This is a genomic window from Rheinheimera pacifica (assembly GCF_024809855.1).
In the GTDB taxonomy this organism is placed as follows: Bacteria; Pseudomonadota; Gammaproteobacteria; order Enterobacterales; family Alteromonadaceae; genus Alishewanella; species Alishewanella pacifica_A.
Genome location: NZ_JANUEM010000002.1, coordinates 230,686 through 288,356 on the forward strand (window position 1 = coordinate 230,686; position 57,671 = coordinate 288,356).

General features: G+C 49.3%; 42 protein-coding genes and 1 tRNA gene (2 of these 43 only partly in view). 25 read left to right on the forward strand and 18 right to left on the reverse strand.

What is annotated here, in order from left to right:
* The 3 genes in view from M2404_RS03970 to M2404_RS03980 are tightly spaced (at most 37 nt apart) and all read left to right on the forward strand, a layout consistent with a single transcriptional unit that may run on beyond the window.
* A protein-coding gene (locus tag M2404_RS03970; protein ID WP_259238431.1) for a lantibiotic dehydratase crosses the window boundary here: on the forward strand, positions 1-932 show its 3' portion. Its footprint begins 2,089 nt before the window's first position; only the last 932 of its 3,021 coding nucleotides appear in the window; the start codon falls outside the window, past its left edge; the stop codon is at positions 930-932.
* Positions 933-969: 37 nt separating this feature from the next.
* Positions 970-2,211 (forward strand): HlyD family secretion protein, encoded by a 1,242-nt coding sequence (locus M2404_RS03975; protein WP_259238432.1) that lies wholly within the window; start codon positions 970-972, stop codon positions 2,209-2,211.
* On the forward strand, positions 2,211-4,307 hold the full coding sequence (locus M2404_RS03980) for a peptidase domain-containing ABC transporter (RefSeq protein ID WP_259238433.1): 2,097 nt from the start codon (positions 2,211-2,213) through the stop codon (positions 4,305-4,307). Before M2404_RS03975 ends, M2404_RS03980 begins: the two co-directional genes overlap by 1 nt.
* A gap of 53 nt (positions 4,308-4,360) precedes the next feature.
* On the opposite strand, the gene M2404_RS03985 is transcribed toward M2404_RS03980, so the two are convergent.
* From M2404_RS03985 to M2404_RS03995, 3 genes are all read right to left on the reverse strand, one after another.
* Positions 4,361-4,942: a porin family protein gene (locus tag M2404_RS03985; protein ID WP_259238434.1), complete on the reverse strand. Its 582-nt coding sequence runs from the start codon at positions 4,940-4,942 to the stop codon at positions 4,361-4,363.
* Between the two features lie 129 nt (positions 4,943-5,071).
* The gene (gene malQ, locus M2404_RS03990) at positions 5,072-7,210 is read right to left on the reverse strand and encodes a 4-alpha-glucanotransferase (protein ID WP_259238435.1); all 2,139 of its coding nucleotides are present in this window, start codon (positions 7,208-7,210) and stop codon (positions 5,072-5,074) included.
* Positions 7,197-7,649 carry a helix-turn-helix domain-containing protein gene (locus M2404_RS03995; RefSeq protein ID WP_259238436.1) on the reverse strand — a complete coding sequence of 151 codons (453 nt, stop codon included), beginning with the start codon at positions 7,647-7,649 and terminating at the stop codon, positions 7,197-7,199. Before M2404_RS03995 ends, malQ begins: the two co-directional genes overlap by 14 nt.
* A 419-nt stretch (positions 7,650-8,068) precedes the next feature.
* Between M2404_RS03995 and M2404_RS04000 the strand changes: the two genes are divergently transcribed.
* Both M2404_RS04000 and M2404_RS04005 read left to right on the forward strand, forming a co-directional pair.
* Entirely contained in the window at positions 8,069-10,774 is a 2,706-nt protein-coding gene (locus M2404_RS04000) for a TonB-dependent receptor (protein ID WP_259238437.1), read from the forward strand.
* A gap of 81 nt (positions 10,775-10,855) precedes the next feature.
* Positions 10,856-12,346 carry a tryptophan halogenase family protein gene (locus M2404_RS04005; protein WP_259238438.1) on the forward strand — a complete coding sequence of 497 codons (1,491 nt, stop codon included), beginning with the start codon at positions 10,856-10,858 and terminating at the stop codon, positions 12,344-12,346.
* Between the two features lie 50 nt (positions 12,347-12,396).
* Here the strand turns inward: M2404_RS04005 and M2404_RS04010 are convergent, their stop codons facing one another.
* Positions 12,397-14,295, reverse strand: a complete 1,899-nt coding sequence (locus M2404_RS04010) for a glycoside hydrolase family 13 protein (RefSeq protein ID WP_259238439.1) — start codon at positions 14,293-14,295, stop codon at positions 12,397-12,399.
* Positions 14,296-14,663: 368 nt separating this feature from the next.
* Between M2404_RS04010 and M2404_RS04015 the strand changes: the two genes are divergently transcribed.
* Both M2404_RS04015 and pulA read left to right on the forward strand, forming a co-directional pair.
* Complete coding sequence (locus tag M2404_RS04015) at positions 14,664-17,522, forward strand: TonB-dependent receptor (protein ID WP_259238440.1); 2,859 nt, start codon at positions 14,664-14,666, stop codon at positions 17,520-17,522.
* A gap of 21 nt (positions 17,523-17,543) precedes the next feature.
* Positions 17,544-21,521, forward strand: a complete 3,978-nt coding sequence (gene pulA / locus M2404_RS04020; protein ID WP_259238441.1) for a pullulanase-type alpha-1,6-glucosidase — start codon at positions 17,544-17,546, stop codon at positions 21,519-21,521.
* 86 nt (positions 21,522-21,607) lie between these two features.
* Here pulA and M2404_RS04025 read toward each other — a convergent pair whose 3' ends face one another.
* Positions 21,608-22,333, reverse strand: coding sequence for a substrate-binding periplasmic protein (locus M2404_RS04025; RefSeq protein WP_259238442.1), 726 nt, complete (start codon positions 22,331-22,333; stop codon positions 21,608-21,610).
* 256 nt (positions 22,334-22,589) lie between these two features.
* On the opposite strand from M2404_RS04025, the gene M2404_RS04030 reads away from it, so the two are divergent.
* The 4 genes from M2404_RS04030 to M2404_RS04045 all read left to right on the forward strand — a co-directional run bounded on the left by M2404_RS04030 (position 22,590) and on the right by M2404_RS04045 (position 28,036).
* Positions 22,590-23,855: a DEAD/DEAH box helicase gene (locus M2404_RS04030; RefSeq protein WP_259238443.1), complete on the forward strand. Its 1,266-nt coding sequence runs from the start codon at positions 22,590-22,592 to the stop codon at positions 23,853-23,855.
* Positions 23,856-24,018: 163 nt separating this feature from the next.
* Positions 24,019-24,432 carry a type 2 periplasmic-binding domain-containing protein gene (locus M2404_RS04035; protein WP_259238444.1) on the forward strand — a complete coding sequence of 138 codons (414 nt, stop codon included), beginning with the start codon at positions 24,019-24,021 and terminating at the stop codon, positions 24,430-24,432.
* Entirely contained in the window at positions 24,425-25,606 is a 1,182-nt protein-coding gene (locus tag M2404_RS04040; RefSeq protein WP_259238445.1) for a hypothetical protein, read from the forward strand. The genes M2404_RS04035 and M2404_RS04040 overlap by 8 nt, the downstream gene beginning before the upstream one ends.
* A gap of 3 nt (positions 25,607-25,609) precedes the next feature.
* Positions 25,610-28,036 (forward strand): putative bifunctional diguanylate cyclase/phosphodiesterase, encoded by a 2,427-nt coding sequence (locus tag M2404_RS04045; protein ID WP_259238446.1) that lies wholly within the window; start codon positions 25,610-25,612, stop codon positions 28,034-28,036.
* Between the two features lie 31 nt (positions 28,037-28,067).
* Here M2404_RS04045 and M2404_RS04050 read toward each other — a convergent pair whose 3' ends face one another.
* The gene (locus M2404_RS04050) at positions 28,068-30,071 is read right to left on the reverse strand and encodes a PhoX family protein (protein ID WP_259238447.1); all 2,004 of its coding nucleotides are present in this window, start codon (positions 30,069-30,071) and stop codon (positions 28,068-28,070) included.
* Positions 30,072-30,259: 188 nt separating this feature from the next.
* On the opposite strand from M2404_RS04050, the gene M2404_RS04055 reads away from it, so the two are divergent.
* A complete protein-coding gene (locus M2404_RS04055) occupies positions 30,260-30,718 on the forward strand; it encodes a GNAT family N-acetyltransferase (RefSeq protein WP_259238448.1) in 459 nt (152 codons plus the stop codon).
* A 69-nt stretch (positions 30,719-30,787) separates the two neighbouring features.
* Here the strand turns inward: M2404_RS04055 and M2404_RS04060 are convergent, their stop codons facing one another.
* Complete coding sequence (locus M2404_RS04060; protein WP_259238449.1) at positions 30,788-33,220, reverse strand: TonB-dependent receptor domain-containing protein; 2,433 nt, start codon at positions 33,218-33,220, stop codon at positions 30,788-30,790.
* Positions 33,221-33,521: 301 nt separating this feature from the next.
* Here M2404_RS04060 and M2404_RS04065 point away from each other — a divergent pair, with 301 nt between their 5' ends.
* Positions 33,522-35,645 (forward strand): TonB-dependent receptor family protein, encoded by a 2,124-nt coding sequence (locus tag M2404_RS04065; RefSeq protein ID WP_259238450.1) that lies wholly within the window; start codon positions 33,522-33,524, stop codon positions 35,643-35,645.
* A 38-nt stretch (positions 35,646-35,683) separates the two neighbouring features.
* Here M2404_RS04065 and M2404_RS04070 read toward each other — a convergent pair whose 3' ends face one another.
* Positions 35,684-36,388 (reverse strand): 2OG-Fe(II) oxygenase, encoded by a 705-nt coding sequence (locus M2404_RS04070; protein WP_259238451.1) that lies wholly within the window; start codon positions 36,386-36,388, stop codon positions 35,684-35,686.
* Positions 36,389-36,400: 12 nt separating this feature from the next.
* Between M2404_RS04070 and M2404_RS04075 the strand changes: the two genes are divergently transcribed.
* Together M2404_RS04075 and ggt are read left to right on the forward strand one after the other, a co-directional pair.
* A complete protein-coding gene (locus tag M2404_RS04075) occupies positions 36,401-36,796 on the forward strand; it encodes an acyl-CoA thioesterase (RefSeq protein WP_259238452.1) in 396 nt (131 codons plus the stop codon).
* Positions 36,797-36,889: 93 nt separating this feature from the next.
* A complete protein-coding gene (ggt, locus tag M2404_RS04080; protein ID WP_259238453.1) occupies positions 36,890-38,614 on the forward strand; it encodes a gamma-glutamyltransferase in 1,725 nt (574 codons plus the stop codon).
* A gap of 139 nt (positions 38,615-38,753) precedes the next feature.
* Here the strand turns inward: ggt and M2404_RS04085 are convergent, their stop codons facing one another.
* From M2404_RS04085 to M2404_RS04115, 7 genes are all read right to left on the reverse strand, one after another.
* Complete coding sequence (locus tag M2404_RS04085) at positions 38,754-39,305, reverse strand: acyl-CoA thioesterase (RefSeq protein ID WP_259238454.1); 552 nt, start codon at positions 39,303-39,305, stop codon at positions 38,754-38,756.
* A 43-nt stretch (positions 39,306-39,348) separates the two neighbouring features.
* Entirely contained in the window at positions 39,349-39,705 is a 357-nt protein-coding gene (locus M2404_RS04090) for a DUF2288 domain-containing protein (RefSeq protein ID WP_259238455.1), read from the reverse strand.
* Positions 39,706-39,714: 9 nt separating this feature from the next.
* The gene (locus M2404_RS04095) at positions 39,715-41,064 is read right to left on the reverse strand and encodes a sigma 54-interacting transcriptional regulator (protein ID WP_259238456.1); all 1,350 of its coding nucleotides are present in this window, start codon (positions 41,062-41,064) and stop codon (positions 39,715-39,717) included.
* Positions 41,051-41,656, reverse strand: a complete 606-nt coding sequence (locus tag M2404_RS04100) for a hypothetical protein (RefSeq protein ID WP_259238457.1) — start codon at positions 41,654-41,656, stop codon at positions 41,051-41,053. The genes M2404_RS04095 and M2404_RS04100 overlap by 14 nt, the downstream gene beginning before the upstream one ends.
* Positions 41,653-43,071, reverse strand: coding sequence for a sensor histidine kinase (locus M2404_RS04105; protein WP_259238458.1), 1,419 nt, complete (start codon positions 43,069-43,071; stop codon positions 41,653-41,655). The genes M2404_RS04100 and M2404_RS04105 overlap by 4 nt, the downstream gene beginning before the upstream one ends.
* A gap of 131 nt (positions 43,072-43,202) precedes the next feature.
* Entirely contained in the window at positions 43,203-43,403 is a 201-nt protein-coding gene (locus M2404_RS04110) for a hypothetical protein (protein ID WP_259238459.1), read from the reverse strand.
* A gap of 352 nt (positions 43,404-43,755) precedes the next feature.
* Positions 43,756-44,982: an adenosine deaminase family protein gene (locus M2404_RS04115; RefSeq protein WP_259238460.1), complete on the reverse strand. Its 1,227-nt coding sequence runs from the start codon at positions 44,980-44,982 to the stop codon at positions 43,756-43,758.
* A 166-nt stretch (positions 44,983-45,148) separates the two neighbouring features.
* Here M2404_RS04115 and M2404_RS04120 point away from each other — a divergent pair, with 166 nt between their 5' ends.
* Positions 45,149-46,522: a M24 family metallopeptidase gene (locus tag M2404_RS04120; RefSeq protein ID WP_259238461.1), complete on the forward strand. Its 1,374-nt coding sequence runs from the start codon at positions 45,149-45,151 to the stop codon at positions 46,520-46,522.
* On the opposite strand, the gene M2404_RS04125 is transcribed toward M2404_RS04120, so the two are convergent.
* Positions 46,519-47,421 carry a LysR family transcriptional regulator gene (locus tag M2404_RS04125; protein ID WP_259238462.1) on the reverse strand — a complete coding sequence of 301 codons (903 nt, stop codon included), beginning with the start codon at positions 47,419-47,421 and terminating at the stop codon, positions 46,519-46,521. The genes M2404_RS04120 and M2404_RS04125 overlap by 4 nt on opposite strands.
* A 146-nt stretch (positions 47,422-47,567) precedes the next feature.
* On the opposite strand from M2404_RS04125, the gene M2404_RS04130 reads away from it, so the two are divergent.
* Both M2404_RS04130 and M2404_RS04135 read left to right on the forward strand, forming a co-directional pair.
* Positions 47,568-48,407, forward strand: a complete 840-nt coding sequence (locus M2404_RS04130; RefSeq protein ID WP_259238463.1) for a type 1 glutamine amidotransferase domain-containing protein — start codon at positions 47,568-47,570, stop codon at positions 48,405-48,407.
* A 27-nt stretch (positions 48,408-48,434) separates the two neighbouring features.
* A complete protein-coding gene (locus M2404_RS04135) occupies positions 48,435-49,589 on the forward strand; it encodes an iron-containing alcohol dehydrogenase (protein WP_259238464.1) in 1,155 nt (384 codons plus the stop codon).
* 52 nt (positions 49,590-49,641) lie between these two features.
* Here the strand turns inward: M2404_RS04135 and M2404_RS04140 are convergent, their stop codons facing one another.
* Positions 49,642-50,373 carry an SDR family oxidoreductase gene (locus tag M2404_RS04140; RefSeq protein WP_259238465.1) on the reverse strand — a complete coding sequence of 244 codons (732 nt, stop codon included), beginning with the start codon at positions 50,371-50,373 and terminating at the stop codon, positions 49,642-49,644.
* 149 nt (positions 50,374-50,522) lie between these two features.
* Here M2404_RS04140 and M2404_RS04145 point away from each other — a divergent pair, with 149 nt between their 5' ends.
* From M2404_RS04145 to M2404_RS04160, 4 genes are all read left to right on the forward strand, one after another.
* Positions 50,523-51,410, forward strand: coding sequence for an AraC family transcriptional regulator (locus M2404_RS04145; RefSeq protein WP_259238466.1), 888 nt, complete (start codon positions 50,523-50,525; stop codon positions 51,408-51,410).
* 118 nt (positions 51,411-51,528) lie between these two features.
* Entirely contained in the window at positions 51,529-51,747 is a 219-nt protein-coding gene (locus M2404_RS04150) for a type II toxin-antitoxin system Phd/YefM family antitoxin (protein WP_259238467.1), read from the forward strand.
* The gene (locus M2404_RS04155; protein ID WP_259238468.1) at positions 51,740-52,084 is read left to right on the forward strand and encodes a hypothetical protein; all 345 of its coding nucleotides are present in this window, start codon (positions 51,740-51,742) and stop codon (positions 52,082-52,084) included. Before M2404_RS04150 ends, M2404_RS04155 begins: the two co-directional genes overlap by 8 nt.
* A 73-nt stretch (positions 52,085-52,157) precedes the next feature.
* Positions 52,158-53,069: a hypothetical protein gene (locus M2404_RS04160; RefSeq protein ID WP_259238469.1), complete on the forward strand. Its 912-nt coding sequence runs from the start codon at positions 52,158-52,160 to the stop codon at positions 53,067-53,069.
* A gap of 115 nt (positions 53,070-53,184) precedes the next feature.
* Here M2404_RS04160 and M2404_RS04165 read toward each other — a convergent pair.
* A tRNA-Leu gene (locus tag M2404_RS04165) sits at positions 53,185-53,271 on the reverse strand.
* Between the two features lie 395 nt (positions 53,272-53,666).
* Here M2404_RS04165 and M2404_RS04170 point away from each other — a divergent pair.
* The 3 genes in view from M2404_RS04170 to M2404_RS04180 are tightly spaced (at most 1 nt apart) and all read left to right on the forward strand, a layout consistent with a single transcriptional unit that may run on beyond the window.
* The gene (locus M2404_RS04170) at positions 53,667-54,737 is read left to right on the forward strand and encodes an HlyD family secretion protein (RefSeq protein WP_259238470.1); all 1,071 of its coding nucleotides are present in this window, start codon (positions 53,667-53,669) and stop codon (positions 54,735-54,737) included.
* Positions 54,734-57,448, forward strand: coding sequence for a ribosome-associated ATPase/putative transporter RbbA (rbbA, locus tag M2404_RS04175; protein WP_259238471.1), 2,715 nt, complete (start codon positions 54,734-54,736; stop codon positions 57,446-57,448). The genes M2404_RS04170 and rbbA overlap by 4 nt, the downstream gene beginning before the upstream one ends.
* 1 nt (position 57,449) lies before the next feature.
* Positions 57,450-57,671: the 5' end (the start) of an ABC transporter permease gene (locus M2404_RS04180; RefSeq protein WP_259238472.1), read on the forward strand. The gene runs 903 nt beyond the window's last position; the window shows 222 of its 1,125 coding nt (coding positions 1-222); the start codon lies at positions 57,450-57,452; the stop codon falls past the right edge of the window.

Here is a 57,671-nt window from a genome sequence, read left to right on the forward strand (position 1 = left end):
TTGCAGAACAGGTACTACACCAGAACCCACAAGTACAACTTAACTCCACAATTGTGCGTCGTTTTCAGCCTGGTTCAAAGTGGCTGAGTATTAAACTATATGCTGCTAACAGCACTGCTGAACAAATGCTGCTGGAAGATATCAAACCATTAATTGAAAAGATGCGCTTACAACAAAGCTTTGAGCAGTGGTTTTTTATACGTTATGCGGATCCTGACTGGCATATTCGCCTGCGGTTTTATGGTAATCCTGAACAACTCTACAGCCAGCTACTGCCTCAGCTGCAACAATGTCTGTCCGGATGGTTAAGCTGTAATAAATTGCATCGGCTGGAGCTGTTTACTTATGAGCGGGAGGTTGAGCGCTATGGTGGTGAGCAAGGTATTGTATTTGCAGAACATATTTTTATGGCAGACAGCGATATTATATTACAGGGGCTTGAATTAATCTCTGAGTATGGTGAATCTGTAAGATGGCGTCTGGCATTGCAGTTGTCTGATGCACTACAAGAGGGGTTTGGTTACAGTCTTCCTGAAAAACTAACGCTTATCAGCGAACTAAGGCATAAGTTTGGACAGGAGTTTCAGGAACATACTTATTTACGCAATCAATTAGGGAAAAAATACCGTGAGCAAGCACACTATATCAGGCAAGATTTCGCTGCTAATCAGCCTGGCAGCAATCACACCCAACTGACAAAACAGTTATCAGAACTGCGTCAACGTTACATACAGACGCTCAAGCCTGTTGCAGAGCAAATAAAACAACTGCAACACACTGGTAGCCTTACCTGTAGCCTCAACACACTACTGGCGTCTTTGCTGCATATGTTAAACAACCGTGTTTTCAAAGCTTATGGCCGAGAGCAGGAGTTTGTTGTTTACGATTTCCTAAGAAAGCATTATCTTTCAGAGAGCTCTAAAGACAAATAAATCACATTTGAGCTCATATTCCGGGTCCATGCCATAGATGAAATCACTTTTCCGTCAGCAGGTTTTAGATGCCAGACAGTCCCGCCTTCAGGGGGAGGTCAATTTAACCCAACCTCCAACGTTTACGTTACTTGCGGCGTTAATCAGCTTTATTTTGATTATTAGCCTGCTGTTTTTGATAACCGGTAGTTATAAACGAAAAGAAGTGGTTTTTGGCATATTACAGCCTGAACAGGGAATTATACGGGTACAAACCAACCAGCCTGGTACTGTGCAACAATTTCTTATTACAGAAGGTGAGCGGGTTGAAGCCGGGCAAGCCTTGCTGCAACTGACGATGAGCCATTATTCAGCAGCGCAGACTGAGCTAAATGCAGCATTAGGCAAAGAATTGGGTATTATACTAACCAACCTGCAGCGGCAGAAATTACAGGAGGAACAGAAGTATCAGCTGCGCTTAAAAGAAACCGCAGCACGGGTAGACAACCTGAAGAAACAGCAGGAACAATTACAAACGCAATATGCGACCTTTCAGAAGCGGCTGGAGTTAAATGATTATCTGGTCAGCCAGATCTCCCAGCTTTCCGGCACAGGGTATATCTCCAATATTGAGTTGAGCCGGCAGCAAGATACTCTGTTGTCGTTGCAGCAGCAGGAACAGGCGTTAGTTAATCAGCAATTGGTGTTAGAAGAGCAACTGCAACAGCAGCTTAGCGAACAGCAACAGCAGCCGTTAGATTTTAACGCATCCCAGAGCCAACTGGACAATCAGATTGCTGATCTGCGTAATCAACTTACGCGCCTGCAACATGAGCAGTCGACATTAATTACAGCACCTGTAGCCGGAACGGTAACCGGTATTCTGATAAAGCCGGGCCAACATCTTGCTGCGGGCAGCGTGGCATTGAGCATTTTACCCGATGATACGCAACTGGAAGCCGTTGTTTATGTGCCGACCCGTGCAATTGCATTTATTGAAAGCGGGCAACAAGCCCGTATTCGTTTTCATGCCTTTCCTTATGAGCGCTTTGGAGTGCACGAAGGCACAGTACTGGAAATTAGCCGCACTGTGATTATGCCGGATGAGGTACCGGCATTGGTTCTGGAAGAGCCTGCGTACCGGGTGCGCATAGGTTTGCAGCAACAGTTTATTTATGCTTACAACCGTGAACTATCCCTGCGGGCTGGCATGGCTTTAGATGCTGATATCGTTACGGAACAACGCAGCCTTATACGTTGGTTATTTGATCCTATTTTCAGCCTGAAAGGACGTTTGTAATGCAGGCAGCTATACAGAAGTTAACATTTTGGCATAAAAACTCATTACCCGTAATGTATCAGACAGAAGCGGCTGAATGTGGTCTTGTTTGTATGGCCATGGTGGCCGGATATCATGGGTATCACACCAGTTTAAATGAGCTCAGACACAAGTTTTCGTTGTCTATCGAGGGTTGCACCCTGCTGGACCTGATGAATTTTGCTGAAAGGCTGGAGCTTTCAGCAAGGCCGTTACGCATAGAAATGGAGGGGGTGGCGGCATTAAAAACACCATGCATCCTACATTGGGATCTAAACCATTTCGTTGTGTTAAAGAAAGTCAGCGGTGATATGTGCTATATACATGATCCGGCAAGCGGTTCCTGTAAGATGCCTATGTCGGAAGTGGCAAAGCATTTTACCGGTATTGCGCTTGAGTTGATCCCTACTAATAACTTTTCTTTGAAAGAAGGCCAGTCCAGGCTTGGTTTATCTAACTTTTGGTCAAAAATTACCGGTCTTAAACGCTCATTAACGCTGTTATTTGTGTTTTCTATTTTATTACAGGTATTCACCTTAATCGCCCCCTACTATATGCAACTGGTTATTGATGATGTCATCCTTACCCGTGATACAAGCTTATTGCTGGTGCTGGCGATTGGTTTTAGTATGGTGTTGCTATTTGAAATAGCCACAACTATTGCCCGCAGTTTTGTACTGTTGCATTTTGGCAGCCAGCTTAGCATACAGATGGCTGGCAACCTGTTTCATCATCTTATTCGTTTGCCACTAAATTATTTTGAAAAGCGGCATATGGGGGACGTTGTTTCCCGCTTTGGCTCACTGCAACAAGTGCGGGAGCTATTAACGACAGGCGTTATTGAAACACTAATCGACGGCTTGATGGCCTCTGCAATTCTGGTAGTGATCCTGATTTACAGTCCTTCGCTTACCGCTGTGGTGGTGGTGGCGGTGCTCTTGTATGCGTTGTTCCGGCTGGCTATGTACCGCTCATTGCGTATGGTATCCGAGCAGGAGATATTGGCCCGGGCTAACGAGCAGTCGAACTTTATGGAAACCGTCAGGGCAATGCAGACTATTAAGCTATTTGGCTCTGAAGCCAAACGTGAAGGGCTCTGGCAAAACCACTATATTAACTTCACCAATAAATCTATTAATCTTGGCATTTTTAATATTTCTTATCAGGCTGTAAATCGCCTGTTGTTTGGGCTGGAAAATATTCTGGTAGTTTATCTGGCTGCCCGTTTAGTCATTGCTGGCGGGTTTAGTACCGGTATGTTATTTGCTTTTATGGCATATAAAACCCAGTTTATGGATCGCATGGCCCGGCTGATAGATAAGTTGATTCAGTTCCGTATGCTAAGCCTGCACTTTGAGCGTATTGGTGATATAGCGATGTCTGCCAAAGAGCAGCTTCATCCGCCACAGGAAAGACAGCATCAGATCGGGGGGCAGATAGAGTTAAAAAACATCTCATTTTCCTACAGCGACGTTACCCGCCCTGTATTGCAAAATACTGATATCAGTATAAAGTCAGGCGAGTCGGTAGCTCTGGTTGGCCCGTCCGGCTGTGGCAAAACAACCCTGATGAAGGTCATGCTGGGTTTACTGCAACCCGCCAGCGGTAGTATTCAGATTGATGGCGTTGCGCTGGAGCACATGGGGATAAGCAATTATCGGCGGCAGATAGCTGCTGTCATGCAGGATGATCAGCTGCTGTCTGGCAGTATTCGTGACAACATAGGTTTTTTTGAAGACAACATCGACATGGCTTGGGTAGAAACATGTGCGAAAATGGCAGCTGTGCATAATGACATCATGCAAATGCCAATGGGTTATAACAGCTTGATTGGAGATATGGGCTCTGCGTTATCCGGAGGGCAGAAGCAGCGCATACTACTTGCCAGAGCGTTATACCGGAAACCCCGTATTCTATTTCTGGATGAGGCAACCAGCCATCTTGATACCAAAACTGAATCTTATGTCAGCAAAGCCATTCAACAACTGAATATTACACGGGTTGTTATTGCACACCGGCCAGAAACCATTGCTTCAGTTGACAGAGTCATTCAGTTGGCTGTTAAAGACAATACCTAAGAAGAGTGAGCCTGGCTTTTACAGCCAGGCTCATATAGCTGATCAACATTTAGTTAAAAACGATAGTTCAAGCCTACTGTCATCAGCGATACGTCAGACTCATAAAAGCCTTCGTCGTCATCTTCCAGTTTTGGCAATACATTGTACTCGGCTACTAAGCTTAAGCGTTCTGTCAGGTTAAATGCAGCACCTGCACCATAAACCAGGCCTTTTTCGGTGCTCTTTTCAGAGCCACTGGCACCTAATACATCGTAAGCGAAGGCATAACGGGTTTCACCATAACCGGCAATGCCGAAGATAGAGAAACGCTCACCCAACGGGATACTGCCGCGGGCTACTAATGCCATATGGCGATCTATTTCAAAGCGGGCAGAATCGTCGCCGTCGAATATATCTTCATCTTCAACACCTACGGCATAGCGTGCTTCCAATGCCAGAAAGCTGGTTAGCTGGTAACCGGCATTAACACCGGCCACACCAAATTTTAAATCGGTATCCGCTATGTCAGATTCCAGTTCAACCTTGTGCTGGCCATAATGACCACCAACATAAAAACCGCTGTCCTGAGCTTGTGCATAACCTGCCACGGCAAGAAAAGAACCGGCAACAACGGTGGTAGGGATTAGCTTCAACATAATGATTCCTCATATTGGATTGCTTAAATCAAGAACAGGTATAGCAAAACCCGGATGAATCAATAATTAATGAAGTGTAAAGCTATGCGCCGGAAAACCGCGTTCAGGTTTTCCGGCTTTGTAAAGGTACTATTGTCTGGCGCTTCTTATATCAGCGATCAGTTCCAGCACATCCGGGCGCTGCAAAATGACGTCGATATTCTCTGTCAGGCGGCGGCGCCAGTTTGGGTATTCGTTGCTGGTGCCCGGAATATTCACCGGTGTTGCCATTAACAACAGGTCTTCCAACTGAAAAGCGAATAAGCGGGCAGGCTGCTGCGCGGTAAATAAATGGCTGGCGCGGATTAACTGCTTGTAGTCGCCATCCTGCAGTTGCAGGCGCTGGCTCATCAGTTGCTTTTCATCTGTACGCAGTTGATACAGGCTGTCTGCTACCTGGGCATTGGGGAATAAATCAAGTTCGTGCCGCAGCTCCAGATCATGCTGTTGCCAGTAACCGACCAGTGTTGGCATATCATGGGTGGTTACGGTTGCCAGTGCCAGTTCCGGATAGGTTTGGGCGGCGTGATCGTAGCTGCCGGGCTTTTGCTCAAGCATAAATACCCGGTACGACAATACCTGATACTGCGCCAGTAAGTGGCTGATTTCAACCGGTACAGTGCCTAAATCTTCGCCTATTACCACGCAGCTGTTGCGCTGGCTTTCCAGTGCCAGAATGGCAAATAAGTCGGCCGCAGGAAAGCGGATATAAGCTCCGGCTGTGGCGTCTGCACCTAGCGGACAACACCATAAGCGTAACAACGCCATGACGTGATCCAGCCGCAGCGCACCGGCGAAGCGCATATTGGCTTGCAGCAATGCAATAAAAGGCTGATAGGCTTTCTGCCGTAAGGTTTGTGGGTTGTAGGCTAATAAACCCCAGTTCTGGCCTTTGGGCGCCATAATATCCGCCGGTGCACCTACGCTTAAATCCAGCAGGTAATCTTCCGGTGCGCCCCAGCTTTCTGCACTGCTGCGGCTGGTGCCAACGGCAACATCGCAATACAGGCCAATCGCCATACCATGCTGCTGACACAGTTGTTTAACGTCAGCGAGTTGCAACTGAGCCTGCCATTGCAAATACAGTTGCTGGTTTATGGCATCGCTGTTTGCGCTGGCAAATTCTGCTACCGCGCTGTTATGCGGGTTGCGTAATGGCTGCGGAAAGTTTTGCCAGGCTGCCATATCCCAGCTTTGCCGGAATAGTTGCCCTTGCAGTACCTGATGAATAGCCAACTGCTGCAGGCTGTCGCCGGCATCCTGCACAAATTGCCGGAATTGTGCGGCGCGAGGGGTATTTTTTGCCAGATGTTGTTGTTTAAAGTGCTGAAATAGCAAGCTGGCTACCTGCTTCTTGGCTGCTGCCACACCGGTATAGTCTACGTAAGTTTGTGCACGTAAATGTTGTAGCTGCTGCTGAAAGCTTTCAGAACTAACCAGTTGCTGAGCGGCCAGACAATCGCTGAAATCTGCTGTTTTCTCCAGTGCAACATAATCCGTATTTAACCATAAGCGGCTGTTCGGGCTGTAGGGGCTGCAATCCTGCGGCAGTTCCGGGTACAGGGCGTGTAGCGGGTTTAAACCAATAAAGTCAACACCTTGTGCGGCAAGTGGTGCAATCATCTGCTGTAAATCAGCAAAATCACCTATGCCCCAGTTCCGCGCAGATTTAACCGCATATAACTGAATAGCCGGGCCAAAGGTTTTATGCAGCACAGCTTTGTCATGTAACTGAAAACAGCGCTGCGGTGTAATAATCAGCTGCTGGTTATAGTGCTGCCGGTTATTGCTTAGCGTTAACTGGTGATAACCCAGCGGTAAGCTGATATCTAAAACCAGTTCGGCGGCCAGCACTTCGCCCTGGCGGGTTTGTCTGCGTTTGCTGATATCTTTTGCCGCAATAGTCAGGTTACCGCTAAGCTGCTGTTGTTCTTCGGTATGAATGTGCCATTGCCAGTCGCTGACGGCATTTTGTTGTAACTGCTGTACACGGATACGCAGCGGCTCACCTTGCTGGCACACGGTAACGGGGGCGATAACTTCAAGCCAGGGTTGCTCGCTTAGCTCAACGATCTTGTCCTGTATAACATCAGCAGATGTTAAGTCATAGCCCATGGCCTCTAATATCGCCTGTTGCTTATCCAGGCTGATAACTTCTGTATGGCCCTGTGCGTGTACGTAGCTGTCCTGCAAACCTACCAGTGCGGCAAGTTGCTTAATTAATTCCATAATTCACCTGTAACCCCGGCTGATTCAGTCCGGATAAATAACTACGTCTGCTTGCAGCGGGGTGCCGGCGCTGGCGGAATGCACCCGGTGAACAACCCTGCCAGCATTTAAACGCCTTCTGAAAGCTGCTTTGTTCTTCAAACCCAAGCTGATAAGCAATTTGCTGCAGGCTCAGGCTGGCATCCTGTAAATACTGTTGCGCCAGTTGATGCCTGCACTGGCTTACCAGTTCGCGAAAGCTGGTATCTGCCTGTTGCAGGGCGCGTTGTAATGTACGGCAGCTCATATTTAATTTACTGGCTGCTCCCGTTAACCGGGGCGCCTGAGGCAATTGCTGCAGTATAAACTGGCGCAGTTGCGTTAATACCGGTTGTGGCTGTGTACTCTGGCTGCTATCAAATGCTGCCAGGCTGGATCCCGTCAGAATATTACTTGTCATATTTTGCTCCGCTCTGGCAGCAAAGCAAGATCCACAAGTTTGCTACGCTCTGCCATATGGTGGTGCAAGCATAAATCAGGGTTGTGTATTTATTAAACCTGCTGCATACGTATGCATTGAAAATATCATGTAACTAAGCTGCTCCCGGGGCGCTACCGGTAGCTATATCTCTGCTATACCTGATAAAACAGGCTGCGACCGCTGCTGTAACCAGTAAAGCGGTAAATTGCACCATGCTGGTGCGGCCTGTATTGTTGGCGCTCTGCATTTGTGCAATTTAGTAATTATGAATACGTATTCATGTTGAGGTGTTGCGCTAATAAGTTTAATAAATAGCCTTAGACAGAAGTCTGGTTGTACTGATACGGCTGCGCTTACAGCTGACAGACAGCACACACAACACACCGGGGATGAAGGACATGACTAAATTTAAACTCAGTATGCTTACGCTGGCACTGGCTGCGGCCGGTACTTGCTCAATGGCATATGCGCAAACTGCTGAGCAGGTTACAGCAGAGCAGGCCAAAGCTGATGAGCAAATCGAAGTAATTTCGGTAACAGGTTTTCGCCGCAGCTTGCAGGATTCGCAAAACATTAAGATGTTTAACACCTCTATTGTTGAAGCGGTATCGGCAGAAGATATCGGTAAATTACCGGACGTGAGTATTGCTGAATCGCTGGCCCGTTTGCCTGGTCTTACGGCTCAGCGTCTTAACGGCCGTGGCCAGGTGATCAGTATCCGTGGTTTATCGCCGGATTTCAGTACAGCGTTGTTAAATGGCCGTGAGCAGGTAAGCTCCGGTGATAACCGTGGCGTAGAGTTTGATCAGTATCCGTCAGAACTGTTAAGCGGCGTGGTGGTATATAAAACACCAGACGCGGGTTTGGTGGGGCAGGGTTTATCCGGTACAGCTGACATGCGCTTGATCAGCCCGCTAAAGCACGGTGAAACCACTGTGGCAGTGAATGCCCGCTACGAGTGGAACCAGATTGATGCGTTAAATGCGGGTGCAGATGACAACGGCCGCCGTTTAAGCATTTCTTATATCGATCAGTTTGCAGATAACACTATTGGTATTGCGCTGGGTTACGCCAATATGTCCAACCCTACTCAGATTGAGCGCTTTGAAGCCTGGGGTTACGCTGATACCGACGATGGCGACAAAGTTATTGGCGGTGCCAAAGTGTATGCTAACTCTAACTTGTTAGAGCGTGATGGTTTTATCGGCGTATTTGAGTACAAGCCAAATGCTGATTTCAGCACAACAGTTGATCTGTATTACTCCAAGTTTGATGAAACCCAGCGTACCAGCTTTATCGAAATGCCGCTGTTGTGGGGTGGCGCAGCGCTTAGCGATGCGGTGGTAGAAAACGGCATGGTAACATCGGGTACCTACAGCGATGTAAAAGCCATAGTACGTAATCATGGTAATTTCCGCGAAAGTGACTTGTTTTCAGCCGGCTGGAAAACCGAATTTAAACTGGCAGACAACTGGTTCGGTACTGTTGATGTGAGCCATTCAAAACTGGACCGTACCGACCTTATTCTGGAATCAGATGCCGGTACCGGTACTTTAGGTTCAGGTGCAACTGACACTATTCAGTTCCAGATGAATGGCAAAGGCGCCAGCTTTAATGCTGGCCTGAACTACGCCGACCCTGCGCTGATTTTACTTACCAGCCCGCAAGGTTGGGGTGGCGATATTATCCCTGGCGGCCAACTGGGTTACTACAATTCGCCAACCATTACTGACGAGCTGAACCAAATCCGCCTGAGCGCCAAAACACTGATTGAACATGACGTTTTTGATGAAGTAGAGTTTGGCCTGAATGTCAGCAGCCGCGAAAAAGATAAACAAGCCAATGAATATTTCCTTGGCTTACCTAATGGTGCTACCAGCGCAGCTATCCCAAATGTCAGGGGTACAACCAGCCTGTCTGCTTTTGGCATACCGGGTATGGTCAGTTACGATCCGCGTGAGTTAATTTCATCCGGTACGTTAGAACTGGTACGTAACCCCAATGCCGACGTTCTTATTAAAGACTGGAACGTGCAGGAAGATGTGATAACGGCTTTTGTTAAAGTGGGTGTAAGTACCAGCATTGGCGAAATTCCGGTAACCGGTAACTTTGGTACCCAGGTAGTACACACAGATCAGTCTTCTTATGCGCTGGCTGCGTCTGGTAGTGGTATTGATGTATCCTCTTTCCGCCTTGAAGGCGGTGATAAATACTGGGAAGTACTACCCAGTATGAACCTGAGCTTTGATCTGGGTGCAGGCCACTTTGTGCGTCTGGGTTTAGCCCGCACTATGGCGCGTGCCCGTATGGACCAACTGCGTGCCAGTCAGGATTTCAGTTTTAACCCGGCTAACAACAATGCCCAGGCTACACCGGAAAGTAACTCTCCGTGGAGCGCCAACGGCGGTAATCCGGCATTAAAACCCTGGATAGCTAATGCACTGGATGTATCTTACGAATATTACTTTGATGACAGCCTGGGCTATATGTCACTGGCAGCGTTCTATAAAGACCTTGAAAGCTATATTTATGAGCAAGCGGTTATTCAGGACTTTACCGGTTATCCATCGGGCGGTATTACCCCGGTAATTAACGAAGGTGTTGCCACTACGCCGCAGAATGGCGACGGCGGCCGTATTAACGGTTTGGAATTCAGCCTGTCGTTAAGCGGGGCTATGCTGACACCGGCACTGGAAAACTTTGGTACTATCCTGACCGGTTCCTGGACTGACAGCAGTATTGAATCTGATCCTAATAACCCGTCTACGCCTTTACCCGGTTTATCAAAACGTGTTGCCAACTTAACGGTATATTATGAAAACGCCGGTTTTGCTGCCCGCGTCAGTGGCCGTTACCGTTCTGACTTCCTGGGTGAAATTGCCGGTTTTGGCAGTGGCCGTGACCTGAAGATGATTGAAGCCGAAACTGTGGTTGATGCACAGGTAAGCTACAGCTTTGATACCGGTCAGTTTGAAGGTTTGACCTTACTGCTGCAGGCCAACAACATTACTGATGAGCCGTTTGTCCGTACAGAAAATGGCAATATTATCGAGTATCAGCGTTATGGCCGTACTTTTATGGCAGGTTTATCTTATAAATTTTAAGTAGTAGATAGCTGTCTATCAGGCCCTGCTTTAATGTTATGTTAAAGCAGGGCTTTTTTATTGCAGCACGGGAGCTTCAATATGGGAAATGGCACGGTAAAACAAGTGCTTATTGTAGGTGGCGGCACTGCCGGTTGGATGGCGGCCGCCATGTTAGCAAAGCTGATGGGCCCGCAACTTAGTATCCGGCTGATCGAGTCAGACGCTATCGGCACTGTGGGTGTCGGCGAAGCCACCATACCAGCTATTCAGCATTTTAATGCGGCATTGGGTATTAACGAAGCCGAGTTTTTACAGGCGACACAAGGCACCATTAAGCTGGGCATTCAGTTTGAAAACTGGGGCAAACAAGGCGACAGCTATATGCACGCCTTTGGCCCGGTTGGCAGGCAACTTGGTGTCACCCCGTTTCATCATTATTGGCTGGCGGCACAGGCGCGGGGCGATAACAGCAGTTTTTGGGATTATTCACTTAATTATCAGGCCGCTCATACCGGCAGGTATGCGCCTTTAGCGCACATTCCCAATACGCCGCTGCAGGGGTTGCTGCATGCGTATCACTTTGATGCCAGCCTGTACGCGGCTTTTTTACGCCGTTACAGCGAACAGCTTGGCGTGGTAAGAACCGAAGGCACCATTGGTGCAGTAGTTAAAACTCCGGCCGGTGATATTGCCAGCGTAACATTGCAGGATGGCCAGAGCTTTAGCGCCGATTTATTTATCGACTGCTCAGGTTTGCGTGCATTGTTAATTGGCCAGGAGCTGGGCGGTGGTTATGAAGACTGGCGCCACTGGCTGCCCTGCGACAGCGCGCTGGCAGTGCCAACAGCCGCGACCTTGCCGGTTATGCCCTATACCCGCGCTATTGCCCACAATGGTGGCTGGCAGTGGCGTATTCCACTGCAACACCGTACCGGTAATGGTTTGGTGTACAGCAGCCGGTTTTTAGACGACAGTGCAGCGCGCCATACCTTAATGAGTAATCTGGATGCAGAAGCTCTGGTCGAGCCGCGTAAAATCAGTTTTGTCACCGGGCGACGTAAGCAACAGTGGCTGCAAAACTGTGTGGCTATTGGTTTATCCAGTGGTTTTCTCGAGCCGTTGGAATCAACCAGTATTCACCTGATCCAAAGTGCTGTGATACGGTTGGTGCAATGTTTTCCGCAACAGGCCGATATGGCCGCGCTGCGCCGCGAGTACAACCGCCAGTCACAGCAGGAATTTGAAGCCATCCGTGATTTTATTATCCTGCATTACCATTTAAACCAGCGTAATGACAATGGCTTGTGGCAGTATTGCCGCACTATGGCGTTGCCGGAGTCACTGGCACAACGCATAGAGCTGTTTCGCCAGTCAGGCGCAGTGTTTCGCCAGCAGGATGAGTTATTTACCGAAGTCGCCTGGCAGCAGGTTATGCTGGGGCAGCATTTACGGCCGCAGCATTATCACCCGCTGGCAGACAATTTAACTGAGGCTCAGTTAAGCGGTTTTCTGGCCGATCTAAAAGCCATTATAAGCCGCACTGTCGCGCAGTTTCCGCCGCATCAGCAGTTTTTACAGCAAGGCCGTTAAGATAAAAAGGCCACTTTATCCCGGTGGCCTTTGTGGTTTGGAAGATGCCGCTATTGTGCCAACAGCACGGCACCCCATTTAGCGGGTATGGTCAGGCGGATTTTATCGCCGCTTACCGTTACCGGCAGTTGGTCAATCTGCTCTTGCCAGTTCAGTTGATCGCGGTTTAGTGTTACTTGTTGCGGCTTATCGCTGTTATTCAGAATAACCCGTACCCGCTGCTGCTGATAATGGCGCTCAAAGCCATACAGCGCTTTATCGTTGTCAGTCAGCAGGGTAGTAAAATCTCCCAGTTGTAATGCCGGCAGACGGTTACGTAACTGGATCAGCTTACGGTAGTGCTGCTGCAGCGTTTTATTTACTGCCACCTTGTCGGCCGGGCGTTTACTGCCATCGGGGTTGGTTACTTCATCTTCGTATTTAATATCTTCCCAGATCATCGGTTTACGGTCATCGGGGTCATTGGCACCCCACATGCCTACTTCATCACCGTAATACACCATAGGTGCACCAACGTAAGTCATCTGAAAAATAACAAACAGCTTTTGCAGACGCAGTTCTTCGTCATTCGGTTTACGTACGTTGTAATCCGGGTTGCTGCCAACCTGCGATAACTGAAAATAGTCGCCCCAGTCACGGAAGTTACCAATACCACGGTTAACAATGTGCGAGCCAATCCGGTTGGAGTCGTGGCTGCCAAACAGGTTTTGTGTTACATAAGCTACGCCTTTCGGATACAAACCGCGCATCTCGCGCAGTTTGGCATCAAACTCTGTGGCGTTAATGTTATGTGGTGGCGGGTTAAACATAAACTCTGCTGCAGTAAAGGCGAAGTTGTAGTTCATTTCGCCATCAAACTCGTCACCTTGCAGGTAAGGTTTTACCAACTCAGGTGGCATTACAATTTCTGCAGTAATATAGGCCTGCGGGTTTAATGTTTTTACATGGCCGCGCCAGTCTTTCCAGAAACCGTGTGCCACACAAAAGGCCACATCCAGCCGCCAGCCATCAATACCATACTCTGTCCCTTTGCCTTTGGGGTTCATCCAGCGTTCGGTAGCGGCAAATACATAATCGCGCGGGCCCTGTACCAGGCCATTTCCATCTTCTTTAAATTCAGGCAGTGATGGCACGCCAAACCAGCCTTCATAGCTAAATTCAGTGCCGGCTTTTTCGTCTTTAAAACTGTGTACGGTAAACCAGTCTTTGTAAGGCGAGTTTTGCTGATGCTGTTTAAGATGCTGAAAAGCAAAGCTATTAGCACCCATATGGTTAAATACGCCGTCAAAAATCACTCTGATGCCGCGCTGTTTTGCTTGTTTAATCAGCTCCAGCGCCAGTTCGTCGGCTTTGGTCCACACCCAGGTGGATGGGTCCAGCGGGTTTTCTTTCGCCATCAGGGCGCGATCGCCGTCTGGATCAGGGCCGAAGTTAGGATCGATATGGTGGAAGCTGGCGCCATCGTATTTATGCAGCGATGGGGCATCAAACACCGGGTTAAGATAAATGGCGTTGAAGCCCATATCTTTAATGTAATCCAGCTTGTCTATCACGCCTTGTAAGTCGCCGCCATAGCGGCGGCGCAGCAGGTGTTTCCACAGTTCCGGTTCGCCATTGCTAACTTCGTAAGGTTGTAACTTGTACCAGTCGCTGCCCCAGGGATGCACCTGCCACACTTTGGGTTCTTCTACCGGATCGGCACCGGCAATATCGGCTACTGTCGGGTTGTTAGAGGCGTCGCCATCACGAAAGCGCTCAGGAAATACCTGGTACCACACTGCACTTTTAGCCCAACCGGGTACAAATTCACCCTGCTCATTCAGCGCAATCGGGCCTTTTGGTGTGGCGTCTGACGTTTGCGGGCAAAAAGCCGCTGCCGCTGTGGCATAAAACAGCGTACCTGCTGCCAGTAAGCCGGCCATAACCGGTGTCAGTTTAATGTTAAGCATATCATTTCTCTTTTTTGCGGCAGGTGGCCTGCCGGGTGCTTGTTAATTTGCCTTGGCGTTCTAACCACGCTGTTTAAATTGTATTGATGCACCAAAGCTGTGCTTTGCGTTGGTTTTGCCTGCACACCGGCAGTGCTTTGTACGGTGCTCTAAGCGTTTTATATACCAGTTTGGTGCAACTGCGGGAACAGCTCTGGCGTTTTTGCACTGTAATGGGCGACTGAATACGTATTCATATTGCGGGTTAGTGGTTAACGGTTAATAAATAAACACTGAGACAACAGGCTGCAGGTTTTCATGCCGGTCGCATGGAGCGCGCAACCCTTTATAAAAATAAACGCTATAAAAATAAAACGGGGAAACAGGGCATGAATAAGTTCAAGCTTAGTCTGCTTACGCTTGCTATGGCAGGGGTGAGTAGCCTGGCATGTTCTGCTGTGGCACAAACAGCAGATCAGGCACAACAATCAGCAAATCAACAGACATTAGACGATGTGGAAGTTATTCAGGTACGTGGCTTTGCCGGTAGCCTGTTCCGCTCACTGGACGCCAAACGTTTTGGCGACACGGTATCTGAAACCATCTCTGCCGACGATTTAGGCGCCTTACCGGATGTGTCGATGGCCGATGCACTGACCCGCCTGCCGGGTATTTCAGCGGTGCGTACCGGCGGCCAGGCCGCAGAAATTAATATTCGCGGTATGTCGGGTGGTTTTGTGTTTTCTACCTTAAACGGCCGCGAGCAGGTGTCTACCAGTGGTAAGCGTAATATTGAGTTTGACCAGTATCCGTCAGAATTAATTAACTCGGCGGCGGTGTATAAGTCGCCAAAAGCTTCATTAATTGAAGGCGGTGTGGCCGGCACGGTAGAGCTGCAAACTGCCAGCCCGCTGCGTAACGAAAAACAACATACCTTTACCGTAAATGCCCGTGGTATGTATAACGACCGCGCCAGCGAAGTGCCGGACGGTGTCGATTTTGGCCACCGTTTCAGTATGTCGTATCAGGGGAAATTTTTTGGCGACACGCTGGGCTTCGCCGCCGGTTACGCCCGCTTGTATCAGCCCAGCGTAGCTACCCAGTTTGTTGGCCTGGCGTACAACGGCCAGAAAGATACCAACGACGATGGCGTTAATGAATATATCAGCGAAGGCTTTGAACTGCAGCACCGTGGTGGTGAAGAAACCCGCGATGGTTATATGGCCGCGCTGGAATGGACACCACACGATGCCTTTACGCTAAAAGCGGATGCGTTTTTATCCAAATTTGATAAAGAAGCTTTTGCCCGCGGTTTTCGGGTTAAGTTTGGCGGCCCCACCGCGGCGTTGGGTAACCCGGTGCTAAATGGCAGCTCTGTCATTGGTGGCACCTTTAACCGTACCTCCAGCAGTTTTACCCGGGTAGAGCTGGTTAACGATGATAACCGCGACTACGACGAAGTACGCAGTTTTGGTATTAATGCCGACTGGGATGTCAGCAATAGCGTAAACCTGTCATTTGACGTGTCGCACTCCAGCGCTAAAAGCGATTTTCGCAATGGCTTGTTATGGAGCCTGGTTGCTGAAGATGCCACTGCCGCAACGCCGGTGCTGGATACCAACGTTTCCATTTCTTACCTGTTAAATGGCCTTAACCTGCCAAGCGTAGGGTTTAGCCAGGCTGCTGCGTTTACCGATCTTGATAAAGTCATGGTAAGCAAATACGGCATTTACCCTTATGTGAACGAAGATGAGGTTACTGCTTACCGTTTTGATGCCAGCTGGGCGCTGGATATGCCGGTTATTGCATCGCTGGAAGCCGGTGTGCGTTACTCAGAGCGTACCTATAAAAATAATCGTTCAGTGTTTGAATACGGTAGCGATGGCGCTTTTTTAACCTCGCAGCCGCCACTGCGCTTAACCGCCGATATGGTAGAGGTAGTGAATTTTAAAGGTGACTTTGCCACTTACCCCGGCTACCTGGCGATAGATCTGGATAAAGCATTACATGCCTGGTTCCCGCAGGGCATTCCGCAACCGGTACAAACCTGGGGTACCGGCAATGCCGGCATTTTGCCGTCGCAGCAAGTAACCAATGGCCCGGACACGGGTTGGACAATGCTGGAAAGCGGTGAAGTATACGAAGATGTGCTGGCCGGTTATGTGATGGCAAACCTGGATACGGAAGTTTTTGGCATTCCGTTAACCGGCAATATTGGCGTACGTGTGGTGCAAACCGATCAAAGCGCTACAGATTTGGCTGATGTAAATGGCGATCCGCTGCGTGGTGCGCAAAATATTACCGATGATGCCGGCCTGGTAAATACCCGTTATGCGCCCGGCGTTTTGGGTGAAAAATACACCGATGTATTGCCACAACTTAACCTGAACTTTGCCATTACCGACAACTCGCAAATTCGTTTTGCTGCTGCCAAAGTGATGTCGCGTCCGCCCATTAACCGGCTGGCGTCTAACACTTCTATTACCATCAGCGATGACGGTGAAATCAACGGTAACAGCTCTAACAGCCCGTTTTTACGGCCGTTTGAGGCAACCCAGTACGATTTGTCGTATGAATACTACATACCATCCGGTGCCATCGCTTTTGCTTTGTTTTACAAAGATATTAAGTCGTTTGTAAATGATTTTACCATTCAGGAATTTGATTTCGCTGGCGCAGGTTTTGATGTGCCGGAGGTTATTATTGATGAAGATGGCATTCCGCGCCCCACCTTTAACGGGGCTTTCTCTACCGCAGTAAATAACGGCGAAGGCGGCTATATCCGTGGCGCCGAACTGGCGTTTACCAAAGTGTTCGATTTCCTGCCTGAGCTGTGGTCGGGCCTGGGTGTGCAGGGCAGCTATTCCTATACCGAAAGTGAAGTCAGCCTGATTAACAGCCTGGGTGGTGCTGCGATAGAAACTACCTTTGAAGGCCTGTCGCAAGATGTATTCAGTGGCACGGTATTCTGGAACTATAAAGGCTTTGATGCCCGCATCAGCGCCCGCTACCGCTCGCCTTTTGTGTCGTCCCAGGTGGGCATAGATGAGCAAATCACCAACTTTGACAGTGAAACGGTGATTGATATGCAAACGTCATACGACATTAACGACAACTTTAAGGTGCTGTTTCAGGTTAACAACCTGACAGACGAGCCAACAAAAAGCTACTTCGGTGACAAAGCGCAAACCGGCACTATCCAGTTTTTTGGCCGCCAGTTCTACCTTGGCGCGGTGTACACCTTTTAACCGGATTTTGGAGCAACAATAATGACGATAACAATAAAACTGCTAAAGCTCAGTGCACTGGTACTGGCTGCACACTTGCTGGCTGCCTGCGGCGGCGGTGATTCAACTAAACCCGGTGAAGTACTGCTAACCTGTAATGTACCGCAAATTCCTAATGCGGCAGGCACAGAATGTGTTGACCCACCACCGATAAAATGTAAAAAGCCGTCGTTTCCCAGTGCCAATAATGAGTCCTGTATTATTGGTTATGACCCCGACGCCCCTGCACCTGTGGTAATGGCCGGTGCTAATCAGGCGGTATTATTTTATAAACGCCCCGACGGTAATTATACCGACTGGATATTACATACCTGGAATAACGAAAGCTGTGACGCCTATGCCGCATCTTCTGTTGCGCCATCCTGGCAAAATGGCCTGGTGCATAACGGCGTGGATGTTAACTACGGTGCTTACTGGATACTGAGTTTAAAGCCGGGCTATGCCGGCACTGAAGGGGCCTGCGGCAACTTTATTGTGCACAAAAACGATGAGAAAGATTTAAGCGACGCCGACATGAAAATGCCGCTGACGCAACAGCAACCGGAAGGTGAACCGGATTTCTCCCGCATGAACTGGACTTTCTCCGGTAAGCCAGATGTGTACCAGTACCCGGTGGTGTCGTTAGGTGTCAGTATTACCGGTGCGGCAGCACACTGGCTGGATCAGCATACTTTTGTCTGGAGCTCGGCAATAGCCCGAACAGCAACAGAGGTAAAGCTGCACTACGCTACAGATGCCGGGCTTGACGTAAACTTCAACGAGCAGATCCCCGGCAGCGCCATGTCACTGACGCCGGTAAATCTTAGCGATGAGCAAAAGGCCTTAGTACCGCATCTGGCAGAGCAAAGCGCATTTAGCGTTGATTTTAGCGCTGATGAAGCCAAAGCCATGCTGAAAAATCAGTTAGTGCTGGCAGCTTATGGCAGCGACAATACGCTGCTGGAAGCTACCTGGGTGCAGGCAGCAAAAGTGCTGGACGACTTGTATACCAAAGGCGATAACGACGCCGACGAAGCAAGCCTGGGGCTGATTTACGAAGGCGGCAATATTACTGCCAGAGTATGGGCCCCCACAGCGCGCAGTGTGAATTTGAAGGTATACAATGCCAGCAAAACCCTTACTGCCACTCATGCCATGACAGCCGATAGCGAAACCGGTATCTGGAGTTATGCTGGTAGCAACGCGCTGGATCGCCAGTTTTACCGCTATGAAGTCACCGTTTATCATCCGCAAACCCGTAAGGTAGAAACGACGGAAGCGACCGACCCTTATTCGCTGAGTGTCTCTACCAATGGCCGCTACAGTCAGTTTGTTAACCTGGATGACGACGATTTAAAACCGGCAGGTTGGGATGACCGCACTATTCCTACCGTAGCCAAACCGGAAGATATCGTGATTTACGAAGGCCATGTGCGGGATTTTTCAATCCGTGATCAAAGTGTCACTGCGGCTAACCGTGGTAAGTATCTGGCTTTTACCGAAACAGACTCAGAACCGGTAAAACACTTAAAATCGTTAGCGGATAACGGCTTAACCCATTTTCACCTGCTGCCGTTAAACGACCAGGCCAATATTAACGAAGATGCTAACCGCCGAATTGAGCTGACTGATACGGTTGGCCGTTTATGCCAGTTAAACGCTGCAGCGCCGGTATGCGGCAATACCAGCGCCGGTGAGAGTTTGCTATCAGTACTGCAAGGCTACTCACCTTTTGGCGAGAAAGCACAGGAACTGGTGCAGGCTATTCGTGGTATTGATGGCTTTAACTGGGGTTATGATCCACAGCACTTTATTGCTCCGGAAGGCAGCTATGCCTCTAACCCGGAAGGTGTGGTGCGCATTAAAGAAGTGCGGGCAATGAATAAGGCCCTGAATGATCTTGGCCTGCGTACTGTGCTGGATGTGGTATACAACCATACCAGTACGTCCGGCGTAAGCACCAACTCAGTTTTCGACAAAATCGTGCCCGGTTACTATCACCGTTATAACCCGGTTAGCGGCGCCATGGAGCGTTCAACCTGCTGTGAGAACACCGCTACTGAGCACCGTATGTTCGAAAAATTTATGCAGGATTCAATGGTGATTCTGGCACGGGATTTTGGCTTTAACGACTTCCGTTATGACGTAATGGGCCACCACCCGAAAGACAGTATTCTGGCAACCCGCGACATAGTGCGTAGCGTAGCACCCGATGTGTACTTCTACGGTGAAGGCTGGAACTTTGGCGAAGTTGCCAACAACCGCTTATTTGTGCAGGCCAAGCAGCAGGATATGGCAGGCTCAGGCGTAGGTACCTTTAACGACAGGCTGCGCGATGAAGTGCGTGATGCTGTATTGTTCAGCAATCAGGCAACAGAGGAGAATCTGCACAAACAGGATCTGATCCGCATTGGCCTGGCCGGTACCTTAAAAGACTATGTGCTGCAAAGTTATCAGGGCATTGCAGGTCCGGCATCCAGTTATAGCTGGGATGGCCAGGCAGCAGGCTATGCCGAAAGACCGGCTGATATTATTAACTATGTCTCCAAGCACGATAACGAAACGCTGTGGGATCAGCTGCAGTATGGTCTTGCTCCGGGTGTGAGTATCGACGAGCGGGTACGGGTGCATAATATCGCTATTGCCATACCACTAATGAGCCAGGGTATTCCGTTTTTACAAATGGGTGATGATTTCCTGCGGTCAAAATCAATGGACCGTGACAGTTATGACTCTGGCGACTGGTTTAACTTTGTTGATTTCAGCATGCAAACCAACAACTTTGCTATTGGGTTACCGCTGGCAGAAAAAAACGAAGCTAACTGGCAGCGCATCAGCAATATCCTGACTAACCCCAATGCCAAACCGGCAGCAGACGATATCCGCTTTGCCAGCGACGTATTTAAAGAGTTTTTAAGTATCCGTGCCGGTAGCAACTTGTTCCGGCTGGTTAGCGCTGATGATGTGATGGCCCGCGTAGGTTTTCATAATATTGGTAAAAACCAGACTCAGGGCTTAATTGTGATGAGCATTGACGACGGAGCAGGATTAACCGATTTGGATCCAATGCTGGATGCCTTAGTGGTAGTAATTAACGGCACGCCTGAAGAGCAATCGCATACTGTGCGCACGGCAGCAGGCTTTGACTTACACCCTATTCAGCAAGCTTCTGCCGATACCAGAGTGCGGGCAGCAAGCTTTAGCCAGGGTGCAGACGAAGGCATCTTTACCGTACCGGCGCAAACGATGGCGGTATTTGTAAAACAGCAGTTGGGTGCACAGGGCACAGGCCTGGCAGCCGATGCCACCTCAGGTGCACCGGATATTCCACCCTACGAAGCCACCACCATTTACGTTCGCGGTGGTATGAATGGTTGGGGTGAAGTGGATGCCTTTGAATATGATGGCAGCGGTATTTATACTGCCATTATTGATATTGTTGCCGGTAATTACGAATTTAAAGTTGCCTCGGGTGACTGGTCCACGGTAGATTTCGGTGCCGGCGGCGATGGTCAGGCAGTGACATTACTACAGGCGAAAACACTGGCAGAAGGTGGTGGGAATTTGCAGGTTAGTTTTGCTAACAGTGCAACCTATGCCTTTGTACTGGATGCCACAAACAAAGATGCACCGCTACTAACCGTGCAGGAATTACCACCTTATGGTGTGGGAACGTCGGTATATTTGCGTGGTGCACGCAACTGGGATCCGGTAGATGAAATGACTTATGTTGGCGGTGATGTTTACCAGATAGATTTACTGCTGGATACCGTGAAACAGTATACCTTCAAGTTCGCCGATGCTACCTGGGGGGCGATTAACTATGGTGCTGGTAACGGTGCCATGACGTTGGGTACTGGCAAAGTTCTGGAGCATAATGTCGGAGATCTGTCGTTAGATGTAACAGAAGTAGGCACTTACCGCTTTAGGGTAGATGCCACAAATCCGTTGGCACCGGTAATGACCATTACTAAACTGTAACGATGTTTTACCCCGGTTCAACCGGGTTCCCCTGGTGTTTAGCCGCAGCTCGCTGCGGCTTTTTTATGTACCCGCAAGTAACTACTTTATTGATCTGCCTGCTGAAAGTATTTGAGTTGCAATTGTTGGTATTGCGGGCTTTGCTGAAATGCCAGTAAGGCCTGATTAAAGCGCTGCACCAGCCAGCTATCCTGCCCCAGCAGGTGATAGCTGTTAGTACCAAATAGCGGCAGTTGTTGCAGGGCGGTATCACCGGGGGCGGTTTGCTGGTAATAGTACTCAAAAATATTTTTATCCATTACCAGCACATCAACCCGGTTTTTTAGCAGCATAGCCGGTAGCTGCTGTTGATCCACCACTTCCTGATAGCTGGCAAACCCCGGGATTAGCTGCGTGTAATCTTGCGGCAAAAACAGATGCGCATTTTGAAATGCCAGTACCCGCTTGCCGGTTAAATCGGCCAGCGTCTTTACCGGAGGCTGCTGATCTTTGCGGGTAATCAGCACATTTTCGTAATGAATATAAGGCAGGGTTGCACTAAAGCCTTCCGGCACAGTGCGTTGCAGCGAAACAAAATCAGCCTGGCCTTGCTTAAACAGTTCCAGTAGCCGGCCATTAGGGGTATGTAAAAACACGGCGCAGCGGTGCATTTTCAGGCTAACCTGCTGCAACAACTCCAGCTCATAACCGGTTTTTGTTGCTACTTCGATATAGGGTGGTTTGTTTACGCCCACTAAAAATGTCAGTTCGGGCCATTGGCATGACAGTGCCGGGCAGCAGTAGAGTATAAGCGCTGTTATCCATAACCTCATGCCTGCTCCGGTAGTGAAAAGGCTGCGCCCGCAGGCGTAACACTTTGCATTAGTTAACTATTATACAGTCAGCTTAACCAAGCTATATCGGTTACGCCAGTGTCAGAACAGGAACAGGCAGTTTCTTCGCAAGGTAAACCGATAGCGGATACTCCTCGCGCTAACGGGGCTTTTGCTGTAAGCTGCGCGCCCCTCCGTATCGGAGGCCACTGCAGCTGCGGCAGACTTTTTCGCAGCATTAACTGCGGGATATCGCATGCAATTTACTGATTTAAACCTGTCGGCAGCGCTGCTTAAAGCCATTGCTGATAAAGGCTATACCACTCCTTCTCCTATTCAGCTGCAGGCAATTCCTGCAGTGCTTGGCGGCCGTGATTTAATGGCAGCAGCGCAAACCGGTACCGGCAAAACCGCTGGTTTTACCCTGCCATTGCTGCAGTTACTCACCGACGGCGCGGCTAATGGCAGGAAGGTACAACCTAACCAGGTGCGGGCGCTTATTTTAACGCCTACGCGTGAGCTGGCCGCCCAGGTTGCTGAAAGTGTGGCGGTGTATGGCAAATACCTGCCACTGCGCAGCACAGTGGTATTTGGTGGCGTTAAAATTAATCCACAAATGATGGCCCTGCGCCGCGGCGTAGATATTTTAGTGGCAACACCGGGCCGCCTGCTGGATTTATACCAGCAAAACGCTGTGCGCTTTAGCCAACTGGAAGTGCTGGTACTGGACGAAGCCGATCGCATGCTGGACATGGGCTTTATTAACGACATTAAAAAAGTGCTGGCGCTATTGCCGAAAAAACGCCAGAACCTGCTGTTTTCTGCCACCTTTTCTGATGATATCCGTAAACTGGCTAAAGGCCTGGTAAACAACCCGCTGGAAGTGTCGGTAAGCCCGGCTAATACTACAGCCGAACGGGTAGAGCAGCTTATTTACCCGGTAGATAAAAACCGTAAAGCGGCACTGGTAACAAAGCTAATTTTGGATAATAACTGGCAGCAGGTATTAATTTTCACCAAAACCAAGCATATGGCGAATAAACTCAGCCTGCATCTAGAAAATGCCGGTATTAAAGCAGCGCCTATTCATGGTAATAAAAGCCAGAATGTCCGCACCAAAGCCTTGGCTGATTTTAAAGCCGGTGCAGTACGCGCTTTGGTGGCTACTGATATTGCAGCCCGCGGCCTGGATATTGACCAGTTACCCCAGGTGGTTAACTTTGAATTACCTAATGTTGCTGAAGATTATGTACACCGTATTGGCCGCACCGGCCGTGCAGGTGCGGCAGGCCATGCGGTATCGCTGGTGTGTGCAGATGAAAGCAAAGAGCTGGCCGGTATTGAGCGGTTAATTAAGCAGGAGTTACCGCGCCAGATATTGGACGGTTTTACACCGGTAAATGTGCTGCCACAGTCTAAGCTGAATACCAAACCCTATAAGCCAAAGAAGCCTAAAGCACCTAAGCCAGAGCATCGTGATGGCCAGCGCCCTGCAGCCCGGCCAGCCCACAGAGCAAAATAATCTTTAATCAGTTACACCTTGTCCACGGCAAGGTGTAACCTGCTGTGCTAGAATAATATTTCCTTTAGCGCCAGCGGCTTGCGCTGGTGTAGTTCTACTAAAAGCAGATTGCAGTGATCAGAGCATATACCCGCTTTATAGCTATTTTTAGTGTGGTTAGGCAATGAGGCGCCTGGCCTTATTGGCGCTGGTATTGTGCTGCGCGGTTAAAAGTGCAACGGCAAGTACTGTTGTGGTAAATAACAGCGTTGCACTGGATAAACTGACATCAGCACAATTACGCAGCATTTTTACCATGCGGCAAATTCAGTGGCCGGATGGTTCACCCATTTATGTTGTGGTGTTACCTGATCACAGCACTGAGCATCAACGTTTTAGCCGCGAGCAGCTGCGGCTGTTTCCGTATCAGTTAACCAATATTTGGGACAGACAAAGTTTTTCCGGTACCGCCAGCCGGCCATGGCAGGCTACAGACCAAGCTCATATGATGGAATTATTACGCACTACGCCAGGCAGCATTGGCTATGTTGAGCAGTATCAGGCCGACCCGGCAGTGAAGGAGGTGCGCATTGAATAAACCCTTTAACCTCGCCACAGCTTTGCTGGGTATATTGCTTTACCCGGCTTCTGTTGTAGCGGCCGATATTGATTGGAACGGTTTTATTGCCCAGGGCTTGATCCAGGCCCAGGACAGTGGTTTTGTTAACAGCAGCGGGGATATTTCTGCTGAGTTAACCGAGCTGGGGTTAAATAGCCGGCTGCGGTTAGCGCCAGCCTGGCACCTTTCCGGGCAGTTGGTGTATCTGGACGGTGGCAACCGATATCCGTCGGGCTTGCGGCTGGACTATTTATTTCTGGACTGGTATTTCTACAACAGTAGCGACTTGCAGGCCAATCTGTATCTGGGGCGGATAAAAAATCAGCATTGGCTGTATTCCAGTACCCGCGATGTACCTTTTACCCGGCCGTCTATTGTGTTGCCGCAGTCAGTGTATTTTGATGCTTTTCGCGATATTGCAGTAGGTAGTGATGGTATGGCAGTGCAAGCACACCACCATAACAACTTTGGCGATTTTACCTTTAACTGGAGCCTCGGCAATACGCCGGTATCAACAGAGCAAAGTGAGTTGCTACTGGGCGATGCTATCAGCGGCAAACTGAAAATGAATTTCGACCATCAGGCCAGTCTGTACTGGCAGCCCCAGCTTAGCCGTTTCAGTTTTGGTATGGTGCTGCTGGATTCTGAATTCAGTTACCGTGCCGCTGAAACCGAGCCTTTTTTTGCGGCAGACTTCAGAGTAAGCCGGGTGATGCTGAATATGCGCTATCAACTGGAGAAATGGGAATTCTCCAGCGAGCTGCAACAAGAACGGCTGCAAATTGATGGCTTTTTTGCCCCGCAGTTTCACCAGGACCAATTGGGGCAGGGCGGCTATATGATGGCACAATACCACCAGTCAGCACGGCTAAGATGGTTTGCCATGCTGGATTACTCCGTTGCCAATAAGGACGACCGGCGCGGGCGCTTGTTAAATGAAAACAGTGATGGCGCTGTGCCGACATACTTTGGTTATCAGCAATCGGTTGCCGGCGGGTTCAGCTATGATTTCAGCAGCAGCTTAAGGTTAAGTGCAGAAATTCACTGGGTAGAAGGCGCAGGCCGTTTATCACCGGTAATATTGCCTGACGTGGTAACAAACCGGCACAAATACTGGCAGCTTTATGCCGCACAACTGACATACAGGTTTTAGCCAATGCGTTATCTGAGCCTGTCATGGAAGATACTGCTACTGATGTTAAGTATGTTGCTGCTGTTGCTGATCTGGTTTACCAGCCTGTCGTTGCTGCACATGAATGATCAGTTTAACCGCCAGCAGGCACTGCGTAAAACACAGGGCCAGCAGTATTTTCAGTTGTATAACCGCGCAGTAGATCAGCAGTTATTAACCTGGATGCAAAGCTTTGCAGAACTGCAACAGGTAACCGGCCGTCAGGACTTCAACCGTTTTGCTACGGCATTGCCAGAACAGGTTGAATCATTACAACTTAACTTTGCGTTACGCCATCTGGCACTGTTTAGCCCTGCACAGCAGGTGATTTATCAGAGTAGCCCGCAATTACCGGCACACAGTAACGATATTGTGCAGTTGACCTGGCAGCAACAAAGCCCGCAAGCGATGATCCGCTGCGACGAACAATGTTACAAGCTACTGACTTTGCCCTTGCTGAATGCTGATGGTGAGGTAGCCGTGGTGCTGATGGTTACCGAACTGACAGAAGTACTGTTTAGCCTGCACCAGACGCTGGGTACTGAACTGGCTTTGCTTAGTTACCAGCCGGGCAAGACTATAACGCAGCAGTTCCGTCTGCTGCAGGCATCTGACAGGCAACTGATTCGGGATTTGTATCAGCAGTTACCAGATGATATTGAAGTGGATTCAGCCCGTAGCAACGGCATTGTTATTGCGCTGAAAGATATGAGCTACTACCTGCATTTAATTCCGTTGGACCCTGACAACGCCTTGTCGTACCAGCTGTTGATGGTTGAGGATGTCAGCAGTGCTATGCAGGATAAACAGCGTTATCAGCGGCAAATTTTGTTGGTAGCGGCGGGCTGTTTTGTTGCCGTGCTGGTACTGATTTTATTTATTAGCCGCCGTGTCAGCAGCCGCATTTTGCAACTGGCCGCGGCTTTACCATTGCTGGCCCAGCGGCGATACCATGAGTTTCGCCATGCCAGCCAATTGCCGGCAGGTTTACTGCAGGATGAACTGAATACGTTTAGCCAGTCTGTACTTAACCTGAGTTACGAGCTGGAACATCTGGATCAGCGGTTAGCCGATAACACCACCGCACTGCAAAAAATTGCCCTGTTTGACCCGCTTACCGGCCTGGCCAACCGCAATCTGCTGCAACAACAGCTGCGGTTGGCACTGGCTGGCCTGCCGCTGCATAACGGCTATGTTGGCTTGTTGTTTCTCGACCTGGATAAGTTTAAAACCATTAATAATAGCCGTAGCCATGCCACCGGCGATTTACTGTTAATTGAAACTGCACAGCGGCTGCAAAGCTTATGTGAAAACGGAGAGGTGGTGTGTCGTTTTGGTGGCGACGAATTTGCACTGGTTATGCCGCAGATGAGCGAACCGCAGCAAGCCGAATTGATGGCATGGCGGGTGTTGGCAGTGTTTGAACAGCCGTTTTTACAAGGGCAGGGGGCGGTGTCGCTTAGCGCCAGTATCGGTATCAGCTTTACTGCCGAGCCTGCATTGGCAGAGGAAGAATTAATCCGCCGCGCTGATTTAGCCATGTACCAGGCCAAAAGCAATGGCCGCAATTGCTATTATGTGTTTAATGAGCAAATGTCGAGCGATCTGGCCAACCGGCTGCAACTGGAGACTGAACTGCGGTTGGCGATAAGCTTGCAGCAGTTTTCGTTAAACCTGCAGCCTAAAGTAAATTTACGTAGCGGCCAACTTGCCGGGTTTGAAGCCCTATTACGCTGGCACCACCCGGTACGTGGCATGGTGGGGCCGGATGAGTTTATCAGTGTACTGGAGCAGGCTCAGCTGATAGTTGATGTGGGCTACTGGGTGTTTGAGCGCTGTTGTCAGCTCAGCAACGAGTTAGCTGACATGGGCCTGCCGCAGATGGTTATTGCGCTTAACTTATCGGCCGATCAGTTTTTACAGCCAGGATTGCCGGAGCGGTTCCGCCAGCTTATGCAGCAGTATAATGTCAGTGGCCAGCAGTTTGAGCTGGAGCTGACCGAAAGCACCTTAGTCAGCCATGTCAGCCAGACGCTGGATATTATGCATCAACTAAAGGCGCTGGGGTTCAGCTTTGCTATCGACGATTTTGGTACGGGCTATTCATCGCTGAACTACCTTAAACGTATGCCGGTAGACACCATAAAAATTGATAAAAGCTTCGTAATGGGCATGCTGGATAACCCGTCAGACTATCAGATTATTGTATCAACCATTGCCATGGTGCAAAAGCTGGGGCTGCAAGTGGTGGCTGAAGGCGTGGAAAACTATCAGCAGTTGCAGTTGCTGCAACAGCATCACTGTGATTTGGTGCAGGGGTTTTACTTCTCACGGCCGTTGCCACAGGCGCAACTGGCGGCTTTCGTCAGCCAGGTTACGCAAAACAAATGGCCAGCGCAGTTGTTGCGCTGACCACTTAACAATGCACTAGCTACACGATGCACTAGCTGCCGATCACACCGCCATCATTTTTAGTAATAACAACGGTAGCTGAGCGTGGCCGGCTGCTGCCGCCATCCGGCCAGTGGCTGGTGAAATCACCCGGTGCAGAGCGATCCCCCGGGTGCTGAATATTAACAAACATGGTTTTCAGGTCCGGTGTCATGGCAACACCGGTTACTTCACAGTCGGTTGGGCCAACTAAAAAGCGTTTTACTTCACGCGTTACCGGATCGGCGGCTAACATCTGGTTATTGCCGTAAGGGCCGGTGCTTTGCTGAGAGCCGCTCATATCGGTTTGGATCCACAGCAGGCCATTGGCTGCAAAATACAACCCATCAGGGCTGGCCAGATGGTTGTCTGCTGTTAATGTCAGCTCAGTGTCTGGTGTAGCTGTGCCTACATCTCCGGCCAGCAGGAAAATATCCCAATCAAAGGCGGTAGCGGCCTGCGTTTCACGCTCATTCCAACGGATAATATGGCCGGTGGCATTGCTGGCGCGTGGGTTGGCTGCATCTACCTGAGCTGCGGTGCGCTGGGTATTATTGGTCAGGGTAAAATAAACTTCGCCGGTATCCGGGTGTACTGCGCCCCATTCCGGCCGGTCCATTTTGGTCGCACCGGCAATATCGGCCGCCAGGCGGGTATTTAGCAACACATCAGCCTGATCGGCAAACGTAACACCGGCTGCAGTGGCTTTGGCAATAAAATCAGCGTTGTTGATATCCAGTGGTAACCATGCACCGCTGCCATCTTCGTTAAAGCGCGCTACATATAAAATACCGTCATTAAGCAAATGGCCACCTGCGGTGTTCTTGTGATACGGCGCAGTAGAGACAAATTTGTAGATATATTCAAAGGTAGAATCGTCACCCGAGTACACTACTACGGGCTGGCCTTCTTCCAGTTTGCCAAAAATTACCCCTTCATGGCCAAAGCGGCCCAGTGCTGTACGTTTTTGTGGCAGGCTATCGGGGTTAAATGGATCTATTTCTACTATCCAGCCAAAAGTGTTTGGCTCGTTGCGGTAATCGTCTTTCGCTTCAGCACCAATGGTGCTGGCATTAAAGCGCTGATATACATCAGCTGCAGGTGTGGCAGTTTCCCAAAAATAACGGCCGTTAGCTGATGGTACGCCATAGCGGCTGTGTTCACGGGGCTTTTGCGCATCGGTATTAACAAAGTAACCGGCCCAGTTTTCTTCACAGGTTAAATAGGTGCCCCATGGGGTAAAACCGTTGCCGCAGTTGTTCAGTGTGCCGCGGGTACGGCTGCCATCCGGGCTGTATTTGGTTACTACTTTTTCGCTGCCACGCACCGGGCCTGCCAGCTCCATTGGTGTTGCGCCGGTAATACGGCGGTTAAACGGGCTGTTATTAACCAGTGCCCAGCTACCGTTAGCCTGCTGCTGAATATGGGCTACAGATACACCGTGGGCAGCAACTTCTTTACGAACTTCATCGGCAATACGCGGGACAGTAGTAATGCCATTGGTATGGATCAGGTTGTTGTCGATGTATTCATGGTTAAACACCAGCAAGCCTTCCTGCGAGTTTTCACCGGCTGCACGGGCATCGATAGGGAAGAAGTGTATGCCGTCGTGATGGCTGCCCACTTGTTGCTCCTGATCGCTGCCACTGTTACTGCCATCGTCCAGATATTCAGGGTAACTGCCATTTAATGGCGTACCCCAGGGCAAAAACGCCTGAGCAGTATAACCTTCTGGCACGGCGATAGCGTCGGCACGGTTAGTGGCAATAGCCGTAAAGCCCAGTAGCGGAACGGCAGTTTCCGGTGGCACTGTTACAGGGTCGTCACTGCTGCTGCCGCAGCCAGCCAGTGAACCGCCGATAAAAGCAGCAACTGCGGCTCCCATACTGCCTTTAAGAAATTTACGCCGTGCCATACGGCTGTCAACAATGGCAGCAAAAGTAGGGTTAAGCGAAAAGTTAGTTTGTGGGTCAACGCCCGAGTTATCTATCGTTACAACGGTTTTACTGTCTGACATTATTATAGGCTCCATAAATAAGCGCTTTAGAAGTTTGTGCTATTAAACCCATGCTTAATGTCAGTGCTGTTACAGTGAGATAGCAGTTTTATGATGCTAAAATGACGTGCCGATGTCAGTTTCAGGGGGGGCGTAAGGCTTTTTCCTCTGATATAGTACGGTTTTACGTGGTGAGGGAGCGGGAATAAATGCAGTGGCAGGTACTAACCTTCGGTGAATTAGACACATACACGCTATACAGTTTGTTGCAGTTAAGGGTAGATGTGTTTGTGGTAGAGCAAAATTGCCCCTATCCGGAGCTGGACGACAAAGACTTACACACGCAAACCCGCCACATTATTTTAAAAAAAGGCGATAAGGTAATAGCCTATTCGCGGGTACTGGCGCCGGGTGTCAGTTTTGACGGCTTTCCGGGTATTGGCCGGGTATGTGTATCGCAAACCGCGCGCCGTTTGGGTTTAGGCCAAGTATTGGTTGAGAAAACCCTCAGCGTGGCAGCAGAGCTGTGGCCGGATACCGATATTCATATCTCAGCCCAGTGTTACCTGCAGCAGTTTTATCAGGATTTAGGCTTTAAACCAGCCAGCGAGCCTTATTTAGAAGACGATATTCCGCACCTGAAGATGATAAAGCCGGTGCTTAGCTGACAAGAAATATAGTAGTGTAATTTGACTTAAAAACCGCAGATCGCTCTGCGGTTTTTGCTTTATAACTATTTAGAAAATTACGCGAACGCCAACCCATAAATTGCGGGCTTTGTCTTTGTTGTTGTAATCATCTCTGTAGCTTGGTGTGTATTCCACATGATTACCATTGTCATCAATTTCGCTGATAAAGCTGGTTTTATACGAAGTAAAGTCTTCATCCAACAGGTTATTAATACGCATATTAATGGTTACTGATTCCGACGCTTTGTAAGATGCACCTAAGTGGAAAGCTTCATAATCTTTATAGTGAAGCTCTGCCTCCAGCTCGGCATCGTAACCTTCATAGCGTTTTGAACGCAGCTCGGCTGTCAGGAAAATATTTAGTTTATCGGTAGCTTCCCAATCTAAAGTCGCATTTGCCATATGCTTGGCCGTGTTATTTAGTGGGCGGCCAATTGAAGAACCACTCTTCTGCTCAGAATCAGTGTAAGTATAGTTTGCTCTTAGTGACAGGTTATAAGGCAATTGGTAGCGACCAGCTAATTCAGCGCCCGTAATATCGACGCGGTCAATATTATGCACCTGAGTAAAGGTGCGATAACCCAATGCTGCCCAACCTTCACCTACATCGGCACAACGCTCCCCAGGCTGGGCAACTTCACATCCGGGAATTACATCACCTCCGCTGGAAATTTTGTCGTCAAAGCGGTTGTGAAATACGGTTATATTGAAATTGTGGCCATCATCATGAGTGTAGTAGGCCGCTATTTCATAGTTAACGCTGGTTTCCGGCTGCAGTGTTGGGTTACCAACACCAGGGCTGACACCCTGACCGCCAAACATTTTAATGCCAGGGAATAAATCACTGGTTTTTGGGGTCTTATAGCCAGTACTGATGCCACCTTTTACTGTCCATGCCGGACTGAATGTATAAACACCATATAGCCTAGGACTGGTTTGATTGCCAAAGACGTTATGGTCGTCATAGCGTACACCAGCAGTCAAAGTGAATTCGTTGGTAATGTCCCAGTTATCTTCAGCAAACAACGCCCACATATCATGTTTTTGTGCGGTACCTTCTTGGAAGTCACCACCATACATGCCGAACACACCATCTACCATTTCACCATCTATGATTTGTCCACCAACTATCAGACGGTGTGTTGCCAGCGGAATTTCGAACTTGGCATCCAGTGTATACTGGTTAGTTTCTAAAGTTCGGGCTGCACGTGGTAAATAAGCCAGGAGTTCAGCATATTCAGCTGTTGTGAGGTTAGTACGCATGATATTGAGTTTGGCGTCTTCAGCCAGGTTGGTGAAGGCTGAAGCGTTACCCAGCCAGCTAGGTAGACAGTTACCGGTATTGTTGGTAGTGCCACCCGCATTGTTACAGGCTCTATTCCATAAAGATTGTATTCCAGCCCTTTCTTCAACGGTATAAGGCAGAGTACGGCCCAGATTATCTGTTTCAACATAAGATAAACTGATATCACTACGCATAAAATCCCAGCGACCAACATGCTGTACAGACCACTGTTCGCGGGTGAAGCGTTGATCTCTGGCGTAACCAGCCCTGGGTTGAATCAGGCCTGCATTGGAAAGACGTAACATAGCATTATATGTATCTTCAGTGCCTAGCTGATTGCCTTCATTATCATACTTTTGCTTTGACGTATCATACTCAAACATAATGTCGTGATTAGCAGTGGGAGTGAAGTTTACCGAAACACCGGCACTCCAGTTGGTATTGTCAACGGTTTTACCACCGCCGCCGAAGCCCAGGCTACGGTTGTGTTCTACACCATCCGGGTCAATTACAGAAGCATAGTCTGGGTTGGATGCTTCTTTATCATAAATACTGCCGCGCAGGCCCAGACCGAGCTTGCCTGGAATTAGCGGGGTGATAAAACTAAAATCAGTGGTAACTTCGTCACCGAAGTCGGAGTTTGTCTGTATAGTGCGGCTATGGCTAATTGAGCCAATAGCTTTATCGGTAACTTTTTTGGTAATAATATTGATTACGCCGCCTAATGCATCTGCACCATACAATGTGGATGCAGGGCCACGGATAACCTCTATGCGTTCTACCGCATCTAGAGGCGGAATGTGGTTAAATTGGTTACCGCCAAAGCTATTGGGATAGATGTCACCATTATTGTTCTGGCGTCTGCCGTTAATAAGAAGCAGAGTGTAATCGGCACCCATACCGCGCATACTGATAGTACCCTGGCCGGTTTTATCACGGGTTTCGCCGATATCTACACCTTCTAAGTCACGTACTGCATCTAACAGAGTGGTATAAGGCCGCTTAGTTAGTTCTTCCTGTGTTATCACCGAAATACTGGCAGGTGCATCTACCAGTTTTTGCTCAAAACCTGATGCAGTAACCACGATAACTTCCATATTGTAGTCCGGCGCCGCAGCGGCACTTTCTGCATAGGCAGAAGGCAGGGTAAACACAGCTGCAACAGCGCACGCCAGTGCGGTAGGGCGAAACAACATTTTTAACTCCTTTAACGGTATTATTCGGGCATTGTTGCCAGTTGAAATGTAAATCTATGTAAATAGTGTGGCGAATGATAATTATTATCATTAGTAAGATCAATCATTATATTTAGCTTTGTGTGTTTAATTGTTTGCCGCTATATGTAAAGTTGTTTTATTTACTATTAATTAACTTGAGGGCGGATTAAGGAGACAGACTGCAATGCCTTTATAACCGTAGATCAAATGAGATTGATTCGTGTTTTTTACTGTGTTCTAATTGCGCAAATTTTGGTTTTTTGTTAACAACGGAGTTTGTATGCGCAAATTATCCCTTAGTCTGCTTTCGGTAGCGGTGGTATCAACGTTCTCTGCTATGGCAGAAGACACACTGAGTACCATTGAGCGCCTTACTATTATTGGTTCATCCCAGGCGGTAAATGATATCCCCGGTTCAGCGGCTTATATTTCCCAGCAGGAACTTGATGTATTTAGCTACACCGATATTTCCCGCGTGCTGGGTAGCACACCGGGCGTTTATGTGCAGGAAGAAGATGGTTATGGTTTACGCCCCAATATCGGTATGCGTGGCACCGGCACCAGCCGTAACGACAAAATAACGGTAATGGAAGATGGCGTGCTGATAGCCCCGGCACCTTATGTTGCGCCAGCAGCTTATTATTTTCCGACTACCGGCCGCCTGGAAGCAGTAGAAATTATTAAAGGCTCGTCTTCGGTCAAGTATGGCCCGCGTACTACTGGTGGTGTATTAAATCTGGTGTCACGCAGTATTCCGCAGGCCGAGCTGGCCGGGCGTATTGATGCCGCGCTGGGCGAAGATGGCTTTCGCAAGTTGCACGGTTTTGTCGGTGGCGAGCGGGAAAACTTAGGCGCGGTAATTGAAGGTTATCATTACGGTGCTGATGGTTTTAAAGATTTACCCAATGGCGCAGGTACCGGCTTCGAAAAAACCGACTTACTGGCCAAGTTTGCCGGCCGTTTTGGTGCTAACAATGCGCATAAACTGCAATTAAAGCTAAGTTATGCTGATGAAACCTCAGATGAAACCTATGCTGGTTTAACCGACGCAGATTACCGCGCCTCGCCTTACCGCCGTTATGCTGCGTCGCAAAAAGATGTCATGGACACCGAACACAAAGGTTATCAGTTAAGTTACCAGTATGATCTGGTCAATGGCGCAAAATTAAGCACCACGGTGTACTTAAATGAATTCAGCCGCAACTGGTACAAGGCCAATCAGGTAAGCCCGGCTAATTTAGCTGCGTACTCTGCATTTGAAGCCAACCCGTCGGCAGAAGGGATAAATGTCAGCATTCGCGCGAATAACCGCGAATATGAGTCAAAAGGCGTGCAGTCTGAATTTACCTTGCCGCTGGCTGCGCATCAGCTGACGTTTGGCGGGCGCTTTCATAAAGAATCAGAAAGCCGCTTTCAGTGGGATGACGCATACCGTTTACAGCAAGACCTCAGCATGACACTAACCAGCGCAGGCGTGCCGGGTACACAGGACAACCGTGAAGCATCGGCAGAGGCTCTGGCGCTATATGTGCATGACGAGTGGACTGTAGGCGATTTGGTTTTAAGCGGTGGCTTACGTTACGAAGATATTGATACAAAAAATGAAAACTGGAACCGGGCACCGGATCGCGCCGGAGCTTCAACGGTAAGTAAAGCCAGCGGTTCTGTTGTGTTGCCGTCACTGGGTGCCACCTACCGGTTAAATGATACCGTGGTTTTGCTGGCTGGGGTACAAAAGGGCTTTGCACCGGCCGCGCCAGCCAATGCTGAGCAAAAAGAAGAAGAAAGTATCAACGTTGAAATAGGCGCCCGGTTTAACGTGGCCCAAAGCCGCAACGAGGTTATTTTGTTTCAGTCGGGCTACGACAATATGCATGGTAACTGTGCTGCCAGCATAGGGTGTAACCCCGATAATATCGGCGATCAGTATAACTTTGGTGAAGTAAAAGTTACCGGTATTGAGCTAAGCAGCCAGCGTGATTTTGCCCTGCAAAACGGTTTTAAAGTACCGCTGAAACTAAGTTACACCTATACCGATAGTGAGTTCCGCTCTGATTTTAACAGCGGGATCTGGGGTGTGGTAAGCCGCGGCGACAAAATGCCTTATGTGCCGCAAAACCAGTTTAGCCTGCAACTGGGGCTGGAAGGTGAATTATTTGCGCTGCACAGCCGTTTAAGCTATGTATCTGCTGCACACGCCAGCCTGGAGGCTCAGGATCTGAACGCGATAGACAGCCGCACTGTGGTAGATTTATCAGCAAAATACCAACTGGCTGAAAAGCAGCAGTTGTACTTTAACGTCGACAATCTGCTGGATAAAACTTACATTGCCAACCGTGGTAATGGCGGTATTCAGCCAGGTAAACCCCGCACTTTATCAGTAGGTTACCGGTTAGATTTCTAACGCTGCTACATAAAAAAGCCCGCAAGGGCTTTTTTAACTCAACGTTGCGGTGGGCCGTATATTTGCTCGGCGCTGTTAAACAGGATCCAGCTGGTTAAAATATACTTGTCATTTGATACCGGCACACAGCCGCGATGGGTGTGGGTAAAGTAAGCCGGTGCTATGACCATGCGACCGGTTTTGGGCGAAATGCTTTTGTTCTGGTAATAAAACTCGGTTTGGCCGCCCTCGGCTACGTCATTTAAATAAAACATAAATAATAAAGTACGGTGCAGCGGCTCGGTGCTGCCTTGCTGCGGGTATACTTCGCTATGCCAGTAACCGTAATTGCCAACTCCGGCCTGATATTTCTGCGCCTGAATATTACCCAAACGGAACAGCGCGCGCATAAAGTCCAGCGTTTTGGGCTCACCCAGTTCGGCAAAGTTGTCATGTGTAATGGCAGTGGGCTGGCCGGTTTGCGGGTGCGCAATGGTTAAGCCCATAGGGCCAATCAGTGCAAAATGGTACTTTTTAAAATATTCACAGGCATAGCGGGTGCTGGCTTCCCAGATCACTTTAAGTAGCGGCTGGTACTCAGCATGCTGGTACAGGTATAAATCGGTACTGATTTTTTTACTGGTATCCACACCGCCGCCGGTGCGGCCGGCCGTGGTATGCGGGCTTTGTTCAAACACTTTAATCAGCTGTTGGCAAAACTCGCTGCTTAACGCATTATCGTACACCTCTATAAAATCGGTCATCGGGTTACCTTTATGTGGCAAGACATTATTTCTCCGCGTTTCTCTGACACGGATGCGCTGGGACATATCAACAATACTGTGTTTGCGGTCTGGTTTGAAGGTGCAAGACAAGATGTTTTCAAAATTTTTACACCAGAGCTTAATGTGCGGCAGTGGCCGCTGATTATTGCCAGCGTAAAGCTGGATTACCATGCCCAAACGCATTATGGCGCTGAGGTGGAAATTCGTACCTATATCAGCCGCATTGGTGGCAGCTCTTTCGATGTGTATCAGGAAGCCTGGCAGCACGGCGTAAAAACAGTGTCGGGTACGGCAGTATTGGTGCAGTTTGATTATGGCGCCAATAAAGCCGTACTTATTAGTGCAGTGCAAAAACAACAGCTTAATCAGCATCTGTATAGTGCGTAAACATCGCAGGTTACGTTTCACTGGTCGTAAAGCTCTGGTATGGTAGGCGCAAGCTAAGTAAGGTCGAGCAATAATTATTTTCCGGAGTCTGCTATGAAAAGCGTGTTTATGGGGTTGGCCGTTGGCGCAAGCCTGGTGTTGGCAACAAGTGCGCAGGGGTACGATCGCATTACCGGTGCCCAGTTTGCCAGCCGCTCTGAAGTGATTGCCCCTAATGTTATGGCGGCCACCAGCCAGCCTTTAGCAACGCAAATTGCACTGGATATTATGCGCCGTGGCGGCAATGCCATTGATGCTGCTATTGCGGCCAATGCGGCATTAGGGCTGATGGAGCCTACCGGCAACGGCATAGGCGGCGATTTATACGCCATTGTCTGGGACGCCAAAACGCAAAAGTTGCATGGTTTAAATGCCTCTGGCCGTTCGCCATTGAGTTTAAGTTATGAAATGCTGGCGCATGAACTGCAAAAGCTTGGCCGCACCGATTTACCCCCACATGGTATGTTGCCGATAAGCGTACCCGGCGCGGTTGACGGCTGGTTTGAGCTGCACCAGAAATTTGGCAGTATGCCCATGCCGGAAATTCTGCAACCGGCTATCGGTTATGCTGAAAACGGTTTTCCGGTGAGCGAACTGATTGCTTATTACTGGGACCGCAGTGTGCCGGTATTAAGCCAGCAACTGGGCGATTTCAGCGGTACTTTTACCATTAACGGTAAAGCGCCGGCCAAAGGCGAAATGTTTAAAAACCCGGCGCTGGCCAATACCTTTAAAGCGCTGGCAAAAGACGGCCGTGATGCGTTTTATAAAGGCGATATTGCAGTAGAAATAGACCGCTTTATGCGCGCCAACGGCGGCTATTTACGTTATACCGACTTTGCCAACCACCGCTCAAGCTGGGTAGAACCAGTAGGCGTAGATTACAAAGGCTATACATTGTGGGAACTGCCACCTAATGGCCAGGGTATAGCGGCCCTGCAGATGCTACAAATTCTGAAAAACTTTGATTTAAAAGCCGCCGGCTTTAACACGCCGGAAAGTTTGCATTTGTTGGTTGAAGCAAAAAAACTGGCTTTTGAAGACAGAGCAAAATTTTATGCCGATGAAGACTTCAACAAAGCGCCGGTAGATGCACTGATTTCAGAAGAATATGGCCGCGAGCGTGCCAAGCTGATTGGCGACAAAGCCGCCAAACGGGTAGATGCCGGTAACCCGAATTTGTATGAGGGCGATACCATTTATATGACCACCGCCGACAAAGACGGCAATATGGTGTCGTTAATTCAGAGTAACTACCGTGGTATGGGCTCGGGCGTGGTTGTGCCGGGGTTAGGCTTTGTATTTCAGGACCGGGGCCAGCTGTTTTCGATGGACAAAAAACACGCCAATGCTTATCAGCCGGGCAAGCGGCCGTTTAATACCATTATTCCGGCCTTTATTACCAAAGATAATAAACCGTTGGTGAGCTTTGGTGTAATGGGTGGTGCTATGCAGCCACAAGGTCATGTGCAAATTTTGATCAATATGGTGGATTACGGCATGAACCTGCAGGAAGCCGGCGACGCCGCGCGCTGGCAGCATCTGGGTAGCACCGAGCCAACCGATGGCAGCGATATGTACCTGCAAAACGGCGGCTACATTGAAGTAGAGCGTGGTATACCTTATGAAACCGCCCGCGAGCTGATGAAAAAAGGCCACGATGTGCGCTACGGCTTAGGCGGTTACGGTGGTTATCAGGCCATTATGCGAGATCATGCTAACGGTGTTTGGGTTGGCGCATCTGAATCACGCAAAGACGGCCAGGCGGCGGGGTACTGAGCATTTAGCATTAGTGAGAACCGGATTGCTCTAAACTGACCGTTGAAGGCATGGATGCCTGAGTCGAGCCTACATGGAAGTATTTACGGCGCGTCAGTGTGGGCAATCCGGTTCGATACCATTCACTAAGGTTGTAGTTTTACGCTAGTTGCACCTGCACCTGATAATTAGCGGTGACTTGCTCGATGGCTTGCTGCATATCACCGTCAAAATCAGCGCACAGCTCGGCGTAGCTGTGCCGCAGTTTCAGGCGCTGGGTGGTTTTTACAAAACGCAGCACTTCTTCTTTGCTGGTTAAAATCAGCCTGGGTACCCTTACATTACCACCCTGATCATCTTTGGCTATCATGGTAAAGTACGACGAATTACAGTGCTTTACTTTACCTGTCTGAATATTTTGCGCTTCCACGCGAATACCCACCACCATAGAGCTGTTACCGACAAAAATAACCGACGCTTTTAGCGTTACCAGCTCGCCGACTTCAATCGGGTTAAGAAAATCGACTCTGTCTACTGAGGCTGTCACGCAATAACGGCCACTGAATTTAGAACCACTGGCAAAGGCGATTTGGTCCATCAGTGACAGCAGGTAGCCACCGTGAATTTTACCGCTGAAATTGGAATGTGATGGCAGCATCAGCTGCGACAGTGTAACGCGTGAACTGCTGCTTTTTTTATAGAGATCAGTCATAAGCGGCCTGTTTTAGATTTATGCAGTGCTAAGTGTAGCAGGCTTAGTTCAGCTCTTGCTGCAGTGGTTTATGCTGTACCAGGATCCACGGCGAAATGACCACCGCCCACAGCTCAGTTTGGTTATTAAACCACTGCTGTGCCTGCAGCTCGCCGGTGTGCCCTACGCTACCATTTGCCAGTAAATCAGCTACGGTGGCTTTATCGTCCCGGCTAAAGGCAAAGGCTACTTCGATTAAATCCAGCTCAGACGCCACCGTAATAACGGCACCGGCGGCATAAAACTTTTGCAGCTCCAGCCAGTTAATACGGGCCGTTTCACTGACAATTTTTGCTTTAATCAGCTCGGGGTTTTCTGCTTCTTCAGCCAGATAAGCATCGGCTGGGGTTATTGCTGTCATACCTGCTCGCTATTCAGTTTCATCGCTTTGCTCAGTGATCTGGGCAGCGCTGAGCTCATGTTTTTTCAGTAACTTATAAAAGTCAGTGCGGTTACGCCCGGCCAACTCTGCGGCACGGGTAACATTGCCTTCTGTCATCTGCAATACACGGATAAGGTACTGGCGCTCAAACTGGTCACGCGCTTCGGTTAATGTCGGCCAGTAGCTACTGTCATGCGACAGCGCCTGTTCTACCTGAGCAGCACCGATAACCGGGCTGTGCGTTAGCGCCACACATTGTTCCACTACGTTTACCAGCTGGCGCACATTACCGGGCCATTTGGCTGTTGCCAGCAGTTGCATAGCATCATCAGAAAAACGGGTAACATCTACCTGGTGGCGTTCAACACTTTGCTGTAGCACATGGCGCGCCAACAGCGGAATATCTTCCGGCCGCTGCTCCAGGCTGGGCAGCTGCAGGTTAACCACGTTTAAACGGTAGTATAAGTCTTCACGAAAGCTGCCATCGCCCATTGCCTGTTGTAAGTCGCGGTGCGTTGCCGACAGCACCCGAACATTGATTGGTACGGTTTTACTGCTGCCTACCGGGCGTATTTGCCGCTCTTGCAGTGCGCGCAGCAGTTTTACCTGCAATGCCACCGGCATATCGCCAATTTCGTCTAAAAACAGTGTGCCGCCATCGGCTTCACGAAACAGGCCGCCATGTTCGGTAACCGCACCGGTGAATGCGCCTTTGGTGTGGCCAAATAATTCTGACTCCAGCAGGTGCTCTGGCAGGGCGCCACAGTTAATGGCAACAAAGGATTTAGCGGCGCGTGGGCTGGCTTTGTGAATGGCTTTTGCCAGCAGTTCTTTACCGGTACCACTGGCACCGGTGATTAACACGCTGACATCGCGCTGGGCTACGCGGTAGCTTTGTTCCAGCAGCTCTTCCATTACGCGGGAGCGGGTAATAATTTCTGCACGCCATTCGGCTTGCTCCGGCACGGACTGATGTACCGCATTTTGCAGAATATCGCGCAGTTCGTTGGTGTTAAGTGGTTTGGTTAAAAAGCCAAATACGCCACGCTGGGTAGCGGCTACCGCCTCGGGGATTGAACCGTGTGCAGTCATCAGCACCACTGGCAGGCCGGGGTAGCGTTTGGCAATTTCATCAAACAGGCTCATGCCGTCCAGCCCCGGCATACGTAAGTCGCTTAGCACCACATCAACACTGTTTTTCATCAGCAGTGGCAAAGCTGCTTCTGCTGAATCAGCGCTGATCACCTGATAACCTTCACCTTCAAGGCGCAGAGTCAGCAAACGCAGTAAGCTGGGATCATCGTCTACAAGCAATAACTTAGGCTTAGGGCTGGCCATTGTTGTCCTCTTTAACCGGTGCGGGCTGGTTTAACTGCGCTTCTATCTGGGTTAATGCATCAATTTTTTTCTGCAGTTCTTTATTGGTTTTTTGCAACCGCTCAATATTATCGTGCTGCTGCGCATTAAGCCGGGTTAAGGCGCTAACTGCTGATTCGGCTTCAAGCAGTTTTTGGTTAAACACCAGATCCCAGCTTAGCAATGCGGCTAAAGGTGCCGGTAACGCTGCCAACTGATCGGCCGACTGCATTTGCACCCGTAAGCGGGTAAGGTAGGGGGTGTCGGGGTGCAACTGTAAAATGGTGCGCTTTAATAGCCAGACATCATCCTGGGCTGTTTCGCTGTTAAGTAAATCGCGCTCTTCATTAATGCGGTTTAGCATGGCAGCGCGGTAATTAACCCAGGCCTGCAACGTTGCGGCATCACCGGCAATGGCTAAAGGTGTTTTTACCGGCTCAGGCTCAGGTAGTATTATCGGCTCGGGTTCAGCCTCCAGCAAGGGCTCGGCTATTGGTTCAGGCGCCACCGGTTGTGGTGCAAGCTGGCAGCCGCTAAGTGCCAGTATGGCCACAAAAATTAACCCAGTTTTCATCCCAGTTTTTCCTCTAATAACGGTAGCCGTACCCTAATACAGACATCGGCATAAATAACATCAACAATATCAGCATGGCCACCCAGCAGGCGGGCACAGTCGGCAACAATAGACAACCCCAGGCCAGAGCCCTGCACCGAGTCAAAGCGTGGTGTGGTACCGCGCTGAAATGGCTCAAACAGTTTTTCCCGTAATGATGTCGGAATAGGATTGCCGTTGTTTGCGACATCTAAAATCAGCTGATGTTCCTGCTGATACAATTTTACCCACACCGGGCTGTCCTGGCTGCCATACGCCTGCGCATTATTGATCAGGTTGTCGAGTATACGCCGGAACAGCGTAATATCAGTATAAATTGCGCTTAGCTGACAGCTAAGCTCAATAGCCTGGCCGCGTTGTTGCAGCGATAAGGCATGGTCGTTAAAGCAGTCGGTAAATAATTGCTGGGGTGAATGCCAGTCGGGCTCGGGTTTGGCTTGTTGTAATAAGCGGTTGTAGTCCAGCAGTTGCTCGGTTAACTGGCTCAGCCGGTCAGCACTGCCATTTAGCAGGCCAACCACTTCCAGTTGTTGTTTATTTAGCGGACCAACTAATTGTTCACTGAGCAAAGCACAGCCCTCACGAATGCTGGACAACGGCGTTTTTAACTCATGCGAGGCGTGGCGCAGTAAAATCAGCCGCAGTGCTTCCAGTTGCTGCAAGCGTGAACTAAGCCAACGCAGTTGTTCGCCCAGCTCTGTCAGCTCACGCGGACCAGTAAGTTTTTCATCGGGGAATTGATGCTGCTGGCCAATAGCGCGGATCATTTTGTCCAGTTTGCGTACCGGTGCGGTAATACGGCCCGATGCCCACAGCACTAACAACAGAGTTAGTAATACCAGTGCTACTGTCTGCCAGGCCAGTTGCTGCTGGCTTTCTACTACAAAATGTTGTTGTTGCTGCAGGTTTTGCTCCAGCAGCAGCCAGATTTGCTGTGTCAGCTGTTGCTGTTGCTGGCGAAATTGCTGCATCAGGGGTTCAAGTTCTGTACTGCTTAGCTCAGTAAAGTTATCCAGCAGTATGCCAAGCTGCAGTTGCTGCTGCTGGCACAGCTGCGACTGGCCTATGTTGTCGCACACCTGGCGCAGCAATTGCTGATAGCTATTCAGGTGGGTGCGGGCCACACGCGCCAGCGCATCGGTTTTTACCACCGCATGCTGGCGCACTGCGCGCTCTATATCCACCACCAGGTTTTGCATATTTTCCGCCCGGCGCACGCTGGCTACCGAGGTTTCGGCTTCAGCTACGGCATTCTGGCTAACACCGCTCAGGGCTTTGTGGCTTTGCCATAGCAATACTGCCACGGGGATCAGGGCCAGAAAAAAGCTCAGCAGTACCAACTGGCGTAAAGATGCGGTTTGAATAGAAAAACGCATAATAGTTTGTCTTAATTACAGGGCTGTTAAGCATACCCTATTTTAATGGCAAAAAAAAAAGGCCAGTGGGGTTCTGGCCTTACAAAAATTCAGCAAGTGCTGAACTCATGGGATCGTGACGCAAAAGGCCGTTAAGCGGCCTTTGCCATATAAACCGGTTGATACTGAGTAGCCGGAACCTGAGGTGCTGCAACTGCAGGAGTTGCTACAACCTGAGCTTGTTCCCAAGCCAGTACGCTATCATTGTTTAAATTAACACGGCGTAACATGGTTACTGCTATAGCTACGTTAGCCAGTAAGAACAGCACTGTACCAAGTAAGAATAAGTCCATAACAACCTCCGTTAAGTGCAGCGTTTACTTCTGTTTGGCTGCGTTAAGACGGTTTGAAGGAGAATGTTGCAAAGGCACCTGAGCAACCTGGGCTCTGAGACTTGCGCTTGCGACATTCTCCTGAATCGTCGCTTGCCATAACTAATACAAGCCTTGTGCCAACTTTTAAATTTATTTTATTTTACATTTAAATCAATGGTTTATTTTTTTTTCGGGTGAGGGGCTAATAAGGTGAGTGAATTAACTGTCGCTGTTTAGCAACAGTTAATTTGAGCCAATAATAAAAATGTTATTTTTCAATTGCTTAGTGTGTATGCTTTTTGCGACATAGTGTTTATCTATTTGATTCTAATCAAATAAAACCATAACGCTTTGCTACGTGGTCAAAATACTCCAGGCATTGCTTGGCATACTCGCGTTTTTCCACATAAGTGCCGGGGAAAAAGCTTTTTTTAAAGCCGTAAGCCACAATGTCTTTCAGCCGTTTTAGCGGGATATCAAAGTTATCCAGCGCCAGTTGGTATTCTTTGCTAACGGTGGTGTTAGACACTAAACGGTTGTCTGTGCAAATCACGGTGGCAATGCGGTTTTCCAGCATATCTTTAAATTTATGCTGCTTTATATCGCTGATAGCCGGGTTGGTTTGCAGGTTGCTGGTTAAGCAAACTTCTATCGCGATACGTTTATCAGCAATATAAGATGCCAGGTTACGGATATAGGCGGTTTTATCAATGATAGCGGTGTCGGTTATCATCTGCGGAATAAACATAGAGTAACCGTGGCCAATGCGATCGGCATAGCATTCGGTTATAGCTTCAAATACGCTTTCTGCGCCGTAAGCTTCACCGGCATGCAGGGTTTTCAGCAAAAAGTGCTGATGGGCATATTCGTAAACTTCTTTAAATTTACCGGCCGGATAACCGGATTCCTGGCCAGCCAAATCCAGCCCGACAATAGGTATATTCTCTTCGTCACGTAACCGCACGCTGGCGCGCACCAGCTCCATTGCCGCTAACTTAATCACATCAATAGGGGCAAAATCGCGCATCAGCTGAAACAGGTTGGTGTAGTAAGGCGAAAAGCCTTTGTCGCCAAACATCCGCATGGCGCAGTTAATAATGCCGTAGGCAAAGGGCGGTTTTTGGCCGCTAAGTACAATTTCGCTGCGGTTGTATTCCTGCATGGCCCGCTTTAAGCCGTTATTAACTGCATGCATTACACGGTCAAAATCGATACCGTTGGGCAGGTCAATTAGCAACTGCGGTGCAAAGCGCACTTCAATATAATTTACACCTTCAAGCTGGTTGTCTATCGCCAGCTCATAAGCTGCGCGCTCTAAGTTTTCCATATCGCGCAGCACCGCACAGGTATACTGAAAACAGTGCAGATACTCGCCCAGGTTATTGTACTTTTCTTTAAATACCAGCTGCTTTAAGCCTTCTACTGTATCAGCGGGTAGTTTAGTGCCGGTACGTTTGGCCATTTCAATCAGGCTGTCAAGCCGCAGGCTGCCATCCAGATGCAGGTGTAAATCAGACTTGGGCATCTCTTTAATAAATTCGGCAGAATAACGTGGCATATCGGCTCCTCAACAAACACTTACTGCGGCATACAATTGCTGCTAAGTGTATCGCAAATTCTGCTATTTTCGTTGGGCAACCGGTATATTCAGCACGAAGTTTACTTGCACCACCGGGTTATCTGGCTTAAAACAGGCAAAACAACAACTAAAACAGGATATCCGGATGAAAATACGTGTTTTAACAGCAGGGCTGTCGGCCATACTGGCGTTAGGTTTTGCAGCCAATACACAGGCAAACCCAGCAGACTTTACCCAGGGGCGGCAACTGGTTAGTGCAGATGATTATCAGGTCCTGACACCAAGGGCACGCATAGCGCCGGAAAACCAGATTTTAACTGAGCGGCTAAACATCTTATTACCCCAACTGATGGCTAAGTCCGGCCTGGATATGTGGCTGGTAATTAACCGCGAATATGCCGAAGACCCGGTGTACTTTACACTGGTGCCGCAGCCAACTTTTGCCGCACGGCGCACCACCATGTTGCTGTTTAGCCGTAATGCCGATGGCAGCGTGGATAAACTGTCTGTTAACCGCTATCCGCTGGGTGCACCTTATGACTCAGCCTGGGCTGGTGGCGATTTAGCCGCACAATGGCAGGCATTGGCAGACGAAATTGTTAAACGCGCACCTAAACAAATTGGTATTAATGTGTCTGAGCACTGGCCGGTAGCTGATGGTTTAACCTCGAGCCTGCATCAGCAGTTGCTTAAGGTATTACCAAAGGAGTATCACCCCCGGCTGGTATCGGCAGAGAAATTAGTCATCCGCTGGCTGGAGCAGCGCACAGAGGCTGAGCTGGCGCTGTATCCGCAGATCGTTAGCCTGGCCCGTGCAGTAATCGCCGAAGCATTCAGCAATAAAGTGATTACCCCCGGCGTAACCACCACCGACGATGTGGCCTGGTATATCCGCGAGCGCTTTGAACAGTTGGATCTGCCGGTGTGGTTTATGCCCTATGTAAACTTACAGCGCGCCGGTATGGCATGCGAAGAAGACAATCCGTTTTGTGGCAGCAGCGGTATTATTCAGCGGGGTGACGTGCTGCATACCGATGTTGGTATTTGCTATTTAAAGCTGTGTACCGACACCCAGGAAATGGCCTATGTGCTGAAAAACGGCGAAGCACAGGTACCCTCCGGGCTACAGGCGGCACTGGCTACCGGCAACCGCTGGCAGGATTTACTAACAGCTGAATTTAAAACCGGCCGCAGTGGCAATGAAATATTGGCCGCTACACACAAAGCCACAGCAAAAGCCAAAATAACACACAGCACCTACACCCATGCGCTGGGTTTTGTTGGCCATGCGCCCGGCCCGACAATTGGTATGTGGGACAACCAGGGGCCAACGGCAGTGCAGGGCGACTGGCCGCTGTACGCCAACACCGCTTATGCCATTGAAGGCAATATTAAGCAGGCGGTGCCGGAGTGGAATAAACAGCTAGTACAGATAAAGCTGGAACAAAGTGCCTATTTTGATGGCAAGCAGGTCACTTATCTGGCTGGCCGGCAAACACAGTGGCACCTGATCCGCTAAGCCTGGCTGTATTTGTTAATGTTGGCCAAGGCCAGCAGAATATCTTTGGCATAACTGACGCGGGGGTGCTTTAGCGCACCTTTGCGCCATACCAGATAGATAAAATTCTCCGGGCCGGGTTCGCCCAGTTGCACCAGCTCGCCGGCATTTATGGCATCGCGGCATAAATAATCCGGTAGCACACTGTAACCGACACCGGCTTTAACAATACCGGCAATAGCGCGGATATCCGGGCAAATAGCGGCAATCGGTGACTGGCAGTTGTCATTAAACAGTGTATTAAAATACTGGCGGATAAGCGGCAGGGTTGGGTCATAACTCACCACCGGGTACAAGCGCAGCCGCTCTGCACTGAGTGGCTGTTGCAACAAATGCGTACCGGTAAAGCGGTTGGCTACCAGCATCAGCCGTTCGCTGTCGATAATCTGATAGTCGTACAGGGCCGCATCGGGCGTTGAAGCAGTAATGGCAAGCTCAGCAGTGCCATCGGCCAATAGCTGGTAAATGCGGTCTTTATTGCCGATATGCACCACCAGGTTCACTTCACCGGCCTGTAGCAAATTAGCAAACTGAGCCCCGGCAATATGGCTGATATATTCCGCCGGGCCGGCAATATTCAGTGTGCCATACACCGCATTGCTGCGGTTACGCACCGAGGCCAGTTTCTGCTCTACGGCGTCTAAATGCGAGGATACCTGCAGGGCTAAATCGTGCGCGGCGGCAGTGGGTTCTACGCCGCGTGCTTTGCGTTCAAATAAGGCAAAACCCACCAGCGATTCAATGCTTTGAATATGTGCCGTCGCTGCCGGTTGCGATAAACCTAAGTTAGCTGCGGCACGGGTAATAGTGCCGCAGCGATATACTTCGACAAAGGTACGCAACTGCACAAAATATGACATAAGTTATCAGCCATCAGAATTATGATGGCTGATAATAAAAGCGCTGAATTCTCAATACAAGTGAAACAACCTAAGCTGGTATCACCTGAAACAACACTGGATGGCTTTAAGGTTTATCTCAGTGTTCACCCTAATGAGGAAAAACCATGTTTAAGCACACTATATTAACAGTAGCACTGCTGGGCACTTTTGGCCACACGGCGCTGGCGGCCGACAGCAAAGGTCAGATTCTGGTGTTGTTATCCAGCGAAAGCCAGATGCAACTACAAGATGGTAAAACGCTTAGCACAGGCTACTACCTGAACGAATTTGGCGTACCGGCTGATGCGTTTATTCAGGCAGGTTATGAGCTGGTACTGGCTACGCCAAAGGGCAATGCGCCGGTGGTGGACGAAAAATCGGTAACAGCGCAGTATTTTGGCGGTAGCGAAGCGGAAATGCAGCGCATCAGCGACGTTATTGCCGCTATTCCGGGAATTGACGACACGCTGTCATTAAAAGAGGTAATTACCGGCGGCCTGGCACAGTACAGCGCGGTGTTTATTCCCGGTGGCCACGCACCGTTAATAGATTTAGCCAACAACCCTGAAGTGGGCACTATTCTTAGCCATTTTAATGCCGAAGCTAAACCCACTGCGGCCATTTGCCACGGCCCTATAGCATTGTTATCGGCCCAGCAAAATCCGAAAGCTTTTCAACAGGCGCTGGTACAGCAAAGCCCCGCTACAGCCAGCAACTGGATTTATGCCGGCTACAAGATGACGATTTTTTCAGATGCCGAAGAAACGGTGTTTGAAGCGTCTTTAAATGGCGACAAACTACAATATTACCCCGGTAAAGCTATGCAGCAGGCCGGTGGTGTTATGCAATACAGTGAAGCCTGGACCCCGAATGTGGTGGTAGATCGCGAGCTGATCACCGGGCAAAACCCGTTTTCAGATAAAGCGCTGGCGCAAGCTGTGTTAGAGCAACTGCAGCAGCGTTAATTGTTATTAAAGAATACCAGAGTATTTATGCTGAATTTTAATTTTAAAAACCAAACCGAAATTTTATTTGGCAAAGGCCAGATTAAAGAAGCGAAAAGCCGTTTACCCAAAGATGCCAAGGTGCTGCTGTTATACGGTGGCGGCTCGATTAAACGTAACGGCGTGTATGACGATGTGGTAAAGCTGCTGGAAGGCGTTAGTTACCACGAGTTTGGCGGGGTTGAGCCCAACCCGACGCTGCAAACCCTGATGCAGGCAGTTGAACTGGTGCGTGCTAAAGGCATTAATTTTATTATGGCTGTCGGCGGCGGTAGCGTAATTGACGGTGCTAAGTTTGTTGCTGCCGCAGCACACTTTAACGGCGAGCCCTGGGATATTCTGGCCAAAGGCGCTGCTTTCAGGTCAGCCTTGCCAATTGGTGCGGTGTTAACGCTGCCCGCCACCGGTTCTGAAAGTAACGGCAACTCAGTGGTAACCAATAAAGCCACGGCGCAAAAACGTGCTTTTGGTTCAGATTTAGTGCAGCCGGTATTTGCCGTACTCGACCCGGTATACACTTATTCACTGCCGCTAAAACAAGTGGGCAATGGCGTGGTAGATGCTTTTGTGCATGTGATAGAGCAATACCTGACATATCCGGTAAACGCGCCGCTGCAAGACCGCTTTGCCGAGGGCATTTTGCAAACCCTGATCAGCGAAGGCCCCAAAGCGTTGGTTACGCCACAAGATTATGATGTGCGCGCTAATGTGATGTGGTCCGCCACTATGGCGCTGAATGGTTTAATTGGTAAAGGCGTGCCGCAAGACTGGGCTACCCATATGATAGGCCACGAGCTAACGGCATTGTTTGGCCTGGATCACGCACAAACCTTAGCCATAGTGCTACCGCCGCTAATGTATGTGCAGCGCGAAACAAAGCGGCAAAAGTTGCTGCAATTTGGCCTGCGGGTGTTTGATATCAGTAGCGGTACTGAAGATGAAATTATCGATAAAACCATTAAAGCCACGCAGGACTTTTTCGAGCATATGGGCGTAAAAACCCGCTTGTCAGATTACAACCTGGCAGCGGCCGATATTGATAAGCTAATCGCCAACCTGGAACGTAACGGCATGACGGCGCTGGGTGAGCACCGCGATATTGATTTAGCCAAAGCACGGCAAATTCTGACGCTGGCGCTGTAAGCCGCTTTGCCAGACACAAAGCCCCGGCAGTGCTGCCGGGGTTTTAGCGAGTTTAGTAGCTGGCCTGGGTAGGTTGTACTATCAGCTCATCTACATTTACATCGTCTGGCTGCGCAATGGCATAAGCAATGGCGTTGGCGATGGCTTCGGGTTTTAACGCCACTTTACGGAAATCTTCCAACCAGGCTTTGGTTGCCGTATCGGTGGTGGTGTGGGCCAGTTCACTTTCTACTACGCCCGGCGAAACGGTAGTAACCCGTACTTTTTTTGTTTCCATACGCAGGCCGTTTGAAATGGCGCGCACGGCAAATTTAGTGGCGCAATACACTGCAGCGGTAGGAAATACACTATGGGCAGCGATAGAGGCCACATTAATAATATGGCCACCGCGCTGTTCCATTGCGGTTAAAACGGCTTCTATGCCATTTAGCACACCTTTAATGTTAACGTCGATCATCTGGTTCCACTCGTCTGCTTTCAGCGCTGCCATAGGTGACAACGGCATTAAACCAGCGTTGTTTACCAGTACATCAATCGGGCCGAACTCCTCTGTAGCTGCAGCAACCACAGCTTTGAAATTGTCACGCGATGTTACATCCAGTGCATAGGCTTTCGCCATGCCACCATATTGCTTAATTGTCTGAGCAAGTGCTTCAAGACGATCGGTACGGCGGGCAGCAATAATAACGGTATGCCCGGCTTTTGCTAACACTTTGGCGGTGGTTTCGCCAATACCACTGCTGGCGCCAGTGATCAGAATAACTTTGGCTTTATTCGTTGTCATAACAAAACTCCTTTGTCGGTAAACAGAAAATACTGCTGATAACTACGGGTTGCCCCGATGCCTGTTATGCTAACGCTAAGAAGTGCTGTTATGGATACCCAAAGATACGATATCATTGCCTGATTATCCAACTGGCGTCGGTGAGCAGCATGGAACACAATAGGCTACAACAAAGACTTTTACAGCTGGTACAGCATGCTGCAGTGAATGAAGGCTTAAATAGCACGGCCATTCCCAATGTGTTTTGCTACAAAATCTGCAGCCCCCGGATCACCATGCCAGCCGTGTATGAGCCTTGCCTGTGTATTATTGTGCAGGGCCGCAAAAACGTGCTGCTTGGCACTGAGATGCTGTCTTATGGCGAACTGGAATTTCTTATCGCCTCGGTAGATTTGCCTATTCTGGGCACTGTGATTGAAGCGTCAGAACAACAGCCGTATTTTGTTATTCAGATAAATATTGATGTCCGGCTGCTGTCTGAGTTGCTGTTGCAAATGGAGCATCTGGCCGTGGCCAGCAAAACCGCGAAAAGCGGCTTGTTTATCGGCCAGGTAGACCGGCAAATGGGCGACAGCCTGTTGCGCTTATTTACACTGCTGGAAGAGCCCGACGACATCCCGGTGTTAAGCGAAGCACTGATCCGGGAGATGCACTACCGTATGCTGCGTAGCCATTACGGCAAAGAAATCGCGCAGATTTCGCTAAAAGGCACGCCGACACAACGCATCTCGGTTGCCATTCAAAAGCTGCGTCGTGATTATGATCAAACGGTAACGATAGAAGAACTGGCGAGCCTTGCCGGTATGAGCGTGTCTTCTTTTCATGTGCATTTTAAAGCGGTAACCAATATGAGCCCGCTGCAGTTTCAAAAATCAGTCCGGCTGGTAGAGGCGCGTAGCTTAATGATTTCGCAGCAAATAGATGCGGCCAGCACTGCGTATAAGGTGGGCTATGAAAGCCCATCGCAGTTTAGCCGCGAATATGCCCGTATGTTTGGTAACCCGCCAGCCAGGGATATTGCCGGAATAAGGCTATAAGCTGAATTAACAGCAAAAGCGTTACAGGCACGGGCAGCGCAAGCTGGCTTAAGTTGGTGCTGTGTAAGATTATCTGCTAGGCTAAATCAGTCTTAATAAAACCTTTTTAAGGGTTGTCATGCAAACCGAAACAATTACCTACTTAAAAGAGCACGCCAATACGCTGGAGCTGCGCGAAGAGTTACTGATCACTAAAAATGGCAAACCGGCTTTTGTGGTGCAGTCTTATCAGGATTATCAGTTTCAGCAAGACACTCTGGCATTGCTCAAAATACTGAAGCTGTCAGAAAAATCATTGCAAGGTACTGAGCTAAGTCTGGATCAGGCATTTGAGTAACGCCTACACTATTGTTGCCTCGCCGCTGTTTAAATTATCGCAGCAGCGGCTTGCTGCATTTTTAACCGAAAAGTATTCCGCTACTCTGACGCAAAATACGCTGGCGCATATTAAACAGCGCATTAAGCAGGATCTGACACTCCATCCCACCTTGGCACCTATCAGCGAACGTTTGCTGGCGTTGGGTATTGCAGAATACCGGCAGTGGCAGGTAGATCAGCATAATCTGTTGTTTTACCGGCTCGATGAACAAAAGCAACGTATCGAATTATTATTGCTGATGGATAGTCGACAGAGCCTGCAAAAGCTGTTGTTTGAGTTGATGCTGCTGGTTTAACACCAATGGTAAAAATGGGATTTGCCCTTAGCGTTATGGCTATCCATAGATAATAAAAAGTAATTTATAAACTATGAATGCACTAAACACCTACCTGAACATCTCAGAACGTGATGTAGATTTATTAATACTGGAAGAGTTTTTAGTATCACAGCCTTTTGCCAATTGGTTTGTATCTGAGGCAACTCGACAGCTCTCGTCAATTAAAATTATTGGAGCTTGGCATTCTGTTTCTGAAGCATTGCTTGGCGAGTCAGACTTGATCGTAAAGTTCACTTCGGAAACGGGTGTTCCTGAAGCGATTCTGATTGAAAATAAGATTGATGCTGCAGCGCAAACTAAGCAAGGGGATCGTTACAAAATGCGCGGCGAGAAAGGTATTGCGCAGGGTGAATGGGCTAAGTTCATCACCTGTTTGTTTGCACCGCAGAGTTATGTTGATAGAAATGCCGAACCCTATGATGTTGAAATATCTTATGAACAAGTCATTGCGTTTTTTCAGGCGCAAGCTGATATTCGGAGTCAGTATCGTGCTGCATTTCTGCAAGAGGCGGTAGAAAAAAACAGGCGGGGTTATCAATCTGTTGTCTGTCAGCGGATGACCGCCTTTGCGACAGCCTATTTAGATTTTGTAGCAAATCACTACCCTGACCTGAACCCTGAAACGGCAAAGCCAAGAGCTGCTGGTCATGATTGGGTGCACTTTTACCCGATTCCTCATCAAAAAAATATTGTTATCGTCCATCAAATACGAGGGCAGCAAGTAAAAATTATTTATCACGGCCAGCATGAACGTTTTGATGAGATTGCTACTAGATTTTATGAAATTAGTGAAATGCAACTGACTGTAAAAAGATCTGGTAAATCGGTAACCGTGGCAGCACGGGCCCCTCATATTGATCTCGTCTGTAATACCTTTGATGAAGTTGTATTGCAAATTCAGCAAGCTACAGCGATGGTGAAGGCGTTAAAGTCCTATTTGTAGAGGACAAAAGCAGTGATTTGAAGCAAAAGAAAAGAGTGATCACATATCATTATTTTGAGCTATTGCGTCTTAAATTGAATGCTTCGGGGAAAGTGTAATAAAAACAGCAGAGAAATGGTGCCCGGGGCCGGACTTGAACCGGCACGCCCTTTCGAGCGAGGGATTTTAAATCCCTTGTGTCTACCGATTTCACCACCCGGGCAGAGTCGTTTTGCGTGAATACGCTTGGTAAGACGGCGCGCATCTTAAGTAACCCTGCAACTTTATGCAAGTTATTTTCTGTTTCTGCCTGCAGAAATTATCGGTTAGGTGCCCAGGAGCCGGTGTTTTGTACCGTTCGGTAATCTTCACTTCATTCAAGCTGCGATGGGGTGCACGCGTTTATGCGGTGCCGCGTTGTCTTAATATAATGTTGTTCTGGATCAATAATGGCCTAAATTTTCTGCTTTTCGCTGCATTTGCTGTTTGACGCTGACCGCAGACTATTTTTACACTGCAGTATACAGGTTGTTTACAAACTGTAAGCGGCGCTGCTGCAGTACTCAGTACTGCTGCTAAACCTGGTCGCGTCATAAGAATTTTAAGGACATTGCGTTTATGAATTTAACCAAGCCTTGGCTGAAACCAGTTCTGCTGGTTGTTGTTATTGCAGTGCTGGCGCTGGCGGCGCGCACTTTTATGCCCAATGACAGTCTGCCATCTGATATTGCCTCAGGTAATGGCCGGATAGAAGCGACAGAAATAGCTATTTCTGCCAAAGCTGCCGGGCGGATCCGAGATATTCTGGTAAATGAAGGTGACTTTGTTCAGGCGGGGCAGATAGTGGCGTATATCGATTCTGAATCGTTAACTGCGCAATTACAGCAAGCTCAGGCCCAGCAGCGCCAGGCGATTAATGCGGTTACGGCTGCATATAGCCAGTTAGCGCAGCGCCAAAGCGAGAAAGCAGCGCTGGTTGCAGTACACGCGCAGCGCGAAGCAGAGTTATCGTCTACCAAAAGTCGTGCCAGACGCACCAGCACTTTGGCGAAAACCGGTGCAGCATCACAGCAGGCGGTAGATGATGATCAGGCACTGTTACGCAGCGCTGAAGCAGCGGTTATTGCTGCTTCAGCGCAGATAGACGCGGCAGAGTCCGCAATTGCAGCGGCTAATGCACAGATCCTGTCGGCAGAGTCGGCTACAGATGCTGCCGAGGCGACGGTTAACCGGGTGCAGGTAGAGCTGGCAGACAATGTCTTAAAAGCGCCCCGAGCGGGGCGTATTCAGTACCGCGTGGCGCAGGCCGGGGAAATTGTGGCAAGCGGGGGGCGGGTATTGAATATGGTTGATCTGACCGATGTTTACATTACCTTTTTTCTGCCTGCGGCTCAGGCAGGCCGGGTAGCCATCGGCAGTGAGGTGAGTATTGTGTTGGATGCAGCGCCCCATGTGGCGATACCGGCCCAGATCTCTTATGTGTCTGATGTTGCGCAATTTACGCCTAAAACAGTAGAAACAGCCAGTGAGCGTGAAAAACTGATGTTTCGGGTAAAAGCGCAAATAAGCCCGCAATTATTGCAAAAACATATTGCTCAGGTAAAAACCGGCTTACCGGGCGTGGCCTGGGTTAAGCTAAGTGCAGATGCTCAGTGGCCTGACTCTCTGCCTGAGCGGGTTTCGCCATGACCGTCGCCCGGGTTAGGCAAGTCAGTCTGCAGTATGGTAAAGCCAAGGCCCTTGATAATATCAGCCTGGATATTCCCGCCGGAAAAATAGTCGGTTTGCTGGGGCCGGATGGTGTCGGAAAATCCAGCCTGTTGTCATTGTTGGCCGGCGCCAGAGAAATTCAGCAGGGCGAAATTGAGGTGTTAAATGGCAGTATGGCAAGCCGCAGACACCGCGAAAAAATATGCCCGCATATTGCGTATATGCCGCAGGGGCTTGGCAAAAATTTATACCCTACGTTGTCGGTAGAAGAAAACCTGCAGTTTTTTGCCCGCTTGTTTGGCCATAGCTGTAATGAGCGGCGTCGGCGCATTGACGATTTAACCCGGGCCACCGGTTTGCACAAATTTTTGCAGCGCCCGGCAGGAAAGTTATCTGGCGGTATGAAGCAAAAGCTGGGCTTATGCTGCGCGCTGATCCACGACCCACAGTTTCTAATTTTGGATGAACCCACCACCGGTGTTGACCCTTTGGCCCGCAGCCAGTTCTGGCAGTTAATACGCCGTATCCGCAATCAGCGGCCGCTAATGAGCGTCATAGTGGCAACCGCCTATATGGATGAAGCGCAGGCATTTGACTGGCTGGTTGCAATGGATGACGGCCAGGTATTAGCTACCGGTACCCCGCAGGACATACTCAACAGCACCGCGTCGGCAAACCTGGAACAGGCTTTTATTAAGCTGTTACCCGAGCAAAAAAGACGTAACCACCAACCCATAGAAATTACACCTTTGCAGGTTCAGGACGAAGATATCGCTATCGAAGCGCAGGGCTTAACCATGCGGTTTGGCGACTTCACGGCGGTTGATAATGTCAGTTTCAGGATACGCCGCGGTGAAATTTTTGGCTTTCTTGGTTCAAATGGCTGTGGCAAATCGACCACCATGAAAATGCTGACCGGTTTACTGCCTGCAACTGAAGGTACAGCCTGGTTGTTTGGCCAGCAAGTGAACCCGGACGACATTAATACCCGCACTAAAGTTGGCTACATGTCACAGGCCTTTTCGTTGTATAGCGAACTGACTGTAGAGCAAAACCTGGTACTGCATGCCCGTTTATTTCATGTCCCTGAGCAAGATATCGCGGCCAGAGTCGATGATATGGTGGCACGTTTTGAATTATCTACAGTACGTAACGAGTTGCCCGAGAACCTGCCGCTGGGGCTCCGTCAGCGTTTGTCACTGGCGGTAGCCATGGTGCACAAGCCAGACTTACTTATTCTGGATGAACCCACCTCCGGTGTTGACCCTGTTGCCCGCGACAACTTCTGGCGCTTACTGATCGCGTTATCACGGCAGGATAAAGTAACCATTTTTATCTCTACCCATTTTATGAACGAAGCCGAGCGCTGCGACCGTATGTCCATGATGCATGCCGGTAAAGTGCTTGACAGCGATACCCCGGCGTTAATTGCCCAAAAGCGCGGTAAAGACACGCTGGAGGAGGCCTTTATCAATTACCTGTTAGAAGCCGCAGGCTCACAGCCAGAAGAAGGCACTGACACGACCGTTAACGTGCAAGAAAGCAGCACCGCACCAAAAAACACCGTGTTTAGTTTTCAGCGCATGTTTAGCTATACCTGGCGCGAAGCGCTTGAACTGCAACGAGACCCGGTTCGTAGCACTCTGGCACTGGTTGGCTCGCTTATTCTAATGTGTGTCATGGGGTTTGGTATAAGCATGGATGTTGAAGATCTGCGTTATGCGTTACTAGATCGGGACCAAACGGCTATCAGTCAAAGTTACGCTTTAAGCCTGGCGGGCTCACGCTATTTTATTGAACAGCCTGCGCTGGCCGATTATACCGAGCTGGATAAGCGCATGCGTGACGGCGAACTGGCTTTGGCGATTGAAATCCCGGCCGGTTTTGCCCGTAACCTGGAACGTGGCAACACGGTTGCCATTGGTGCCTGGGTAGATGGCGCCATGCCGCAGCGTGCCGAAACGGTAAAAGGCTATATGCAAGGCATACATCAACATTGGCTGGCCGGGCAAGCCAGGCTACGCACTGGCAACAGCACAACGGCTGTGGCAGGTATTGAAACCTTGTATCGATATAACCCGGATGTACGCAGCTTGCCTGCCATGGTGCCAGCGGTAATACCGTTGTTATTGCTAATGATGCCGGCCATGTTAACGGCGCTGGCTGTGGTTCGGGAGAAAGAGCTGGGTTCAATTCTAAATTTGTATGTTACGCCGGTAACAAAAACCGAATTTATGCTAGGCAAGCAATTGCCCTACCTGGCGCTGGCGATGCTGAACTTTTTACTGATGTGTTTGCTGGCCGTTACCTTGTTTAATGTGCCGGTAAAAGGCAGTTTTTTTACCTTGCTGTTAGCTGCGGTGCTTTATTGCATTGTTGCCACCGGCATGGGGCTATTGGCCTCTACCGTTACCAAAAGCCAGATTGCTGCCATGTTCTTTGCCATGTTGGCCACTTTGATACCTGCAGTGCAATTTGCCGGCCTGATGGACCCGGTAACCTCAATGGAGGGGGCTGCCAGGTTTATCGGTGAAATTTATCCGGCAACGCATATGATCAATATTAGCCGGGGAGTGTTTAATAAAGGGCTTACGTTCAACGATTTGCAGTCTGCTTTTACTGCACTGCTTATTGCTGTTCCGCTTATTGTCTGGCTGGCTATTGCCTTGCTTAAGAAGCAGGAGCGTTGATATGCGCCATCTGATAAATATCTATCGCCTGGGCGTTAAAGAGCTCTGGAGCCTGCGCCGCGATAAGATCATGCTGTTTCTTATTCTGTATACTTTTACCTTGTCGGTGTATACCGCCGCAACCGCCATGCCAGATACCCTGAACAAAGCCCCCATCGCTATTGTCGATGAAGATGCATCAGCGCTTTCTGCCCGCATCGTATCGGCGTTTTATCCACCGTAT

What these genes read in the sequence shown, in the direction of transcription:
- M2404_RS04105 (WP_259238458.1), bottom strand. Translation starts at nt 43,071, where the DNA reads ATGCGTTTTTCTATTCAAACCGCATCTTTACGCCAGTTGGTACTGCTG.
- M2404_RS04075 (WP_259238452.1), top strand. Translation starts at nt 36,401, where the DNA reads ATGTGGCAAGACATTATTTCTCCGCGTTTCTCTGACACGGATGCGCTG.
- M2404_RS03980 (WP_259238433.1), top strand. Translation starts at nt 2,211, where the DNA reads ATGCAGGCAGCTATACAGAAGTTAACATTTTGGCATAAAAACTCATTA.
- M2404_RS04060 (WP_259238449.1), bottom strand. Translation starts at nt 33,220, where the DNA reads ATGTTGTTTCGCCCTACCGCACTGGCGTGCGCTGTTGCAGCTGTGTTT.
- M2404_RS04015 (WP_259238440.1), top strand. Translation starts at nt 14,664, where the DNA reads ATGAATAAGTTCAAGCTTAGTCTGCTTACGCTTGCTATGGCAGGGGTG.
- M2404_RS04070 (WP_259238451.1), bottom strand. Translation starts at nt 36,388, where the DNA reads ATGACCGATTTTATAGAGGTGTACGATAATGCGTTAAGCAGCGAGTTT.
- M2404_RS04065 (WP_259238450.1), top strand. Translation starts at nt 33,522, where the DNA reads ATGCGCAAATTATCCCTTAGTCTGCTTTCGGTAGCGGTGGTATCAACG.
- M2404_RS04055 (WP_259238448.1), top strand. Translation starts at nt 30,260, where the DNA reads ATGCAGTGGCAGGTACTAACCTTCGGTGAATTAGACACATACACGCTA.
- M2404_RS04045 (WP_259238446.1), top strand. Translation starts at nt 25,610, where the DNA reads ATGCGTTATCTGAGCCTGTCATGGAAGATACTGCTACTGATGTTAAGT.
- M2404_RS04150 (WP_259238467.1), top strand. Translation starts at nt 51,529, where the DNA reads ATGCAAACCGAAACAATTACCTACTTAAAAGAGCACGCCAATACGCTG.
- M2404_RS03985 (WP_259238434.1), bottom strand. Translation starts at nt 4,942, where the DNA reads ATGTTGAAGCTAATCCCTACCACCGTTGTTGCCGGTTCTTTTCTTGCC.
- M2404_RS04135 (WP_259238464.1), top strand. Translation starts at nt 48,435, where the DNA reads ATGCTGAATTTTAATTTTAAAAACCAAACCGAAATTTTATTTGGCAAA.
- M2404_RS04120 (WP_259238461.1), top strand. Translation starts at nt 45,149, where the DNA reads ATGAAAATACGTGTTTTAACAGCAGGGCTGTCGGCCATACTGGCGTTA.
- M2404_RS03975 (WP_259238432.1), top strand. Translation starts at nt 970, where the DNA reads ATGAAATCACTTTTCCGTCAGCAGGTTTTAGATGCCAGACAGTCCCGC.
- M2404_RS04145 (WP_259238466.1), top strand. Translation starts at nt 50,523, where the DNA reads ATGGAACACAATAGGCTACAACAAAGACTTTTACAGCTGGTACAGCAT.
- M2404_RS04130 (WP_259238463.1), top strand. Translation starts at nt 47,568, where the DNA reads ATGTTTAAGCACACTATATTAACAGTAGCACTGCTGGGCACTTTTGGC.
- M2404_RS04010 (WP_259238439.1), bottom strand. Translation starts at nt 14,295, where the DNA reads ATGCTTAACATTAAACTGACACCGGTTATGGCCGGCTTACTGGCAGCA.
- M2404_RS04025 (WP_259238442.1), bottom strand. Translation starts at nt 22,333, where the DNA reads ATGAGGTTATGGATAACAGCGCTTATACTCTACTGCTGCCCGGCACTG.
- M2404_RS04125 (WP_259238462.1), bottom strand. Translation starts at nt 47,421, where the DNA reads ATGTCATATTTTGTGCAGTTGCGTACCTTTGTCGAAGTATATCGCTGC.
- M2404_RS04030 (WP_259238443.1), top strand. Translation starts at nt 22,590, where the DNA reads ATGCAATTTACTGATTTAAACCTGTCGGCAGCGCTGCTTAAAGCCATT.
- M2404_RS04170 (WP_259238470.1), top strand. Translation starts at nt 53,667, where the DNA reads ATGAATTTAACCAAGCCTTGGCTGAAACCAGTTCTGCTGGTTGTTGTT.
- M2404_RS04035 (WP_259238444.1), top strand. Translation starts at nt 24,019, where the DNA reads ATGAGGCGCCTGGCCTTATTGGCGCTGGTATTGTGCTGCGCGGTTAAA.
- M2404_RS04005 (WP_259238438.1), top strand. Translation starts at nt 10,856, where the DNA reads ATGGGAAATGGCACGGTAAAACAAGTGCTTATTGTAGGTGGCGGCACT.
- M2404_RS04100 (WP_259238457.1), bottom strand. Translation starts at nt 41,656, where the DNA reads ATGAAAACTGGGTTAATTTTTGTGGCCATACTGGCACTTAGCGGCTGC.
- M2404_RS04000 (WP_259238437.1), top strand. Translation starts at nt 8,069, where the DNA reads ATGACTAAATTTAAACTCAGTATGCTTACGCTGGCACTGGCTGCGGCC.
- M2404_RS04140 (WP_259238465.1), bottom strand. Translation starts at nt 50,373, where the DNA reads ATGACAACGAATAAAGCCAAAGTTATTCTGATCACTGGCGCCAGCAGT.
- M2404_RS03995 (WP_259238436.1), bottom strand. Translation starts at nt 7,649, where the DNA reads ATGACAAGTAATATTCTGACGGGATCCAGCCTGGCAGCATTTGATAGC.
- M2404_RS04110 (WP_259238459.1), bottom strand. Translation starts at nt 43,403, where the DNA reads ATGGACTTATTCTTACTTGGTACAGTGCTGTTCTTACTGGCTAACGTA.
- M2404_RS04160 (WP_259238469.1), top strand. Translation starts at nt 52,158, where the DNA reads ATGAATGCACTAAACACCTACCTGAACATCTCAGAACGTGATGTAGAT.
- M2404_RS04090 (WP_259238455.1), bottom strand. Translation starts at nt 39,705, where the DNA reads ATGACAGCAATAACCCCAGCCGATGCTTATCTGGCTGAAGAAGCAGAA.
- M2404_RS04095 (WP_259238456.1), bottom strand. Translation starts at nt 41,064, where the DNA reads ATGGCCAGCCCTAAGCCTAAGTTATTGCTTGTAGACGATGATCCCAGC.
- rbbA (WP_259238471.1), top strand. Translation starts at nt 54,734, where the DNA reads ATGACCGTCGCCCGGGTTAGGCAAGTCAGTCTGCAGTATGGTAAAGCC.
- M2404_RS04115 (WP_259238460.1), bottom strand. Translation starts at nt 44,982, where the DNA reads ATGCCACGTTATTCTGCCGAATTTATTAAAGAGATGCCCAAGTCTGAT.
- malQ (WP_259238435.1), bottom strand. Translation starts at nt 7,210, where the DNA reads ATGGAATTAATTAAGCAACTTGCCGCACTGGTAGGTTTGCAGGACAGC.
- M2404_RS04050 (WP_259238447.1), bottom strand. Translation starts at nt 30,071, where the DNA reads ATGTCAGACAGTAAAACCGTTGTAACGATAGATAACTCGGGCGTTGAC.
- ggt (WP_259238453.1), top strand. Translation starts at nt 36,890, where the DNA reads ATGAAAAGCGTGTTTATGGGGTTGGCCGTTGGCGCAAGCCTGGTGTTG.
- pulA (WP_259238441.1), top strand. Translation starts at nt 17,544, where the DNA reads ATGACGATAACAATAAAACTGCTAAAGCTCAGTGCACTGGTACTGGCT.
- M2404_RS04085 (WP_259238454.1), bottom strand. Translation starts at nt 39,305, where the DNA reads ATGACTGATCTCTATAAAAAAAGCAGCAGTTCACGCGTTACACTGTCG.